This window comes from Klebsiella sp. EMBS2024, assembly GCF_036233805.1.
Taxonomy (GTDB): Bacteria; Pseudomonadota; Gammaproteobacteria; order Enterobacterales; family Enterobacteriaceae; genus Klebsiella; species Klebsiella pneumoniae.
In genome coordinates, this window is record NZ_JAZARW010000001.1 from 4181387 (window position 1) to 4238051 (window position 56665).

Below are 56665 nucleotides of genomic sequence, written 5' to 3' on the forward strand. Positions count from 1 at the left end.
TCCGTTTTACTCCGGCGGTTGTCACCGCCGGAAAAAAGGTGATATCAGGGTGATAAACCACTCACGCTGAGCATAAACAGCCGGCTGCGGCGTCCTGTTTCTGTTCGGCTTCCCTGCCGCCGCAGCCCGCCGGGGAGACGTTAGCTCTTCAGTACGCGCGCCAGAATATCCAGCGCTTTCGAGAACTGGGCGTCGGGGATAGTCAACGGATACAGGAAGCGGATCACGTTGCCGTAGACGCCACAGCTCAGCAGCAGCAGGCCGTTCTCCTGCGCTTTCTGTTGCACAAGGCGGGTGAATTCCGGCGACGGTTCGCCTGTTTGCGGATCGTTAAACTCCACCGCCACCATCGACCCCCGGCCGCGGACATCAACGATCGCCGGGCAGGTAGCGCGCGCCTGGTTGAGCACTTCCTGCAGATGGCTACCCAGCTGTTCAGCGCGCTGACACAGCTGCTCTTCGGCAATCACATCCAGCACCGCGTGCGCCGCGGCCACCGCCAGCGGGTTACCGGCATAGGTTCCGCCCAGCCCGCCTGGGGCTGGCGCATCCATCACTTCGGCGCGACCAACGACGCCCGACAGCGGGAAACCGCCGGCGAGGCTTTTCGCCATCGTCATCAGATCCGGTTTCACCTCATAGTGCTGCATGGCGAACAGCTTGCCGGTACGGGCGAAACCGGTCTGCACTTCATCGGCGATCAGCAGAATGCCGTGGGTATCGCACAGGTCGCGCAGCGCCTGCATAAAATCGGCCGGCGCGACGTTAAAGCCGCCTTCCCCCTGGATCGGCTCGAGAATGATGGCCGCTACCTGGTCCGGCGCAATATCCGCTTTGAAAATGCGCTCCAGGCTTTTCAGCGCATCCGCGGTGGTCACGCCATGCGCCGCATTGGGGTAAACGCCGTGATACACCGAGCCCGGGAACGGCCCGAAGCCGATTTTGTAGGGCGCGACCTTACCGGTGAGGGCCATGGTCATAAAGGTACGGCCGTGGAAACCGCCGCCGAAGGTAATCAGCCCCGGACGACCGGTGTAAGCGCGGGCGATTTTCACCGCGTTCTCGACCGCTTCCGCGCCGGTGGTGAAGAAAGCCGTTTTTGCCGGCCCGTCAATTGGCGCCAGATCGTTGATACGCTCCGCCAGCGAAACATAGCTTTCGTACGGCACAATCTGATAGGCGGTGTGGGTGAACGCCTGCAGCTGGTCGGCAACCGCGGCGACCACTTTCGGATGGCGGTGACCGGTATTTAACACGGCGATCCCGGCGGCGAAATCGATCACCTCATTGCCTTCGATATCCCACAGCGTGGCGTTTTCCGCCTTCTCGACAAAGTAGTTACACATTACGCCTACGCCGCGCGGCGTCGCCTGCTGGCGACGTTGATTCAGTTCTGAGCTTTTCACCTGCGAATCTCCTGTCGTGTATGTCACGTTATCGCAACAAATTAGAAACGATGTCGTTTATTTACACAGGAGTTGGCCCTATAATCGAGTACCAATTTTGAATATCTGAGGGATCCAATTGCGTTCGCTGGTGGGTGACCTGGTGCTGGTCCGTCTGCAGGAAGAGCGGGATCCTCTTCTGCACAAACGCTTATATAACGCGCTGCGCCGCGCGATCCTCGACGGTTCGCTGGCGCCGCAAAGCCGTCTGCCGCCGTCGCGGGACCTGGCGGGCGAACTTGGCGTATCAAGAAACACCATATTAACAACTTATGAACAATTGCTGGCGGAAGGATATGTGGTTTCCCGTCGGGGAAGCGGAACATTCGTTGCCCAAACCGCCCCTGAGAGCTCATTGACGGCTAAAGGTCAGCAAGAAAACAGCAGTATCGCAGCACCGACGGCGCATCTTTCACGCCGAGGCCAGCATCTGCTCGGCCAGGTCAGCGCCAGCCCGCGCCAGTGGGGAGCGTTTATACCCGGCGTGCCGGACGTTAACGCCTTTCCCCACCCGCTGTTCAGTAAGATCCAGGCCCGCATCAGCCGTCGGCCCAAACCGGAGCGGCTCAGCTATAGCTGCAACGGCGGCACTCCGGAACTGCAGCAGGCGCTGGTGGATTATCTGCGCGTGTCGCGCGGCGTCCACTGTCAGTCAGATCAAATTCTTATCACCGAGGGGATCCACCAGGCGATCGATCTGGTCACCCGCATGCTGTGTGATAACGGCGATCTGGCGTGGGTGGAAGAGCCTTCCTACTGGGGGATCCGCCACGTGCTGGCGATGAACGACGTTCGGGCAGAGCCCCTGACCGTCGATGCCAACGGCCTGTGCCCGCCGGAGACGGTTGACGATGCGCCGAGGCTGATCTTCGTTACGCCTTCCCACCAGTATCCGCTGGGCGCGGTGATGAGCCTTGAGCGCCGCCAGCGCCTGCTGGCGCTCGCCCGTCAGCAGGGGAGCTGGATCGTCGAAGATGATTATGACAGCGAGTTTCGCTTTTCCGGTCAGCCGATCCCCGCCCTGCAGGGTCTGGTCGCCGACGCCCCGGTGGTCTATATCGGCACCTTCAGCAAGACGCTCTATCCCGGCCTGCGCCTGGGCTACGTGGTGATCCCGCGGCCGCTGGTCAGCGATCTGAAGCACGCCCATGCCGAGCTTTACCGCGGCGGCCATTCGCTGATCCAGATGGCGCTGGCGGAGTTTATTACCGCCGGCCACTATTCGGCCCATATCCGCCGTATGCGGCTGCTCTACAGCCGTCGCCGGGCCTTTTTAACTGAGCTTATCCAGCGGCACTGTATGCCGTACGCCCTGTCTGACTTCAGCGATAATGCCGGGCTGCATTTGATCCTCAATTTGCCCGCAGAGGCTGACGATGTGGCGATCGCCAGAGAGGCCAATGCGCGGCACATTCTGGTGCGGCCGCTGTCGCGCTACTACCTGACGGCGGCGCGCAAGAAAGGATTACTGATGGGATTCGCCAGCCAGCCCGAAGAGCAGATGGCGTCGGCGTTCAGCGTCTTACTCGACTGCCTGCAGACGCACTGCCCGCAGATGCTCCTGCTCCGGGAGGACGCAGAAAAACAAAACGCCCCAACCTGAGGCGGGGCGTTATCGTGGAGCCTGATATCAGGTATCAGGCAGGCGTGGCGTATCAGGCTTCGATAGCGGCACGCAGTTTTTTCATGGCGTTCTTTTCCAGCTGACGCACGCGCTCTGCGGAGACGCCGTAGCGGTCGGCCAGTTCCTGCAGCGTGGACTTGTTATCTTCGTCCAGCCAGCGGGCGCGGATGATGTCCTGGCTACGCTCGTCCAGGCCCTGCATCGCGTCAGTCAGCTTATTCGCCGCCTGCTCTTCCCAGTTATCGTCTTCGATGCCGTCGGCAAAGTTAGACGTTTTGTCCTGCAGATACAGGACCGGCGCCATCGGCTGGCTGTCTGACTCATCGTCGGACGACATGTCGAAGGTCATGTCCTGGGCCGCCATACGGGATTCCATCTCGCGGACGTCTTTGCTCGACACGCCCAGCTCACGGGCCACCATTTCCACTTCATCCTGGTTGAACCAACCCAAACGCTGTTTGGTTTTACGCAGGTTAAAGAACAGCTTACGCTGTGCTTTGGTGGTAGCGACCTTCACAATACGCCAGTTGCGCAGCACGTATTCGTGAATTTCGGCTTTAATCCAGTGCACGGCGAAGGAGACCAGGCGCACACCCACTTCCGGGTTAAAGCGACGCACGGCTTTCATCAGGCCGATATTGCCTTCCTGGATCAGATCCGCCTGCGGCAGGCCATAGCCCGAGTAGTTACGAGCAATGTGAACAACAAAGCGCAGGTGAGACAGAATCAGCTTTTTCGCTGCTTCCAGATCGCCCTGGTAATGCAGCTTTTCAGCAAGCTCCCGCTCTTCATCAGCCGACAGCATCGGCCAAGTGTTAGCGGCCCGGATGTACGATTCCAGGTTACCAACGGGGGCTAAAGCTAAAGTTTGCATTTCTTTGGTCATTCAAATCCTCTCAATTGATATCTTCTGACGCGTTCTTGTCCCCATCAGGCAACAAGCATGCCAGCATTCATGAGCAACGAGAATATCACTCACATTAGTATCAGACAGTGATTTTATCCACAAGTTCCATGCAACGGTGTGAATAAATTACGCACAAAATGTGACACCACGATGAAAAAGTGAGGGCAGGAAAAGGGGAACAAGCTTGCGGTATCTTTCCCTGCGAACAGGAACTCATTGCAGCAGGGAAAGATTATATCACGCTTTTATTAATCGGGAGTAAAGTGACGTAAATGTTGCACTGTCGCCAGCCAGGCGGCTACCCACCCGATCATCGAGCAGACGATCAACATCAACAGACACTCGTCGAAGCCTAAGCCGCTCAGCTCAAACTGGGTGCCGAAGACTTTCGCCACTTCGGTCACCGCCGACGAGAGGCGCATTACCAGAATCTCCGACAGGATCAGCGATAAAAACGCGCCGGAAAAGCCCAGCATCGCTCCGCCGTAGAGGAACGGACGCAGGATAAAGCCGTCGGTGGCGCCGATAAGCTTCTGAACGTTAATGGTATCGCGGCGGGCGAAGATGCTCAGGCGCACGCTGTTGCCGATCACCAGGAACACCGCCGCCACCATCAGCACGCCGATCATCGCCGACACGCGTCCTACCAGCCCGGTGAGCGAGGAGAGACGGGCAAACCAACTGTCGTCCATCCGCACTTCATCGACGCCCTGGATCCGCGTTACCCGATCGCGCAGGGTATTCAGCGCCTCGGTGCTCTGGAAATCCAGCTTCGGCACCACGATGGCGACCGCCGGCAGCGGGTTCTCCTCCAGCATATCCAGGGCGCCGCCAAAGCCAGACCAGTTACGGAATTCCCCCAGCGCCTCGTCACGGGACAAATAGTTTACCTTGTCGACGCCCTGCTCCGCCTGCAGCTGGCCCACCACCCGCGCCGCGGCATCGTCATCCAGCGTTTTTTCCAGATAAACGGTGATCTGCGGCGAGGGATAATACTGGGACGCCGCGCTGCTGACGTTTTTGTAGACCATGTAGCAGACGCTTGGCAGGGTCAACGAAATGGCGATGACCATTACCGTCAGGAAGGTCGCCAGCGGCGTGCTTTTTAGATCCTGCAGCGCGCCGTGCCAGGCATAGCGCACCTGCTCGTTGAATACGTTGCTCTTACGCGAGGCCGGGTTAGGCGCCGCTTTCGGCCGTTTTGGCGCATTGCGCCCGCCACCGCCGCCGCCCGCGGCGTTGCGCAGGCGATCGAACTTGCTGCCGAACTGGCGAATCTGGTTCATTGCGTCGCGCTTATTCACCCCGAATGCCTCCATGCAGATGGCCGTCGCTAAGCGTCAGCACGCGGTACGGACGACTGGAGATAAGCCCCAGATCGTGCGTGGCCATCAGTACCGTCACCCCGACGCGGTTAAACTCTTCAAACAGACGTAAAATCCCCTCCGAGAGCGCCTCGTCGAGGTTGCCGGTCGGTTCATCCGCCAGCAGCACCGCCGGCTTGTTGACCACCGCGCGAGCGATTCCCACGCGCTGCTGCTCACCGCCGGAGAGCTGAATGGGAAAATTCTTCGCTTTGTCCAGCAGGCCAACCTTGTCCAGCGCCGCCGAGACGCGACGACGAATATCATCGCCGCTGGCGCCGGCGATAATCAGCGGGATCGCCACGTTGTCATACACGGTACGATCCATCAGCAAATGGTGGTCCTGGAAAATCATACCGATCTGGCGGCGCAGGAACGGCACCTCACGGCTCTTCAGACGGCTGATTTCATGACCGCTGAAGAAGATTTTCCCGGCGCTGGGCCGTTCGATACCACAGATAAGCTTCAGCAGGGTACTCTTCCCTGCGCCGGAATGGCCGGTCAGAAACGCCATCTCGCCCGGCTGCAGGTGGAAGGTCACCCCCTGCAGCGCTTGTCTCCCACCGAGATAGGCTTTGCTGACTTGTTCAAAGCGAATCATTCTTAATCCTCTCGGGCAAAAAGTGCCTCAATAAAGTCGCCCGCATTAAACGGACGCAGATCCTCAATACGCTCGCCGACGCCAATATAGCGAATCGGAATGCCGAACTGATCGGCCACCGAGAAGATCACGCCGCCTTTGGCGGTGCCGTCCAGCTTGGTCAGGGTGATCCCGGTCAATCCTACCGCCTCATGGAACAGTTTGGCCTGGCTAATAGCATTCTGCCCGGTGCTGGCGTCAATGGTTAACATCACCTCGTGCGGCGCGTCGACGTCCAGCTTTTTCATTACCCGGACAATCTTCTTCAGCTCTTCCATCAGGTGCGATTTATTTTGCAAACGCCCGGCGGTATCGGCAATCAGTACGTCAACATGGCGCGCCTTCGCCGCCTGAATGGCGTCGAAAATTACCGAGGCGGAGTCGGCGCCGGTGTGCTGGGCGATCACCGGGATATTATTACGCTGGCCCCAGACCTGCAGCTGTTCCACCGCCGCCGCACGGAAGGTATCCCCCGCCGCCAGCATCACCGACTTACCCTGCTGTTCAAACTGACGCGCCAGCTTGCCGATGGTAGTGGTTTTCCCCACCCCGTTCACGCCGACCATCAGAATAACAAATGGCGTTTTGCCTTCAACGTTCAGCGGCTCGTCTACTTTGGCGAGAATCTCGCCCATCTCTTCTTTCAGCAGGCCGTACAGCGCTTCCGCATCGCGCAACTGCTTACGGCTGGCGCCTTCCGTCAGGTTGGTAATGATCTTGCGGGTGGTTTCCACCCCGACGTCGGCGATCAGCAGCTGTTCTTCCAGCTCTTCAAACAGATCATCGTCGATCTTCTTACCGCGGAACAGGCTGATAAATCCGGAACCGAGATTTTGCTTCGTTTTCAGCAGGCTACGTTTGAGGCGGGCGAAGAAGCCTTCTTTTGTCGGTTTTTCCTGCTCCTGAACCAGCGCTTCAAGCGGCGCCTCGTCCTCGGGCGCCGGCACCACTACCGCCGCCTCTTCTGCCGCTTCGGCCGCCAGCGCCTGCGCTTCCAGCTCTTCATCGCTTAACGGCGCGTCCTCTTCGGGCGCTTCTGTCTCCTGCGGCTGGACAACGATGCCTTCCACAGGCTGCTCTGCTACGGCTTCCGCCACCACCGGTTCGGCGATAACCTCTTCCGCCAGCGGCTCAACCACCGCAGGCTGTTCAGGCGGTTCGCTGACCGCGGGCTCCGGTTCAACAACAGGCGTTTCTTCGGTCAGAGCAGGCGTTTCCACCCACTCTTCTTCCTGCGCGCTGGCAGGCTCCGCGAGGTGCGCTTTTTCGCTTTCGACCACCGTCTCGGTCACTTCGACGACGTCTTCGGCAAACGCCTCCGGGTCTGCTTTCGGCGCGCTCGGCTCAGCAGGGGTTTCAACCGCCGGTATCTCTTCGGCAACCGCTTGCTGTTCTTCTACTTTTTGCTCAGTCTCGGTTTCCTGTGCCTGTTCTTTCTGTCCAAAGCCCAGCCAGGAAAAGAAGCCACGTTTTTTCTCTTTTGCCATTTGCGACCACACTCCTCGCTGTTTATTCATGGCGCAGCTTCATCAGAAGCTGAAAAAATGATGAAATTAGTTGGATAGTCTATCACTTAACTTAACTCGCAGCACCGCCCCCGGATTAAGGTTTCGTCAACCGCCGTCGATCGCTAGAATAGCAGGCTGGAAGTTGAGACTTGAGCAGANAGATGAAAAAACCAAACCACGCGGGCAGCGGCCAGATCCGCATCATCGGCGGGCAATGGCGCGGCCGTAAATTACCGGTGCCGGAGAGCCCGGGCCTGCGGCCGACCACCGACCGGGTTCGCGAAACCCTTTTTAACTGGCTGGCGCCGTCCATTGTTGACGCGCACTGCCTCGATTGCTTTGCCGGCAGCGGCGCGCTGGGGCTGGAAGCGCTGTCCCGCTATGCGGCCAGCACCACGCTGCTGGAGATGGAGCGCGGCGTAGCCCAGCAGCTGCAAAAAAATCTCGCCACCCTGAAAGCGGATCGCGGCAAGGTGATCACCACCAACACCCTCAGCTTCCTGAGCCAGCCGGGGACCCCGCACCAGATCGTGTTCGTCGACCCGCCGTTCCGTCAGGGGCTGCTGGAGGAGACGCTACGTCTGCTGGAGACACAAGGCTGGCTGGCCGATGAGGCCCTGGTGTACGTCGAAAGCGAAGTCGAAAACGGCTTACCGCCGGTGCCGGCTAACTGGCAATTGTATCGTGAAAAAGTGGCCGGACAGGTCGCCTACCGTCTTTACCAACGTGAGGCCCAAGGAGAGCACCATGCTGATTAATTTAGGCCGCCTGCTGATGCTGTGCGTCTGGGCCTTTCTGTTATTGAATCTGTTTCAGCCCTTCCCGAAGCCGCTGAATATCTTTGTCAACGTCGCGCTGATTTTCATGATCCTGATGCACGGTCTGCAGCTGACGCTGCTCAAGGCGACGCAGCCGAAAGAGGCGCCGCCGCTGAGCCGCTTTGAGCAAATCCGCATTTTTATTTTCGGCGTGTTTGAGCTCGTCGCCTGGCAGAAAAAACTGAAGGCGACGCTGAAAAAATAGTCCTGAAAAGGGCTCAGGGATCGGGCGTAAACGCCACGAACGCTGTGCCCTTATAACTCAACATCCCACGATCGCCGACGCTCAGCGCGTGATATTGCGGCGCGTCAAGGCGAAACACCACCTCCAGCCCACCGTTTTCGGGGCGAAAGCTCGCTTCATAGCGCATCTCACTGCCTGCAGGCGTCACCGTCTGCTGCCGCGAGCGCCGATCGTTAATCACTTTTTCCCGTTTATTGCTGACGATAACCCGCTTTTGTAGCAACGGCGCGGCGTCATTCGCCTGTTTCTCACGGCGCTGCTGGACATAGCGAAACGAAGCCGCCACCACAATCACCGCGACGACCAGAACAAAAAAGAGGGGCATTTTACTCATTAGGGTTACCCATAAAAAATATCAGGAATCAGCATACTGCGTCGGGAATAACATTGTCATCTGCTACACCAAACCACTACACTGNGTAGTAGCATCACGCATCCGTAACTTTCTTTATGATAACAGATACAGGGACTTACTATGCTTTGGTCATTTATTGCTGTCTGTTTCTCCGCATGGCTTTATGTCGATGCATCCTATCGTGGGCCGGCATGGCGACGCTGGTTTTTTAAACCTGTCACCCTGATTCTGTTGCTGTTACTGGCCTGGCAGGCGCCGATGTTCAATGCCATCAGCTATCTGGTGCTGGCTGGCCTGTGCGCCTCGCTGCTCGGCGACGCCCTGACCCTGCTGCCGCGCCAGCGGGTGATGTACGCGGTGGGCGCTTTCTTCCTGTCACATCTGCTGTATACCATCTGGTTCGCCAGCCAGCTGACGCTGTCGTTCTTCTGGCCGCTGCCGCTGGTGCTGCTGGTATTCGGCGCCCTGCTAATGGCGGTGATCTGGAGTCGGCTGGAAGAGATGAAAATGCCGGTGCTGACCTTTATCGGAATGACGCTGGTAATGGTCTGGCTGGCCGGTGAGCTGTGGTTTGCCCGCCCCACCAACACCGCGCTGTCCGGTTTCGCCGGCGCAGCCCTGCTGCTGCTGAGCAATGCCGTGTGGCTGGTGAGCCACTATCGTCGCCGCTTCCGCGCCGATAACGCCATCGCCGCCGCGTTCTACTTTGCCGGCCACTTCCTGATCGTGCGCGCGCTGTACCTGTAATTTAGTCCTTGACTCTGGAGTCGACTCCAGAGTGTATCCTACGGCTAATGAGAAAATTATCATTTCCCGGAGGGTGCCATGTCGACTCCAGACGCGCAGGATAAAAAAGTTCCACAATTCTCGTCTTTCACCATGCGGCCAGCAACCGCCCCGGCGGAGAGCTGCTGTACAGATCACGCCTGCGCCACAGAGTCCGCCCCTGCCGCCGAAGCGCTTAGCGACGCCCGCTACCGCTGGCAGGTAGATGGCATGGACTGCGCCGCCTGCGCCCGCAAGGTGGAAACCGCGGTCCGTCAGGTGCCCGGGGTCAGTCAGGTCCAGGTGCTGTTCGCCACAGAAAAGCTGCTGGTTAACGCCGAGGGCGATGTCCGCGCTCAGGTTGAGAACGCGGTCCGCCAGGCGGGGTATACGCTGCGCGATGCCGATGCTCCCGCAGCTAAGCAAACCCGAGGGTCGCTGCTGCGCGACAATCTGCCGTTACTGACGCTGGTTATCATGATGGCCTTGAGCTGGGGGCTGGAGCAGGCCAACCACCCTGCCGGTCAGTTGGCCTTTATTGCCACCACCCTGGTTGGCCTGTGGCCGGTTGCCCGCCAGGCGCTACGCCTGATCAAGAGCGGGAGCTGGTTCGCCATTGAAACGCTGATGAGCGTCGCCGCCATCGGGGCGCTGTTTATCGGCGCCACCGCGGAGGCGGCGATGGTGCTGTTGCTGTTCCTGATCGGCGAGCGTCTCGAAGGCTGGGCCGCCAGCCGCGCACGGCAGGGGGTGAGCGCGCTGATGGCGCTGAAGCCCGACACCGCCATCCGTCTGCGCAACGGCGTGCGGGAAACCGTCGCCCAGCGCGACCTGCGTCCCGGAGATGTGATTGAAGTGGCTGCCGGCGGGCGTCTGCCGGCGGATGGACAACTGCTGTCGCCGTTTGCCAGCTTTGATGAAAGCGCCCTGACCGGCGAGTCGGTGCCGGTGGAGCGTCAGGCCGGGGAACGGGTAGCGGCGGGCGCCACCAGCGTCGATCGCCTGGTGCAGCTTACCGTGATATCCGAACCGGGCGACAGCGCCATCGACCGCATCCTGAAGCTGATTGAAGAGGCTGAGGAGCGTCGGGCGCCAATCGAGCGCTTCATCGACCGCTTCAGCCGGATCTACACCCCGGCCATTATGGTCGTGGCCTTGTTGGTCGCCATTGTCCCGCCGCTGTTCTTCGCCAGCGCCTGGCTGCCGTGGATTTATAAAGGGCTGACGCTGCTGCTGATCGGCTGTCCGTGCGCGCTGGTCATCTCCACGCCGGCGGCCATCACCTCCGGCCTGGCGGTCGCCGCCCGCCGCGGGGCGCTAATCAAAGGCGGCGCGGCGCTGGAGCAGCTGGGCCAGGTGCGCCAGGTGGCGTTCGATAAAACCGGCACCCTGACCGTCGGCCAGCCGCAGGTGACTTCGGTTATTGCCACGGCCGAAGTTGACGACAACGCGCTGCTGGCGCTGGCGGCGGCGGTGGAGCAAGGCTCCAGCCACCCGCTGGCGCAGGCTATCGTCCGTGAAGCGCAGCGGCGTCAGCTGAGCATTCCGCTTGCCAGCGGCCAGCGGGCGCTGGCGGGCTCTGGTATCGAAGCCGAAGTCAACGGCAGCCGCATCCTGATCTGCGCCGCCAGCAAAGCCGCCCCGGCAGAGCATGAGGCGCAGATCCAGCAGCTGGAAAGCGCCGGGCAAACGGTAGTGCTGGTGATGCGCGGCGAGACGCTGCTCGGCATTCTGGCGCTGCGCGATACCCTGCGCGACGACGCGCGTCAGGCGGTGGATGCTTTGCATCAGTTGGGCGTTCAGGGGGTGATCCTTACCGGGGATAACCCGCGCGCCGCGGCGGCCATCGCCAGCGAACTGGGGCTGGAATTCCGCGCCGGTCTGCTACCGGCGGACAAGGTCAACGCGGTGATAGCGCTGAATGCCGACGCGCCGCTGGCGATGGTCGGGGACGGTATCAACGACGCGCCGGCGATGAAAGCGGCCACCATCGGCATCGCCATGGGCAGCGGAACCGACGTGGCGCTGGAGACGGCCGACGCCGCGCTGACCCATAACCGTCTGACCGGCCTGGCGCAGATGATTTCCCTGGCGCGCGCCACCCACGCCAATATCCGCCAGAACATCGCGATTGCCTTAGGGCTGAAGGGGATTTTCCTCGTCACCACCCTGCTCGGCCTGACCGGTCTGTGGCTGGCGGTGCTGGCGGATACCGGCGCCACCGTGCTGGTAACGGCTAACGCGCTGCGGTTATTGCGTAAGAAGTTGTAGCATCGATACCGGCTTCCCTGCTCGCGCTACGCTTAGCAGGGCTACGGTTCCAGACCGTCGGGTAGCCCGGATAAGGCGCTACGCGCCGCCATCCGGGAGAGGCTCAGTGGCTTTTGCGGATCAGGTAGCGGTACGGCAGGGCTTCGGTTTCCTGGGCCACCAGCTCATGCTCCATAAAGCGGCAGAATCCCGGGATATCGCGGGTGGTGGCCGGATCGTCAGCAATAATCAGCAGCGTCTCGCCCACCGGCATCGTCCGCACGGTTTTACGCACCATCATGACCGGCTCCGGGCAGCGGAGTCCCAGGGCATCCAGGGTGTGGTCAGGAGTGGAGAAAAGTTCGCTCATTTTAGTCTCACGTCAACAAAACGGCCCTAGTTTACCCCCTGCTCGCCAGTACGCAAGCCAGGTTAACGTTTGCGCGAAAAACAACCATTGCATTACGCCGGCAACGCAGTATCATGCAGCCGTTTTTAATTGGGTTCCCTCACCCCAACGTTCCGCTGCCGATTGCTCATTCACCTGAAGCATGACGGGCATAAAAAGGTCACAATATGAATCCGTTTACTACCGTACAGCGCAAAAAAGCGCTCGTCTGGCTTTCGCTATTTCATTTGCTGGTCATCACCTCCAGCAACTATCTGGTTCAGCTGCCGATCTCCATCTTTGGTTTCCATACCACCTGGGGCGCGTTTAGTTTTCCGTTTATTTTCCTCGCCACCGACCTGACGGTGCGAATTTTTGGCGCCCCGCTGGCGCGACGCATCATTTTCGCGGTGATGGTCCCGGCGCTGGCCATCTCTTACGGCATCTCCGCGCTGTTCTACATGGGCGAATGGCAGGGCTTTGCCGCGCTGGGCACCTTTAATCTCTTCGTCGCGCGCATCGCCGTCGCCAGCTTTATGGCCTATGCGCTGGGGCAGATCCTCGACGTTCACGTCTTTAACCGCCTGCGGCAGAGCCGCCGCTGGTGGTTGGCCCCTACCGCCTCGACGCTGTTCGGCAACATCAGCGATACCGTGGCGTTTTTCTTTATCGCTTTCTGGCGCAGCCCGGACCCGTTTATGGCCGCCCACTGGGGGGAAATCGCCCTCGTCGACTACAGCTTTAAAGTGCTTATCAGCATCATTTTCTTCCTGCCGATGTACGGCGTGCTGTTAAATATGCTGTTGAAAAGACTGGCGGATAAATCTGATTTGTCGGCATTACAGCCGAGTTAAAGGTACTCGCGGGCTGATGTGTTAAGATAGCCGGATGAGCCATTAGTGGCCGTTTATCGAAAGGAAGATGTCAATGCGCAATTTGGTTAAATATGTCGGTATTGGCCTGCTGGTGATGGGGCTTGCCGCCTGCGATAACAGCGATTCAAAAGCGCCAACCGTTGGCGCAGCAGCGGAGAGCAATGCCAGCGGCCAGGCAATCAGCCTGCTGGATGGCAAGCTGAGCTTCACCCTGCCTGCGGGCATGGCCGACCAGAGCGGCAAACTGGGTACCCAGGCGAACAATATGCACGTCTACTCTGACGCTACCGGCCAGAAAGCGGTCATCGTCATCGTCGGCGACAGCACCAATGAAGATCTGGCGGTGCTGGCGAAACGCCTGGAAGATCAGCAGCGCAGCCGCGACCCGCAGCTGCAGGTGGTGAGCAATAAACCGCTGGAGATTAAAGGCCATACCCTGCAGCAGCTGGACAGCATCATCTCCGCCAAGGGGCAGACCGCCTGGTCTTCCGTGATCCTCGGCAAAGTGGATGACAAGCTGCTGACCCTGCAGGTCACCCTGCCGGCGGATAACCAGCAGCAGGCGCAGACCGAAGCGGAAAGCATCATCAACACCCTCACCATCCAGTAATTACTGGCCTGGTGCGCTGGCCTCCGGTTCGCTAACCGGGGGCCGTTTTTTTAGCCGCCAGCCCAACAGCAGCGCCGCCATCACCAGCCCCGCCGCGGCGAGATAAATCATCGAGATCCCGGTCCACGCCATCAGCAATCCGGCCAGCGGCCCGCTGACGCCCAACGACAAATCCATAAACACGGTATAGGTCGCCAGCGCCGACCCCTGATTGTGCTGCGGCACCGCCTTCACCGCCACCACGCCCAGCGCCGGAAAGACCAGCGAAAAGCCAGCCCCGGTAAGGAAAGTACCGATTTTCGCCATCATCGGCGTATCGGCAAAGCCGACCAGCAGCAGGCCGATCGCCTCCACGCTAAAGCAGAGCATCGCCACGTTCAGCCCGCCGAGTCGGTTAATGGCGTTGGGAAACAGCAGCCGCGCGCCAACGAATGCGCAGCTGAATAATGTCAGCGCGAAAGCCGCGCCGTCCCAACCTTTGGCGTCATAAAATAGCGTGATAAAGGTGGCGATCACCCCAAAGCCGGCGGAGGCCAACGCCAGCGCCATGCCGTAGGGCCAGACGCGGCCGAGCACCGCGCGAAACGACATCGCTTTGCCTTTGGCAGCCTTCACCGCCGCGCGGGGCAGCGCGCAGAGGATAGCCACCAGCGCTACCGCCATAATGACCCCGGCCAGACCGCTGAGGCCAATGTGCGAATAGCACAGCACGCCGAGCGGCGCGCCCATCGCCATCGCCCCATAGGTCACAATCCCGTTCCACGAGATCACCCGCCCGATATGCAGCGAACCGACCACGCCGACGCCCCACAGCGTCGAGCCTGTGCCGGCGAAGCTCTGGCCGATACCAAGGATCACCCGTCCGAGGCATAACAGNAGCAGGCTAATCAGTGGCCAGCCGCTGCCCCAGGCGGCCAGCAGATAGCTTAAACCGCTCAAAAAGCAGCCACCGAGGCCGAAGACGACAATCTTTTTGGGCCCCAGCAGGTCGGCATAGCGCCCGGCATGCGGGCGGCTGAGCAGCGTGGCGAAATATTGCAGGCTAATCACCAGCCCGGCCCAGAAAGCGCTAAAGCCCATGACATCATGAACATAGCCGGGCAGCACCGCCAGCGGCAGGCCGATGGTGAGGTAGCTGGCAAAGTTAAAGATAACGACAGAGACAATCCGCAGATTGAGGCGCAGTCCATTAAGCGCCGGTTCGGCGACGGGTTCGGGCATCAGGTTCCACCAGATTTCGACAACCAGCTTTCACTATTACCACGCTGTCGGCGGAAAAGCAGCCCTCCTTTCGGAATATTGGCAGTCGGCGAACCGCTACACTTATCTGGCGCGACTCATAAAAGGAATACCTATGTCCCCTCCGCAGGCTGATAAAGCCGGGCTTCATATTTTACTTAAGCTGGCGGCGCTGGTGATTATCCTCGCCGGGATCCACGCCGCCGCCGATATCCTGGTGCAGCTGCTGCTGGCGCTGTTTTTCGCTATTGTTCTCAACCCGCTGGTCACCTGGTTCATTCGCCGCGGGGTGCGGCGTCCGTTCGCCATTACCCTGGTGGTGACGGCGATGCTGGTGATGCTCACCGCGCTGCTCGGCGTGCTGGCGGCGTCGCTCAATGACTTTGTCGCCATGCTGCCCGATTTCAACCGCGCCCTGACGCGCAAGATCCTCCAGCTCCAGGAGTATCTCCCCTTCCTTAATCTGCATATCAATCCGGAGCGGATGCTGCGGCGCATGGATTCAGAACGGCTGATGACCTGGGCCACGACGCTGATGACCCAGCTTTCCGGGGCGATGGCCAGCATCGTGCTGCTGGTGATGACGGTGATCTTTATGCTGTTTGAGGTTCGCCACCTGCCCTACAAACTGCGTTTTGCCCTCAATAACCCGCGCCTGCATATCGCCGGATTGCACCGGGCGCTGAAAGGCGTCACCCATTATCTGGCGCTGAAGACGCTGATTAGCCTGTGGACCGGGCTGATTGTCTGGCTGGGGCTGCTGGCGATGGGGGTACAGTTCGCCCTGATGTGGGGGGTGCTGGCGTTTTTGCTGAACTATGTGCCGAACATTGGCTCCGCCATCTCCGCTATCCCCCCCATGCTGCAGGCGCTGCTGTTCAGCGGCATCTATGAGTGCCTGTTGGTAGGGGCGCTGTTTCTGGTGGTGCATATGGTGCTGGGCAACATGGTGGAGCCGCGCATGATGGGCCACCGGCTGGGGATGTCGACCCTGGTGGTGTTCCTGTCGTTGTTGGTCTGGGGCTGGCTGCTGGGGCCGGTGGGAATGCTGCTCTCGGTGCCGTTAACCAGCGTCTGTAAAATCTGGATGGAAACCACCGTCGGAGGCAGCAAGCTGGCGATCCTGCTCGGCCCGGGCCGTCCCAAAAGCCGGCTCCCCGGCTAGCGGCGTTTCACCGGCCAGAAGATGGTCAATACGCCGGCGACGATGATCGCCACGCCCAGCAGCGATTGCCAGTAGAACGGCTCATGCCAGCCGGGCAGCCAGATGGCGGCGGCCCACACGAGGATATAGCTCAGGCTCAGTAGCGCATACGCTTTCGACAGCGGCAGGCGATGGAGGGCAAAGTACCAGCAGACCATCGACAGCAGGTAGCCCAGCAGGCCGAAAAACAGGCCGAAAGTCCCGGGCTGGAAATGCAGCAGATGCTGGAGAAATGCCACAATATCGGTCAGCGGCGGCAAGGCCACCATGGCGCTGCGCAGCAGCAACTGCGCGGCGCTGACGAGGCCGACGCTGAGTAATGCCCAGAAAAAGCCCATCAGACGCTGGTCCCCAGAATGACAATGCCCACGACGATCAACCCGACGCCAAGCCAGTGGCGACGGGCGACCGGCTCATGCCAGATGCCCCAGCCCGCGAGGGTAACCCAGACGAAATTCAGACTCAGCATCGGATAGGCGATGCTGACCGGAATAGACTGCAGGACGCTCAGCCACAGCAGCATGCCGCAGCCCAGACATAACAGCGCCATCCCCAACCAGAAGAGTATATGGCGACTCCGCCGTCCGCGACGGGACGGGCGGGTCGCCTGTTTCTGGCAGAGCTGTCCGGCGCAGCTCAGCAGGCTGGCGCACACCAGACAGATCCAGACGCTCATTGCGGCAGGTACTGAAGGAAAACGACCCGGCCCAGCTCGTAGGCGTTATCCGGTTTCGGTAACGGTAAGTCGAGCATACTCTCTCCTTTATCCATCAACAGCACCAGCGAGACCGGCCCCTGCTGACGATGCGCGGCCAGCCAGTCGGCAAAACCGGCCTGGCTGACAAAGCTTCCCTGAGCATCCGGCCAGTCGAGACCGTACTTCAGCTCACCCTGTTTGTCGAACATAATAATATCGCTTCGCTTCAGCTCCCAGGCCAGGCCGCCGGCGATCCCAACGTTGTTGGTCAGGACGTAACGGCTGGGCTGCAGGGATTCGCTGACGATCTCCACAAGGAACTGCGGCTGTTTGCTGTCGATAACCCGGTCCGGGATGGCGAAGCCCACCAGCAGCGCCAGGCCGAGCGGACAGAGCGCGGCGAGGCTCCAGCGGCGGCCAGAGTCTTTCATCGCCAGCCAGCCCATCAGCGCCCAGACGGCAAAAGCGATCGCCGCCAGCAGACATTTATACAGCTCAATCTTGGTCCACACCGGCCTATGCATGAAGCCCCACGGCGAGACCACCAGCACGGCGATAAGCCCCAGCAAACCAACGCCCAGGTTGATCATCCCGTTGATGCGCAACGCTTTCGCGCCGGTCTTTGCGGCCTCCAGCGCGTAGCGGGCCATCAGGATCGACAGCGGCGCAAAGCACGGCAGAATATAGGTCGGCAGTTTGCCTTTGGCGATACTGAAGAACAGGAACGGCATCGCCACCCAACCTAACAGATACAGCGCGCCGCGGGCCTCATCGCGCTCAAGCCAGCCGCGCTTTAGCGCCCCCGGCAGCAGGGCCAGCCACGGCAGACTGCCGGCGATCAGGAACGGGATGTAGTACCAGAACGGCGCTTTGTGCTGGGCGTCTTTTTCAGCAAAACGCTGAATATGCTCGACCCAGAAGAAGTAGCGCCAGAAGTCCGGCTCGCGCTGAGCGATAGCCAGCCCCCAGGGCAGCACCACCAGCGTACAGACGATTACCGCCAGCCAGCCGTAGGTCAGCACTTCACGCCAGCGTTTACGGGCGATCACCCACGGCAGAACGCCCACCACCGGCACCGCCAGCGCCAGGAAGCCCTTGGTCATCACCCCCATCCCGCAGGCGACGCCCAGCAGCACGTAGCCCAGTATTTTGCCGCTGCGGCTCTGCGCCTGCGCCGCGCCCCAGAAGCTGCACATCGCCAGCGCCAGCCACAGGGTGATCATCGGGTCCAGCACCGCATAGGTGCCAATCGCATACACCAGCATCGCGGTGAGGAAGATAATCGGCGACAGGATAGCTACCCGCTTATCACGAAAGATCCGCCACGCCAGCCAGGCCACCAGCAGGGCGGTCATGGTGATGGCGAAGACCGACCCGAAGCGTACGCCGAAGTTATTATGGCCAAACAGCCACTGACCGATACTGTTGATCCAGTAACCGGCAATCGGTTTTTCGAAGTAGCGCAGGCCGAGAAAATGCGGTACCACCCAGTCGCCGGTGGCCAGCATTTCACGGCTGATCTCCGCGTAGCGGGTTTCGTCGGGTTGCCAAAGCAAACGGAAATTGAGCGGCAGCAGATAATACAGCGCAAACAGCGCAATCAGAGAGACGCCATAGCGAATGCTTTTCATCAAATACCCGAAGTCAGTAATTGTTCACGTCCGAGCCAGCCTTCCCGGCCAGCCAGTTCACCACGAACCACTTTGCCTGAGGGCAGCTCGCTAAAGTCAGCGGGCAGCAGCTGGCTCAGTGGGCAAAACTGAATTTCTTCTTCCGCCGCCATGGTCAGTAGTTCATTGAACTGATCGGCGTAGGCAATGCCTTCCACTTCAGCGTGAATGGTATAGACCGGCACGCCCGCATCGCGATGGATGCAGTCCAGCAGGTAGCGGTTAAAGCCGGCGATATCCACCGCCGTGCCCACCGCCTCGTCCCAGGTCGGCAACGTGACCGGGATCTGCACGGTACCAGAGACGCCGCTGCCGAGCTGGGGCAGAAACGGCCGCGTGCCGCGACAGTCGCTGTTGTAGAGAAAATCGAAGGATTCTTTGGCTTTAACCACCCGCTGATCGGCGCGCCAGCCGGCGACGGCCGAGCAGGTCACCGGCCGGCCGATGATGCGCTCGAGCTCCAGCAGGCCGCGCTCAACCTCCAGCGCCAGCCGTTCCTGCGGCCAGACGCCGCTCCACGCCTGCCAGCTGTAGTGGTCCCAGGCGTGCAGGCCGACTTCATGAGATTCGGCGGCGGCGCGGATCACCGCTTCGTTCCCTGCGCCGATGCGGCGCCCCGGCCAGGCGGTGCCGGCCAGCAGAATATCCCAGCCGTACAGCGAGGCGGCTCTGGAACGCAGCATCTTCCACAGAAACTTCGGTTTTACCAGGCGCCACAGGTGGCGCCCCATATTGTCCGGCCCGACGCTGAAGAAGAAGCTTGCCTGGATCCCATGCCGGCCCAGCAGCTCCAGCAGCCGCGGAACGCCGTCCCGCGTGCCGCGAAAGGTATCGACATCTATGCGTAAGCCGACCTGTTTCATGGATTTTTATCGTCCACCAGTTCAACCGTGCGCAGGAAGAAGTCCAGCGTGTGTTCGACCGTTTCTTCCATCTCCACCTTCGGCTCCCAGTTCAGGCAGCGTTTGGCGTTGCGGATGCTCGGCTTACGATGCTCAACGTCCTGGTAGCCCTTTCCGTAGTAATCGCTGCTTTCCACTTCACGGAAGCCGGCGAACGGCGGGAAGCGATCGCGCAGCGGATGACGTTCGAAGCAGGCGAGCAGCATTTCGGCCAGCTCTTTGATACTCGCTTCGTTATCCGGGTTGCCGATGTTAATGATCTGCCCGTCGCAGCGGCCGTCTTTGTTCTCGATGATGCGGAACAGCGCTTCGATACCGTCGCTGATGTCGGTGAAGCAGCGCTTCTGCTTGCCGCCTTCGATAAGCTTGATCGGCGACCCTTCCACCAGGTTGAGGATCAGCTGAGTGATGGCGCGGGAGCTACCGATACGCGCGGCATTAAGGTTATCCAGACGCGGCCCCATCCAGTTGAACGGACGGAAAAGGGTGAACTTCAGGCCGTTCTTATCGCCATAGGCCCAGATCACGCGATCGAGCAGCTGCTTGGAGACCGAGTAGATCCAGCGCTGTTTGTTGATCGGCCCCACCACCAGGTTGGAGCTATCTTCGTCGAAGTTTTTGTCGGTGCACATGCCGTACACTTCCGAGGTCGACGGGAAGATAATGCGCTTATTGTATTTCACGCAGTCGCGGATGATTTTCAGGTTCTCTTCGAAATCCAGCTCGAACACGCGCAGCGGGTTGCGGGTGTATTCGATAGGCGTGGCGATGGCCACCAGCGGCAGCACCACGTCGCATTTCTTAATGTGATACTCGATCCACTCAGAGTGAATGCTGATATCGCCTTCCACAAAGTGGAAACGCGGACAGTCGAGAAAACGGCTGATGGCGTCGGAGCCGATATCCAGACCGTAAATCTCATAGTTGTCGTCCTGCAGCAGGCGCTCGGTCAGGTGGTTACCGATAAAGCCGTTGACGCCGAGGATCAGCACCCGGGTGCGACGCTTAATCGCCACCACCGGTTTGCTGCTGATCACCGCCCCGGACACCAGGCCCAGCGCCTGCGCCAGCTGAGCGCCCTGCATGTACACGCCGCGTTCGGTCTGGCCGGTGACAATCTCCAGCGCCCCGTCCTGGCACGCGACGATCAGCGGAGCAATGGAGAGCACGGTGCCCGGTTTAGCTGCTGGCAAATCGTGGCGAACGCGGGATTTCCAGACGATAAACTTGTTCGCTCCGGCGTAGCCGAAGGCGCCCGGCCACGGATCCGAGACCGCACGCACCAGATTGTGCAGNGTCTGTGCCGGCAGCTCCCAGTCCAGCCGGCCATCTTCCGGGGTACGACGCCCCACATAGGTTGCCTGGCTGTGATCCTGCGGACGCTCATCGGTGGTGCCGGCGAGGATCGCCGGCAGCGCCCGGCTCAGCAGCTCAGTGGCGGCGGCGCACAGCTTACGATGCAGCGTCAGGGCGGCGTCATCCGCGCCAATCGCCACGGCCTGCTGGGCGACGATATCGCCAGCGTCTGCGCGGTTCACCATCCGGTGTAGGGTGACGCCGGTTTCGCTTTCGCCATTGACCAACACCCAGTTCAGCGGCGCGCGGCCGCGATATTTTGGCAGCAGCGAACCGTGCAGGTTGAACGCCCCTTTCGGCGCCAGATTGAGGATCTCATCGCCCAGCAGGTTGCGATAGTAGAAGGAGAACAGCACGTCCGGCTTCATCTCGCGGATACGCTCAATCCACAGCGGATGGTTCACGTCTTCCGGCGCCCACACCGGAATGCCCTGCTCGGCGGCAAGGCGCGCCACGGAGCCAAAGAAATGGTTTTCGCCAGGGTTATCCGGGTGGGTGAAAATAGCAGCGATATCATACCCGGCGTCCAGCAGAGCCTGGATACCGGTGCAGCCCATATCGTGATAAGCGAAGACTACGGCTTTCATGAACGATCTTCCTCTTTAGATGCCGTTTCCGGCTGGCGAACAACACGTTGAATAAAGTAGCGGGGGCGGGCGCGCACGTCGTTATAGATGCGGCCGATATACTCCCCGAGCAGGCCCATACCGACAAACTGGGCGCCGATGAACATGAACAGCACGGCGAAGAGCATAAACACCCCTTCCGCCGCCCACTGCGGGCCAAAGGCCAGACGCAGCACCACCAGCAGCAGGCCGAAGGCGAAGCCCAGCAGGGCAATCACGCTGCCGAAAATGCTGAGCAGACGCAGCGGCGTGGTGGTCAGACAGGTCACCAGGTCGTACATCAGGTTGATCAGGCGCATGAAGCTGTATTTGGAGTCGCCGAATTCGCGCTCGGCGTGCATCACCGGGATCTCGACCGCGCGCCGGGCGAAGGTATTCGCCAGGATCGGGATAAAGGTGCTGCGCTCATGGCAGTTGAGCATGGCGTCGATGATATGGCGGCGGTAAGCGCGCAGCATGCAGCCGTAGTCGCCCATCGCTTTGCCGGTGGTGCGCTGGATCAGGCGGTTGATCATCTTCGACGCGGTTTTACGGAAGATGCTGTCCTGACGGTTCTGGCGGACGGTGCCCACCACGTCGTAACCTTCATCAGCCTTCGCCACCAGCCGCGGGATCTCCTCCGGGGGGTTTTGCAGGTCGGCGTCGAGGGTAATAATCAGATCGCCGGTTACATGGCTGAAGCCGGCCATGATCGCCGAGTGCTGGCCGTAGTTACGGTTTAACAGCACGGCGACGACGTGGCTGCCTTCCGCCTCGGCGGCTTCGGTGAGCATGCGCGCGGAATCGTCGCTGCTGCCATCGTCGATCAACAGAATTTCATATTGCCGCCCCAGGGTGGCGCAGGCGGCATCCGTACGACGAAGCAGTTCCGGCAGGCTATCCTGTTCGTTATAAACCGGGATAACCACCGAGACCTTCTTCACGGGAGGGTAAGTAAGCATATCAACGTCCTGACAACTGGCGCAGTGCGGAGATAACGCGAGTGACATCGTCATCGGTCATATCCGGGAACAACGGGAGAGAGCAGATGCGGGCACTGTTCCATTCGGTATTCGGCAGGGAAACCTCAGGGAAGCGCTCGCGGTAATATTTTTGCGTATGGGCCGCACGGAAGTGCAGGCCGGTGCCGATGCCCATCGCCTTCAGCTTTTCCATCAGCGCGTCGCGGCTGATGCCGCACGCGGCCTCATCGACGCGGATGATAAACAGATGCCAGGCGTGCTGGTGCTCCCAGGTCGGGACGCTCAGCGGTTTAAACGGCGTGTCCGCTAGCTCGCGCAGGTAGCGCTGGGCAATCTCAGTCCGGCGCTGATTGGCGTGGCTCAGTTTTTCCAGCTGGACCAGCGCCAGAGCGGCGTTGATATCGGCAAGGTTGTACTTGAAGCCCGGGGTGATCACCTCCGCCTGCGGCGCGCGGCCGTGGGTCTGGCGATCATAAGCGTCCACGCCCAGACCATGGAATTTCAGGCTACGGATGCGGGAGGCCAGCTCGTCGTCATCGGTGACAATCAGCCCGCCTTCGGCGCAGGTCATGTTTTTGATCGCGTGGAACGAGAAAATGGCGGTCCCCTGCCAGCCCACGTGGCGGCCTTTATAATGAGTACCGGCCGCATGGGCGGCGTCTTCGATCACCGAAATGCCATGGCGCTCGCCCACCGCGCGAATGGCGTCAATGTCGGCTGGCGCCCCGGCGTAATGCACGGGAATTATCGCTTTGGTACGCGAGGTGATCGCCGCTTCCACCGCTGCAGGGGTAATCATCAGATTGTCGTTATCGACATCGATCATCACCGGCGTGGCGCCCAGCAGGCAGATCATATTGAGAGTGGAGACCCAGGTCTGGGACGGCGTAATGACTTCATCGCCGGGACCAATACCCAGCGCCATCAGGGTCACATGCATCCCGCCGGTCGCTGAACTGACGGCAATCGCATGACGGTTGCCGGTCAGCTGGCAGAATGCCGCTTCAAGTGCCTGATTCTTCGGCCCGGTGGTGATCCAGCCCGACGCTAAAACTTCACGCAGGGCTGCCAGCTCTGCGTCGCCCATCGACGGGCGCGAAAAAGGCAAAAAATCGCTCATCATCATCCTGTTCTGTAGATGACCCACGCACGAATCTGGGTCGTTAGAATAAAATATCCTGCGCCTGCGGACTTAAACGAAATTAAAATGAAGTGAGTTCAGCACGGCATTCCATTTCAGGGTATCTCGACCACTATTAATGTAGTCGACCTTGCTTAGGATAATATTAAGAAATTAATATTTCTTTAGAACAAGAAATAACTTATTAATAAACAGTATGATAGGTGTTTTTTATGGCAGAAATTTGACGGAGGAGCGTTCCTGTCACGAAAAAGAGAACAGGAACGCAATAGTTGAAATTAAACGAGAACTAAACCAGTTCACAATTTATTATTCTGTCATTGTCACGCTTAATGACAAAAAGTTAGCGCAGATCACAAAGTTATTTCTGCTGAATTACAAATTTGCAGGAAAATCCGCAGGCAATTCGCTCGCCGGGCAATTAATGACCTCGTCATTATCCGCGCCACAGTCGCGAATGAAGGTGATAGTGGCGAACTCGTCAATCACTTCCGTCGGGTAGGCCGGGCCGGCATCGCGATACGAATTCATCAGCGGAATATGGTCGTTCTGGAAGCAGATGGTTTTTTCCGGGTTATTCATGATCCAGCGCGGGAAGAAAATAGTGCCGTGGAACAGTTTGTCGCCCAGGTTGACGATCAGGCTGACGTCGGTGCCGGTCGGTTCGGTCCAGGAGATTTTGTAGATACTTTCCCCCACCCGCACAATGTACGCTTCCTGATCTTTCACCCAGCGATTGCCGACGATGCCGCTGTGAATACGGTAGTCGAGGGTGTGGCCATTTTTGACGTAAATCTCGTAGTTCCAGCCGTTGTCGTAGGTATAGACCAGATGTTTACCGATAAAGCCGCTGAGGTCATGTTTGTCGAAAGTGCTCATCATTTATTCTCCTCTGTTTTGTTGAGGACAGCATACGTCTTAAAAAAATGAATGAATAACGCTATGTTTGGATTAAATATATTCAAATTTTAGATTGATTATGCACAAGACAACCCTGGAGCAGTGGGCGTTACTCGAAAAGGTAGTGGAATTGGGGAGCTTTGCCAGAGCGGCGGAGGAGACCAATCGCAGTCAGTCATCGGTAAGCTATAACCTCGCGCTGCTGCAGGAGCGCTTAGGCGTGGCGCTGCTGGCGCCGTCCGGCCGGCGGGCGGTGCTGACGCCGGCTGGCGAACTACTGCTGAATCAGGTCAAGCCGCTGCTGCAGGCCTTCGCCTACGTCGAGACGCACGCCGCCACTCTGCGCAACGGGGCGCGGACCCGCCTGGATCTGGTGGTCGACAGTATTTTCCCGCGCCAGCGGCTGTTCGCGATTTTACGCCAGTTTCAGCAGCGCTATCCGCAGACCCAGGTCAGGCTCACCGAAGTGCTGGAAAACCTGGATGACGAGAGCGCGGCGCGGACGGAAGCCGATGTGATGGTGCTAACCCGCCGCCAGGATATTACCGGCCGCGGGGAGTGGCTGATGAATATTGATTTCATCGCCGTCGCCCACCGCGACCACCCTCTCGCCGCGCTGGACGGACCGCTGGAGGATAGCGCGCTGGCGCCGTGGCCGCTGGTGCGCATTGCCGATCAGGGCGGCGATGGCCAGGCGCCGCGAGACGCCTGGACCTTCTCCACCATTGATGCCGCCATTGATGCGGTGATGTATCAGGTCGGCTTCGGCTGGCTGCCGGAGGAGCGCATTCGCCCCCATCTCGATCAGGGCGTGCTGAAGCGGTTGCCCCTCAGCCATGGCGCGCGCCGCGCGACGCCGCTGCACCTGATCGTCAAGCGGGACCTAGCGCCGATCGACGAACAGGTGGCCACGCTGCTGGCGTTGTTCCGGACGCCCTGAGGGGTAAGGCGGCGCTGGTCGCCTGGGCGTAATGATACGATTTTCTTATACTTTCCGGCGCAATATTGATCCAGGTTACTCCCAAAGTATGATGAATAACTAAAATCGTCATACTTTCCTGTCGTTGAGATTGCCGTCTTGTCTATTATCCGCCTCACCCTGCTGGCGCTGGTCGCCTGCGTCCCTCTGCTGGCTCAGGCCGCGCCGTACCAGCTCACCACCGCCTGGCCGGTTAACGTCGGCCCGCTGAATCCCCATCTCTATACGCCCAACCAGATGTTTGCCCAAAGCATGGTCTATGAACCGCTGGTGAAGTATCAGGCTGACGGCAGCGTACAGCCATGGCTGGCAACCCGCTGGCGTCACTCCACCGACGGAAAAACCTGGTGGTTCACCCTGCGCGACGATGTGGCCTTCTCCAACGGCGAACCGTTTAACGCCCAGGCCGCGGCGGCCAATTTTCAGGCGGTGCTGGCCAACCGCCAACGCCACGCCTGGCTTGAGCTCGCCAACCAAATAACCGACGTGCGGGCCCTCAGCGCCACCGAGCTGCAGATCACCCTGAAAAGCGCCTACGCCCCCTTACTGCAAGAGCTGGCCCTGCCCCGCCCGTTCCGCTTCATCGCCCCCTCGCAGTTTATCGATGGCGGCACCGCCAGGGGCATTAAAGCCCCGATCGGCACCGGCCCGTGGCGGCTGGCAAGCTCGCAGCTCAATCAGCGCGATGTGCTGGTGCGCAATGAGCGCTACTGGGGTCGCAAACCCGCGCTACAGCAAATCACCATCAAGGTGATCCCTGACGCCACCAGCCGGGCGGTGGCGTTCGAAACCGGGGAAATCGATATGCTCTACGGCGATGAAGGGCTGCTGCCGCTGGACACCTTCGAACGCTTTCGCCATCACCCCGGCTACGTGGCGCGCCTGTTCGCCCCGGCGGAGACGGTAATGCTGGCGCTAAACGCCAGCCAGGGCCCGACCCGCGAGCAGGCGGTTCGTGAGGCGCTCAACTACGCCGTCGATAAACAGACCCTTGTCGATAGCGTGTTGTATGGCACCCAGCAGGTTGCCGACACCCTGTTTGCCCCCTCCGTCCCCTACGCCCCGCAGGATCTGACGCCGCGCCGTTACGACCCGACAAAAGCCCGCGCCCTGCTGGAACAGGCCGGCTGGCAGCAGCTGGAGGGCCAGCCCTGGCGACAAAAAGCCGGGCAACCGTTGGCGATTGAGCTGGCGTTTATTGGCACCGACGCGCTGGCTAAATCGATGGCCGAAATTATTCAGGCCAATCTGCGGCAGGTCGGCGTGCAGGTCACCCTGGTGGGCGAGGAGGAAAGCAGCATTTACGCGCGCCAGCGCGAAGGCCGCTTCGGCATGATCTTCAATCGCACCTGGGGCGCGCCCTACGATCCGCATGCCTTTTTAAGCTCAATGCGCGTCCCGTCGCATGCGGATTACCAGGCCCAGCGCGGCCTGCCAGACAAGGCACTGATTGATAAAGAGATTAGTGAAGTGCTGACCACCGGGGACGAGGCGCAGCGGAGAAAACTGTACCATGATGTGCTGACCCGTCTGCATCAGAACGCGGTGTATCTGCCCATCAGCTATGTCTCGCTGATGTCGGTCGCGCGCCAGGAGGTCGGGGAGATCCCGTTCGCCCCGGTGACCAGCGAGATCCCTTTCGACCAGATTACCCCGGTAACGCCATAATGCTACGCTATATTTTACGCCGCCTGCTGCTGCTGATCCCGCTGCTGCTCGCCGCCTCCGCCATCATCTTTCTGCTGCTACGGCTCGGCGCCGGCGACCCGGCGCTGGATTATTTACGCCTGTCGAACCTGCCGCCCACTGAAGAGATGGTTGCCTCGACCCGCGAGCTGCTGGGGCTCAACCAGCCGCTGGCAATACAGTATCTGCACTGGCTATGGCGGGCGCTGCACCTGGATTTCGGTCTCTCCTATGCCACCCAGCGCCCGGTGCTGGACGACCTGCTGCACTTCCTGCCGGCCACCCTGCTGCTCACCGGCGCGGCGCTGGCGCTGATCCTCGTCACCTCCATGCCGTTGGGCATCTGGGCGGCGCGCCATCGCGATCGCCTGCCGGACTATGTCGTACGGCTGATTGCCTTCCTCGGCGTCTCAATGCCCAACTTCTGGCTGGCCTTTCTGCTGGTGATGCTCTTTTCCGTGCATCTGCAGTGGCTCCCGGCGATGGGGTATGGCGACTGGCAGCACCTGATTTTGCCCGCCGTCTCCATCGCCTTTATGTCGCTGGCGATCAACGCCCGCCTGCTGCGCGCCAGCATGCTGGACGCCGCCAGCCAGCGTCACGTGATATGGGCGCGGCTGCGCGGATTGAGCGCGCGCCAGGTGGAGCGCCGACATATCCTGCGCAACGCCACCCTGCCGGTGGTGACCGCCATGGGCATGCACATTGGGGAGCTGATCGGCGGCACCATGATTATCGAAAATATCTTTGCCTGGCCCGGGGTCGGCCGCTACGCGGTTTCCGCCATTTTCAATCGCGATTACCCGGTGATCCAGTGCTTTACCCTGATGATGGTGACGGTGTTCGTGCTGGCTAATCTGGCGGTGGATGTGCTTAACGCGGCGCTCGACCCGCGCCTGCGCCGCCACGAGGAGGTGAGCGCATGAGAGGGCTACAAAGTTTTCGCTGGCCGGTAAAACTCGCCCTGTTAGTCATCGCGCTGCTGGCGGTCATCGCCATCGGCAGCGGCTGGTGGCTGCCCTGGGATCCAGCGGCGATTGACCTTCAGCAGCGGCTGCTGCCGCCGGGCGCAGCGCACTGGCTCGGCACCGATCATCTCGGCCGGGATATTTTCTCACGCCTGCTGGCCGCCACCCGCGTTTCGCTGGGGGCGGTGATGGCTTGTCTGCTGCTGGTGCTGCTGATCGGCCTGGCGGTCGGCGGCAGCGCCGGACTGCTGGGCGGCCGTGCCGACCGCGGCCTGATGCGCATCGCCGAACTGTTTATGACTTTTCCGACCTCGATCCTGTCGTTCTTTATGGTGGGAGTGCTGGGTACCGGGCTGACCAATGTGATCCTCGCCATTGCGCTGTCACACTGGGCCTGGTACGCCAGAATGGTGCGTAACCTGGTGGTTTCCCTGCGCCAGCGCGAATTTATCCTCGCCGCCCGTCTGAGCGGCGCCAGCCAGTGGCGGCTGTTCAGCGACCATCTGGCCGGCGCGGTGATCCCCTCGCTGCTGGTGCTCGCCTCGCTGGATATCGGCCATATGATGCTTCACGTAGCCGGCATGTCGTTCCTCGGTCTCGGTGTCAGCGCACCGACGGCGGAATGGGGGGTGATGATCAACGACGCCCGGCAGTATATCTGGACCCAGCCGCTGCAAATGGTCTGGCCGGGGCTGGCGCTGTTCATCAGCGTGATGGCTTTTAACCTGCTGGGCGACGCGCTGCGCGATCGTCTCGATCCCCACCTGATCGCGGAGCATAGCCACTGATGCCGCAGAAGATCCAACTGGAACAGATCTCGCTTGCCGCTGACCGACCGCTGGTCAGCGACGTCTCCTTCACCCTGCGCCGCGGCCAGGTGCTGGCGCTGCTCGGCAGCAGTGGTTGCGGAAAATCGCTGACCTGCGCCGCCGCGCTGGGCCTGCTGCCGCCCGGCGTCAGGCAAACCGCCGGCCGGGTGCTTCTCGACGGCATTCCGGTGCACGGCGAACAGCTGCGCGGGGCGACCATCGCCACCATCATGCAGAACCCGCGTAGCGCCTTTAACCCGCTGCAGACCATGGCCGCGCATGCCCGGGAAACCTGCCGGGCAGCGGGTCGTGAAACGAATGACGCCGTGCTGCTGGCAGCGATGGAGGAGGTCGGTCTGGACAATCCGCGGGCGCTACTGAAGCGCTACCCTTTTGAAATGAGCGGGGGCATGCTGCAACGGATGATGGTCGCTCTCGCCCTGCTCAGCCGCGCGCCCTTTATCATCGCCGACGAGCCGACGACCGATCTCGATGCCATCGCCCAGGCGCGCATCCTCGACCTGCTGGCGGATATTGTCGCCAGGCGCGGTCTGGGACTGCTGCTGGTGACGCATGACATGGGCGTCGTGGCGCGGCTGGCGCATCACGTAACGGTGATGGAGAACGGTCGCCTCGTTGAACACTGCGATGTGAATACGCTATTTAGCGCCCCGCGGCACCCGCTCAGCCAGCGCCTGCTGGCCGCGCATCTGGCGTTATACGGTCTGGAGAAAACACCATGAATTTACTCAGCGCTACCGGGGTGAGTCACGATTATCCTCACCACGGCAGGGTCCTGCATGCGATCCATCTCGCCATCGCCCCCGGCGAAACGGTGGCCCTGCTCGGACGCAGCGGCTGTGGGAAAAGCACCCTGGCGCGGATGCTGGTGGGTCTGGAAACGCCGCAGCACGGTGATATTGCCTGGCGCGGCACGCCGCTGACTGCCCTGAAGGGCGAGGCCATCGGCGCCTTCCGCCGTGATATTCAGCTGGTATTTCAGGATGCCTTCAGCGCGGTGAATCCGCGCAAAACGGTGCGCGAGATCGTCAGCGAGCCGCTGCGCCATCTGTTGTGCTTGTCGCGTGAGGCGCGTGCGCGGCGGGTGGAAGAGATGCTGCTGGCCGTCGACCTCGCGCCGTCGCTGCTCGATAAGCGCCCGGCGCAGCTCAGCGGCGGACAGCTGCAGCGCGTCTGCCTGGCACGCGCCCTGGCGGTACGGCCGCAGCTGTTGATCCTTGATGAAGCGGTTTCAAATCTCGATCTGCTGCTGCAGGCGGAGATTATCGCCCTGCTGAAGCGTCTGCAGGCGCAGTTTGACACCGCCTGCCTGTTCATCACCCATGACCTGCGGCTGGTGGAGCGCTTTTGCCAGCGAGTGCTGGTGATGGAGCACGGGCGCATCGTCGAAACCGCAACGGTTAGTCTACCGCTACGCCTGCGTTCCCCTGCCGGACAGGCGCTCCAGCAGGCGGTGCTCCCCCCTTTTCCTGCCACTCTGCTTAACGAGGCCATGCCATGCAGCGCGTAACCCTGACCCTTGATGATGACCTGCTGGCCGCCCTCGATGCGCTAAGCGCCCGCCGCGGCTACCACAACCGTTCGGAGGCGGTACGCGATATTCTGCGCGACGCCCTCAACCAGGATCCTCCGTCGCCGGAATCACGGCGCGGGTATGCCGTCCTGTCGTACGTGTATGAACATGAGAAACGCGAACTGGCGAGCCGGCTGGTGGCCACCCAGCATCATCATCACGATCTCTCCGTCGCCACGCTGCATGTACATATCAGTCATGACGACTGCCTGGAGATTGCGGTGCTGAAAGGTGATATGGCCGAGGTACAGCATTTTGCCGACGACGTGATTGCCCAGCGCGGCGTGCGCCATGGGCATTTGCAGTGTTTAGCGGATGATTAATTATTTGAAAATTCTTGGGTGGTTTATCAACAGTTGATAAACCACATAAACTATACGCTTTGTGAATTATCCCTCTTCGCCAATAATGGCGCCTCATTTAACGATCTCGTTATGGCGAGGCTCCTGCATAAATACAAGTTACCGCCCTGTTGGTATCGAGAGAGACCACTCAGGGAAATACAGGCTTCCATCGAATCAAGGTGTTGCCAAGGTAACTTCTGGCGGTCATGACCGTTCAGATACGTTATGCAGTGCTAAAACCAGGACGTAGGGATCTGCCTGCGCTAACCCTGTCTTGTTCGCCCCTATGAGTGATTTTTTATAGGGATTTTTAAACATGTCTTCCATTCAACTCTGCGCCGCCCATCAGGCGACCTCTGGCTTCGACGGCGATGCGATCGCCCAGTACATGCGTACCGATTTTATTACGCTGCAGGAACATCTCAGCGTTCATGAGGCGCGCGAACACTTTATCTCCCAACTGGCCAGCGATGATATTCCCGGGCAGGTGTTTGTCGTCGCCGGCAAGAAGCTGCGTGGCAGCCTGTCGGTCAAAAAGCTACTCCAGGAAACGGATATCAACCAGTCTATCCGCCACCTGATGGACAGCTGCCTGTTTCGCGTCAAACCTGACGATGAGCGCCAGCAGGTGATTGCCGAGCTCAGCGAGCGCGGCCTCGACCTGGTCCCCGTCGTCGATAAAGGCGAGCTGGTCGGCTGCCTGATGGAGAAGGAGATCGCCCATCTGCTGGAGGATGACGTCACCGAAGATGCTCAGCTGCAGGGGGCAACGCTGCCGCTGGAAAAACCGTACCTCGAGATCAGCCCCTGGACGCTGTGGAAAAAACGCTCGGTGTGGCTGCTGCTGCTGTTCGTGGCCGAAGCCTACACCAGCAGCGTACTGCAGCATTTCGAAGAAGCCCTGGAATCGGCCATCGCGCTGGCCTTCTTTATTCCGCTGCTCATCGGCACCGGCGGCAACAGCGGAACGCAGATCACCTCGACGCTGGTGCGCTCGATGGCGCTGGGGGAAGTGCGACTGCGCGATATGGGGCGGGTGATCCGCAAAGAGGTATCGACCTCGTTTCTGATTGCCCTGACCCTGGGCCTGGCGGGCTGCCTGCGCGCCTGGATGATGGGGATTGGCATGGAAATCACGCTCATCGTCAGCCTGACGCTGGTGTGCATTACCCTGTGGAGCGCGATTGTCTCCTCGGTCATTCCGATGGTGCTTAAGCGGATCGGCATTGACCCGGCGGTAGTTTCCGCGCCCTTTATCGCCACGCTGATTGATGGCACCGGGCTGATTATCTATTTCAAAATCGCCCAGTATTTTCTTGGGTTGAACTGATCATATACGTCCGGGCACCAGGGCGCCCGGACGCGTAGATTACCCTTCCACCAGCGCCTGCGCGCAGGCCCAGGCGCTTGACCACGCCCACTGGAAGTTATACCCCCCGAGCCAGCCGGTAACGTCCATCACTTCGCCGATAAAGTAGAGACCCGGCGCCTTACGCGCCTCCATAGTACGCGACGAGAGTTCGTTGGTGTCCACGCCGCCGAGGGTCACCTCCGCCGTCCGGTAGCCTTCGGTGCCGTTCGGCTGCACGCGCCAGGCGGTTAACGTCTCCACCAGCGTCTGCTGATCGCGAACGTTCAGTTGCTTGAGCGTCACATCAGGTATCTGCCCCAGCTGCTGCAGACACTCCACCAGCCGCTTCGGCAGCTGCATCGCCAGGGTGTTCTTCAGGCTCTGGTTGGGATGCGCGCTGCGCTGCTCGTTAAGGAAGTCATCAAGATCGCAGTCCGGTAGCAGATTAACGGTGACGAACTCGCCGGGCTGCCAGTAGCTGGAAATTTGCAGCACCGCCGGTCCGGAAAGGCCGCGGTGGGTGAACAGCAGATTTTCGCGAAACAGAGTGCCGTTCTCGGCGGTAATGGTCGACGGCACCGACACGCCGGAGAGGACCTGCAGCTGCTCAAGCAATGGCTTGTGGAGGGTAAACGGCACCAGCCCCGCACGGGTCGGCAGCACCTTCAGGCCGAACTGCTCGGCGACTTTATAGCCAAACGGCGAGGCGCCGAGCCCCGGCATCGACAGACCGCCGGAGGCGATCACCAGCTTTTTGGTCACCAGCGTTTCGCCGTTCACCTGTAGCCGGTAGCCTTGTTCATCGCGCTCCACGCTGAGGATTTCGCTGCGCAGACGGATCTGCACGCCGCCCTTTTCACATTCCGCGAGCAGCAGATTGACGATCTGCTCCGCCGAATCATCGCAAAACAGCTGGCCGAGGGTCTTCTCATGCCAGGCGATGCCGTATTTACCGACCAGCTCGATAAAGTCCCACTGGGTGTAGCGCGCCAGGGCAGATTTGCAAAAATGCGGGTTTTGGCTCAAATAGGCCGCCGGTTCAACATACATGTTGGTAAAGTTGCAGCGGCCGCCGCCGGACATCAGAATTTTTCGCCCCGGCTTTTTGCCGTTATCCAGCAGCAGGACGCGGCAGCCAAGCTGGCCCGCCTGCGCTGCGCAAAACATTCCCGCCGCTCCGGCGCCAACGACAATGGCATCAAACCTTTCCACACCGCGTTCCTCGTTCCCCAATTGTCGGGTTTTGTAAATATTTCACTCTGGTCACACCAGCGGGAAAAATCCCGCATTAGATACATCATTGAAAGATATAGGATTACTCCCAACAGGGTAAAACCTAAACAGGAAGAAAATCAAAAAAAGTCTATATTTCACTTTGCCCGCGCCGCTAAAGTCACTGATAATGCGCCGCGTTCATGTCCTCAAAATGGCGTAACGTCCTATGCTACATTTATTTGCCGGTCTGGATTTACATACCGGACTATTATTATTGCTTGCTTTAGCTTTTGTACTGTTTTACGAAGCGATTAACGGTTTCCATGATACCGCAAACGCGGTGGCTACGGTTATCTACACTCGCGCAATGCGCTCACAGCTCGCTGTGGCGATGGCGGCGCTCTTCAACTTCTTCGGCGTTCTGCTGGGCGGTCTCAGCGTAGCCTATGCCATCGTGCATATGCTGCCGACCGATCTGCTGCTTAACATGGGTTCCGCACATGGCCTCGCCATGGTGTTCTCTATGCTGCTGGCGGCGATCATCTGGAACCTCGGCACCTGGTACTTCGGTCTTCCAGCTTCCAGTTCTCATACCCTGATTGGCGCCATCATCGGCATTGGTTTAACCAATGCGCTGATGACCGGTACTTCCGTGGTTGATGCGCTGAATATCCCGAAAGTCATCGGTATTTTTGCTTCGCTTATCATCTCGCCGATCGTCGGTCTGGTGATCGCGGGCGGCCTGATTTTCCTGCTGCGTCGCTACTGGAGCGGAACCAAAAAACGCGCGCGTATCCACCTGACGCCCGCAGAGCGTGAAAAGAAAGACGGTAAGAAAAAGCCGCCGTTCTGGACCCGTATCGCGCTGATCCTGTCTGCTATTGGCGTGTCGTTCTCTCACGGTGCTAACGATGGGCAGAAAGGCATTGGCCTGGTGATGCTGGTGCTGATCGGCGTCGCGCCGGCGGGTTTCGTGGTGAATATGAATGCCTCTGGTTACGAAATCACCCGTACCCGCGATGCGGTCAACAACGTGGAAACCTTCTTCCAGCAGCGTCCTGAACTGCTGAAAAAAGCCACCGGCGTCGATCAGCTGGTGCCTTCTCCGGATACCAATACCGCGGCCAATGGCGAGTTCCACTGCCATCCGGCGAACACCATCAACGCCCTTGACCGCGTCAAAACCATGCTGACCGGCGTTGAGAACTACGAGTCGCTAAAACCGGAACAGCGCGGCCAGCTGCGTCGCATCATGCTCTGCATCTCCGACACCACCGACAAGGTGGCGAAGCTGCCGGATGTGAGCGCTGACGACCAGCGTCTGCTGAAGAAACTGAAAACCGATATGCTGAGCACCATCGAGTACGCGCCAATCTGGATTATCATGGCTGTCGCGCTGGCGCTGGGTATCGGCACCATGATCGGCTGGCGCCGCGTGGCGACCACCATCGGTGAGAAGATTGGTAAGAAAGGCATGACCTACGCTCAGGGGATGTCGGCTCAGATGACCGCAGCGGTTTCTATCGGTCTGGCGAGCTACACCGGGATGCCGGTTTCCACCACCCACGTACTCTCCTCCTCGGTAGCGGGGACGATGCTGGTGGATGGCGGTGGTCTGCAGAAAAAGACGGTGACCAGCATTCTGATGGCCTGGGTGCTGACCCTGCCGGCAGCGATTATCCTTTCAGGCGTCCTTTACTGGCTCTCCCTGAAACTGATTTAAGCGTTATTCGTTCAAAACGGGCCAGCTTGCTGGCCCGTTTTTTTATTCTGAAACGTTAGTGCCAGATCATCAGCGCAATCAGGCTCACCACCACCAGGCCGCACAGGGCGCTGGTCAGGATAAACTGGCGACGAACACGTTCGCAGCGACGAATAAATTCATCATCGTGATGGTCACGGTAGCGCTGGGCATAGATATACCACACCAGCCGCATCTGTTTGCTGGGCTGCCCGTGCGAGGTAAAAAAGCCGCCGCCATCAACATACTGATAGAGCAAGGGATCGCAACCACGTAGCACCACCAATAATGCACGCAACGATGAGAAGTAGCGTGCCATATTCACCACACAAACGACACACAGGGCCCAAAACAGCGCAATAGTGCTGATCATACCTCCTCCCCGGCGACCCGCCTACGGAGAAAACCTCCGCGGCTACCGCTCCCCAAATAACCCACGACGATACCGTAAAGAGTGCGATTCCGATCACATTTATTTTTCCGACCGGCTCATTAAATAGTGTAGGAGATCCATTAATTTTTTTACCACAAGGTTATTCGTTATCAATACGTAAGACGGATAAATTTGTTTAACTTTTAGGTGAACCCAGTGCATTGACGGAGTGNGGGGGGCGCTATAAGGTAGGAAATATCTTCTACAATGAAGTCCTTAAAGGCTACCCTCCCGCGAATGTAGCACGCAGGACGCGGGCGAAACGGCAGCGCCAGCTGTCAGGTCCAATGGTCATCGACAAACTTATGGAAGGAGTAACACTATGGCTTACAAACATATTCTGATTGCAGTAGACCTGTCCCCGGAGAGTAAAGTACTGGTTGAAAAAGCCGTTTCTATGGCCCGCCCGTATAACGCGAAAGTCTCCCTGATCCATGTGGATGTGAATTACTCCGACCTCTACACCGGGCTGATTGACGTTAACCTCGGCGACATGCAAAAACGCATCTCCGAAGAGACCCATCACGCGCTGACCGAGCTCTCGACCAACGCAGGCTATCCCATCACCGAGACCCTGAGCGGCAGCGGCGACCTTGGCCAGGTGCTGGTCGATGCGATTAAAAAATACGATATGGACCTGGTGGTCTGCGGCCATCATCAGGACTTCTGGAGCAAGCTGATGTCCTCTGCCCGCCAGCTGATTAACACCGTTCATGTCGACATGCTGATCGTCCCGCTGCGCGACGAAGAAGACGAATAACCGTCTCGTTTTATCCGCGCAATACGCCCGCCGATGCGGGCGTTTTTTATTTTCGCTTTCCCTCGCCATGCGGCAGAACTTCAATCCATAAAATCGCCATTCAATTAGTGTGATCAACCAGTTATTCGGCGAAATATCTATATAATAATCTATTCCATAAGCCAATAACCGCAGCATGGCGAGTTATCAGACATTTTCGGCGCGTTCTGGCATACGCGTTCATACTTTTTGGGAAAGTAATACAAGGCGAAGGAATATGAATACAACTGCACCTACGGGCTTGCTGCAGCAACCTCGTCCGTTCTTTATGATCTTCTTTGTGGAGCTCTGGGAACGTTTTGGCTATTACGGCGTTCAGGGGATCCTGGCGGTCTTCTTTGTTAAACAGCTGGGCTTCTCTCAGGAACAGGCCTTTATCACCTTCGGCGCCTTCGCGGCGCTGGTTTACGGGCTGATCTCCATCGGCGGCTACGTGGGCGACCATTTGCTGGGGACCAAACGCACGCTGGTGCTCGGCGCCATTGTGCTGGCTATCGGCTACTTTATGACCGGGATGTCGCTGCTGAAACCGCAGCTGATCTTTATCGCTCTCGGCACCATCGCCGTCGGCAACGGTTTGTTTAAAGCCAACCCGGCGAGCCTGCTCTCCAAATGCTATCCGCCGAAGGATGCCCGTCTCGACGGGGCATTTACCCTGTTCTATATGTCGATAAACATCGGTTCGCTGCTGTCGCTGTCGCTGGCGCCGGTGATCGCCGAAAAATTTGGCTACGCGGTAACCTATAACCTGTGCGGCGCGGGGCTGATTATCGCGCTGCTGGTCTACTTCGCCTGCCGCGGGATGGTGAAAGATATTGGCTCCGAGCCGGATCATCGCCCCCTCAGCCTACGCAATCTGGCGCTGGTGCTGGCCGGTACGGTGGTAATGATTTTTCTCTGCGCCTGGCTGATGCATAACGTGATGATCGCCAACCTGGTGCTGATTGTTCTGTCGGTCGTGGTTATTGCGTTCTTTTTCCGTGAGGCGTTTCGCCTCGATAAAACTGGACGCAACAAAATGTTCGTCGCCTTTATTCTGATGATCGAGGCGGTGCTGTTTTACATTCTGTATGCCCAGATGCCGACCTCGCTGAACTTCTTCGCCATCAACAACGTCCATCATGAGATCCTTGGCTTTACCATCAACCCGGTCAGCTTCCAGGCGCTGAATCCCTTCTGGGTAGTGGTCGCCAGCCCGGTGCTGGCGGCGATCTACACCCATCTCGGTCATAAGGGTAAAGACCTGACCATGCCGGTGAAATTTACCCTCGGGATGTTCCTCTGCGCGCTGGGCTTCCTGACCGCCGCGGCGGCCGGGATGTGGTTCGCCGACGCCCAGGGGTTAACCTCGCCGTGGTTTATTGTGCTGGTCTATCTGTTCCAGAGTCTGGGCGAACTGTTAATCAGCGCTCTGGGGCTGGCGATGGTTGCCGCGCTGGTGCCGCAGCATCTGATGGGCTTTATTCTGGGGATGTGGTTTCTGACCCAGGCCGCCGCTTTCCTGCTGGGCGGCTATGTGGCGACCTTTACCGCGGTGCCGGAAAACATCACCGACCCGCTGCAGACCCTGCCGGTCTACACCAATGTGTTCAGTAAAATTGGCCTGGTGACGCTGGGCGTCACGGTGGTAATGGCGCTGATGGTGCCGTGGCTGAACCGGATGATTAATACCCCGGCCAGCGCCGAATAACCGTTTGAGATGGCCGATCCACTGGCGCCGTTTGTTCAAATATTGCGGTTCCCGGCTCGCGCTACAATTTGGTAGCCCGGATAAGGCGCTTTGCCCGCTATCCGGGTGATATCACAACGGCGAAAAATTACGCCGGCGTACCGGCGTAAATATCAAACCGATGTCCTTTGGTCACCACCGCGTTCGGCGTGGCGACATCCGCCAGCGGCGGCGCATAATCCGGGCGCTTGACTACCACTCGTTTGGTCGCCAACTGACGCGCTGGCGCCAACAGACCATCGGCGTCTAAATCCGGCCCCACCAGCGACTGAAAGACGCGCATCTCTTTCTTCACCAGCGCGCTTTTCTGCTTATGCGGGAACATCGGATCGAGGTAGACCACCTGCGGGCGCGGGGTGATATCGGTTAACGCCGTCAGGCTGGAGGCGTGGATCAGCTGCAGCCGCTCCTGCAGCCAGCCGCCGATTTCCGCGTCAGCATAGCCGCGCGCCAGGCCATCATCGAGCAGCGCGGCGACCACCGGATTACGCTCCAGCATCCGCACGCGACAGCCGACCGACGCCAGCACAAAGGCATCGCGTCCCAGCCCGGCCGTCGCATCGACGACATCCGGCAGGTAATCGCCTTTAATACCCACCGCTTTAGCCACCGCTTCGCCGCGGCCNCCGCCAAACTTGCGCCGGTGGGCCATCGCCCCGCCGACGAAATCGACGAAGATGCCGCCAAGCTTGGGCTCATCGCGCTTGCGTAGCTCCAGATGCTCCGTCGTCAGCGCCAGCGCCATCGGGTTATCGTCATCCTGCTCCAGCCCCCAGCGGGCGGCTAAAACAGATAAGGCGCCGTCACCGGCGCCTGTTTCATCAATTAAGCAGATCTTCACGTAGCAATCAGCCTTTGATCCCGTAATGCTCCAGCATCGCGTCCAGCTGCGGCTCACGCCCGCGGAAGCGTTTGAACAGCTCCATCGGCTCTTCGGAACCGCCGCGGCTCAGGATATTGTCGAGGAACGACTGACCGGTTTCACGGTTGAAAATCCCCTCTTCTTCGAAGCGTGAGAAGGCGTCTGCCGCCAGCACGTCGGCCCACAGGTAGCTGTAGTAGCCTGCCGCATAGCCGCCAGCGAAGATGTGGCTGAAGGCGTGCGGGAAGCGGCCCCAGGTCGGCCCCGGCACCACGGCGACCTGCTTTTTAATCTCGGCCAGGGTTTCAAGGATTTTCGCTCCCTGCTCCGGTTTGTACTCCGCATGCAGGCGGAAATCGAACAGGCCGAACTCCAGCTGGCGCAGAATAAACATCGCCGCCTGGTAGTTTTTCGCCGCCAGCATTTTCTCCAGCAGCTCCTGCGGCAGCGGTTCACCGGTTTCATAATGGCCGGAGATAAACGCCAGCGCTTCCGGCTCCCAGCACCAGTTCTCCATAAACTGGCTCGGCAGCTCGACCGCATCCCACGGCACCCCGCTGATGCCGGAAANCCCGGCGGTGTCGATGCGGGTCAGCATATGGTGCAGACCGTGGCCGAACTCGTGGAACAGGGTGATCACTTCGTCATGGGTGAACAGCGCCGGCTTGCCGTTGACCGGGCGGTTGAAGTTACAGGTCAGGTAGGCGACCGGCTTCTGCAGGGAACCATCCAGTTTACGCATCTGGCCGACGCAGTCGTCCATCCAGGCCCCCCCGCGCTTATGCTCGCGGGCATACAGGTCGAGATAGAAGCTGCCGCGCAGCTCGTTGTGTTCGTCATACAGCTCGAAGAAGCGCACTTCCGGATGCCACACATCGACATCGGTACGCTCTTTAGCGGTAATACCGTAAATGCGCTTAACCACTTCAAACAGGCCGCTAACGGCTTTGTTTTCCGGGAAATAGGGGCGCAGCTGCTCATCGCTGATGCTGTAGAGGTGCTGCTTCTGTTTTTCGCTGTAGTAGGCAATGTCCCACGGCTGCAGCTCATCGACGCCAAACTCGGCTTTGGCGAAGGCGCGCAGCTGGGCCAGCTCTTTTTCGCCCTGCGGACGGGCGCGTTTTGCCAGGTCGGTGAGGAAATCGAGCACCTGCTGCGGATCCTTCGCCATTTTGGTGGCGAGGGATTTATACGCATAGCTGTCAAAGCCCAACAGCTGCGCCAGCTCGTGACGCAGGGCGAGGATCTCCGCCATCACCGGGCTGTTATCCCATTTCCCGGCGTTCGGGCCCTGATCGGAGGCGCGGGTGGAATAGGCGCGATACATCTCTTCGCGCAGCGCCTGGTTATCGCAGTAGGTCATCACCGGCAGATAGCTCGGAATATCCAGGGTCAGCAGATACCCTTCCTGCTCTTTGGCCTGCGCCTGAGCCTGAGCGGCGGCCAGCGCGCTTTCCGGCATGCCGGCCAGATCAGCGACATCGGTCACCAGCTTGTTCCAGCCCATGGTGGCGTCGAGGACGTTGTTGCTGTACTGGTTGCCCAGCTCAGAGAGGCGCGCGGCGATTTCACCGTAGCGTTTCTGCGCCTCCGGCGGCAGGCCAATCCCGGATAATTCAAAATCGCGCAGCGCGTTATCAACCGCTTTTTTCTGCGCGGTATTCAGCGTGGCGTAGTTATCGCCATCGCGCAGGTCGCGATAGGCTTTATACAGGCCTTCATGCTGGCCGACCCAGGTGCTGTACTCGGAGAGCAGCGGCAGCGTCTGTTCGTAGGCCTCACGCAGTTCAGGGCTGTTTTTAACCGAATTCAGATGGCTGACAGGCGAGAAGATGCGTCCCAGCACATCGTCCACTTCCGCCAGCGGCTGGCAAAGATTTTCCCAGCTATACGGCGCGCCATGCGCCACCGCGCTTTCCACCGCGGCCCGGCAATCCTCCAGCGCTTTGGTGACCGCAGGGACCACGTGCTCTGGTTTGATCGCAGAAAAAGGCGGCAGGGAGAAAGGCGTCAATAATGGATTGGTCATATGCGCTGTCCTGTTGAAAAGGGTGAATGAAGCGCGCGTCCGGCGCTTATGCATGAGATCTAGAATGGGGGATAGTTGGGGGAATTTCAATGACGGGCGGTGCGTCAGCCTGGGTATTGCTGCGATAAGTCCGCCCGTTGCCGGAAAAGCGCGACACGCAGTGCAGCGTGCCGGAAACCACATTAATGCCTTTTTTGCGCCATCTCCCAGGCCGCCGACAGATTCAGCCGCTGCCAGAATTGCTGTTCGGGGGTGGCGCCGGATAGCGGGTAACCCGCCGGCAGCGCGGTGTTGACCATCAGCGCCCGACGCTGGGCCGCTGACAGATGCGGCAGGGCATCTTCCAGCAGCACTTCCGCCCCCTCCGGCACCTGTAAACGCGGCTGCGGACCCTTCTGCTGCGTCAGATCGTAGGTCATGGTGAAGCGAGAGAAATCACGCATCGCCGGATCGCGCCAGGGATCGTCTTTCACGCTGCTCTTCGCGCACTCGGCAAGCGATGTGCCGCAGGCCTTCGCCAGCGCGGCGCGCAGCTGATCGCGGGCTTCGTTAAATAATACCCGGTAGTGCGGATCGTTAAGATAGTGGGCCACGTTGCGCTCGGCCACCATTCGCGAGCCGATCACGTCCAGCGGGTAGTGGACGCCCAGCACGATGCGCGAGTAGCCATAGCGGGCGCCGCGCGCCACCAGCGCGTCGTAGCGCTCCGGGATCATCGCCGCCAGCAGCAGCGCATCGGTATAGCCGGTGTTGGTGTGGCCGCTGGGGAACGAGCCGCCGTCGGCGGTGTAGGGCTGGTTATCTTTCACCACCACATCGTCAGGCACCAGGTGAATGGTGTTGCCCTGCACCAGAAACGGCCGCGGATTGTTGAAGTGCTTTTTCGCCTCGCCGGTGCTGACCTCCGAGGCTTTGATCAACGCTGCCGCTTTCCCCAGCGCGCCCTGGTCATAGGCGGTCAGAAACGCTTTGCCAAGGCGTGGCCCCAGCGCGTCGCTGAGGAAGTAGAGGTAGCTAATGCCTTCCGCATCGGCCAGCGCCTGACGGCGCGTGGTCTGCACGGCGTCGCGATTGATGGCGGTCACCGTCGCCAGATTCTGCTTCACGACGGTCTCCGGCAGGGTGCTGAACGCCGACAGCAGCGCAATGCCCGCCTGCTGGTTGGCCCGGGTCTGGAAGTCATAGCCGCTGGCCTTCAGCCAGGCGGTATCGGCCTGAGTTTGGTTTTGTTTGGTGTGCGCCAGCCGATCGCGGGTCAGCGTGGCGGCATTCCCCTGCAGAGCGTGGCGTAGCTGCGTCAGCGCCTGTTGCTCAAGATCGTCATACGCCTGGCTGGAGGCAGCCGGCGTCACGCTATTGGCGAGGGCCGCCGCCCTGTTCAGCGGGATGTCTTTAGCCAGAACCGGTTGCGCCAGCAGCAGCGCGACGGCCAGCAGCGAGAGTTGCCTTTTCATTATTTTTCCTTTTATTCAAATAATTACCTTGCCTGTATCCGACGCTAGCGCGGCCGTNTGACGTTTTTATGACAGCGTTATGTTTTGCAACGCTTTTGGCAGAAATGAAACAGCGCGGCGGCGCAGCGGTAATCTCGGCCGATCTGCGGTAAACTATCGGTTAACTTGTTTACTTCCCGGAATCTCTGCATCCATGCTCAGTTATCGCCACAGCTTTCACGCAGGCAACCACGCCGACGTCCTCAAACACACCGTTCAGAGCCTGATCATTGAATCACTGAAAGAGAAAGAAAAACCGTTTCTCTACCTGGACACTCACGCCGGCGCGGGCCGCTATCAGCTGAGCGGCGAGCACGCCGAACGTACCGGCGAGTATCTTGAAGGCATCGCCCGCATCTGGCAGCAGGACGACCTGCCGGCGGAGCTGGAGCCGTATATTTCGGTAGTCGAACACTTCAACCGTAACGGCCAGCTGCGCTACTACCCGGGCTCGCCGCTGATTGCCCGCCAGCTGCTGCGCGAGCAGGACAGCCTGCAGATGACAGAGCTGCACCCGAGCGACTTCCCGCTGCTGCGCGCTGAATTCCAGAAAGACAGCCGCGCGCGCATCGATAAAGCCGATGGCTACCAGCAGCTGAAAGCCAAGCTGCCGCCGGTATCGCGCCGCGGTTTGATTCTGATCGACCCGCCGTACGAAATTAAAACCGACTATCAGGCGGTGGTCACCGGGATTAACGAAGGCTACAAACGCTTCGCCACCGGCACCTACGCCCTGTGGTACCCGGTGGTGCTGCGCGCGCAAATCAAACGCATGATCAAAGAGTTAGAAGCCACCGGCATCCGCAAAATCCTGCAGATTGAGCTGGCGGTGCGTCCGGACAGCGACCAGCGCGGCATGACCGCCTCCGGGATGATCGTCATCAACCCGCCGTGGAAGCTGGAGCAGCAGATGAATAACGTGCTGCCGTGGCTGCACAGCAAACTGGTTCCGACCGGCACCGGCCACGCCACCGTCAGCTGGATCGTACCGGAGTAATCGCAACCATCGGTGGAACCTTTTAAGCCTCGCGCTACAATCGCGGCAATCAACGATTAAGGACATATGGGCATGAGCAAACATTATGATTACCTCGCCATCGGCGGCGGTAGCGGCGGTATCGCCTCAATTAACCGCGCGGCCATGTACGGCCAGAAGTGCGCGCTGATTGAAGCCAAAGAGCTGGGCGGCACCTGCGTCAACGTCGGCTGCGTGCCGAAAAAGGTGATGTGGCATGCGGCGCAGATCCGCGAAGCGATTCATCTTTACGGCCCGGACTACGGTTTCGATACCACCATCAACCATTTTGACTGGGAGAAGCTGGTCGCCAGCCGTAGCGCCTATATCGACCGTATTCATACCTCTTACGACAACGTACTGGGTAAGAATAAAGTCGACGTGATCAAAGGCTTCGCGCGCTTTGTCGATGCCCACACCGTGGAAGTCAACGGCGAGATCATCACCGCTGACCATATCCTGATCGCCACCGGCGGCCGGCCGAGCCACCCGGATATTCCGGGCGTCGAATACGGTATTGATTCCGACGGTTTCTTCGAACTGCCGGCGCTGCCGAAGCGCGTGGCGGTGGTCGGCGCAGGCTATATCGCCGTTGAGCTGGCGGGGGTGATTAACGGCCTCGGCGCCGAAACCCACCTGTTCGTGCGTAAACACGCGCCGCTGCGCAGCTTCGATCCGCTGATCGTTGATACCCTGGTGGAAGTGATGAACGCCGAAGGCCCGCAGCTGCATACCAATGCGATCCCGAAAGCGGTGGTGAAGAATGCCGACGGCAGCCTGACGCTGGAGCTGGAAGATGGCCGCAGCCAGACCGTTGACTGCCTGATCTGGGCGATTGGCCGCGAACCGGCGACCGACAACTTCAATCTGGCGGCAACGGGCGTTAAAACCAACGATAAAGGCTACATCATCGTTGATAAATTCCAGAACACCAACGTGCCGGGCATCTACGCGGTGGGCGATAATACCGGCGCCGTTGAGCTGACGCCGGTCGCCGTGGCCGCAGGCCGACGTCTCTCCGAACGCCTGTTTAACAACAAACCGGAAGAGCATCTGGACTACAGCAACATCCCGACCGTGGTCTTCAGCCATCCGCCAATCGGCACCGTCGGCTTGACCGAGCCGCAGGCGCGCGAGCAGTACGGCGACGACGCCGTGAAGGTCTACAAATCTTCCTTCACCGCGATGTATACCGCCGTGACCTCTCACCGTCAGCCGTGCCGCATGAAGCTGGTGTGCGTCGGCCCGGAAGAGAAGATTGTCGGCATCCACGGCATCGGCTTCGGGATGGATGAGATGCTGCAGGGCTTTGCGGTGGCCCTGAAGATGGGCGCCACCAAAAAAGACTTCGACAACACCGTCGCCATTCACCCGACGGCGGCAGAAGAGTTCGTCACCATGCGCTAAGACGCGATCGCCGGATGATAAAAAGAAGCCCCCAGGGGCTTCTTTTTTTATGCTCAGGCCACGCCGTTATTGCCATGGCGCATAAACGCCGGGCGCTGATTGAGCGCCATATACCAGCGCTCCACGGCTGGCATCTCCGGATGGGCGAAAGGGGTCATTTTCCAGCGATGCACCGACAGCCCCAGCACGATATCGGCCAGGGTGAAGCGCTCGCCGGCTACCCACGCCCCGGTACGCTGCAGCTGCGCTTCAACAATGCGCACGCAGTGGGTCCAGGCGGCAATACTCTCTTTAATCGCCACCGGATCCTGAAAGCGCGGATCTTTACGCACCAGCCCCATAAAAGCATGGCGCCAGGCAGTGTTAAACTCGGTCGCCTGCCAGTCCATCCAGTGCTCCACCTCGGCGGCGGGCTGCGGCTCGGCGGGCAGCAGATCCCAGCGCTCCGCTTTGCGCGCCAGATAGCGGCAGATACTGTTCGACTCCCAGAGCACGAAGTCATCGTCCAGTAACACCGGCACCAGGCTGTTAGGATTCAGACGCTGAAACTCAGGCGTATCCAGGGGCTTAAATCCGCTGCCGTAATCTTCCTGCTGGTACGCCAGCCCGGCTTCCTCGCAGGTCCACAACACTTTCCGTACATTGATTGAAGAGCGTTTACCCAGAATTGTTAGCATCGTCAGCGATTCCTCAGCCATAAAAGACAGTTCATTCACTCTACTCTATTGCCAGCCAGCAACAAGGCAGAGCGCTGGATAATGTGTATAGTTGATTCCAGCCTGTTTGCCGAAAAGGAACCCGACATGTTGACCCCTTTTACCGTTTTGATGCCTGCAAATATTCGTTTTGGCCGTGGTCAGGCCGAGAGCGCCGCCCCCTGGCTGGCGCAACAGGGCGGCCCAATCCTGCTGGTGCATGGCGCCAGCCCGCAGCGGGCGGCGTTTCTCCGCCAGCAGCTGGAGGCGCTGCAGCTTGCGGTCACGACGCTGGCGATAAGTCGCGAACCCTGGCTTAGCGATATCGAGCAGGGCGTCCAGCTGGCGCGCGAGAAAGGGATCAGAGCGGTGGTCAGCCTCGGCGGCGGCGCGGTGATTGACGCCGGTAAGGCGATTGCGGCGCTGGTCCCCGCCGTTGGCCCGGTGATCGACTATCTGGAGGTGGTGGGAACGGGCCGTCAGCTGGAAGCCAGTCCCCTGCCGTTCGTGGCGATCCCCACCACCGCTGGCACGGGCGCGGAGGTCACCAAAAATGCGGTGATCAACGTTCCGGAACAGCAGCGGAAAGTGAGCCTGCGCGACGACCGAATGCTGCCTGACCTGGCGATTGTCGACCCGGCGCTAACCGACAACGCGCCGCGGAGCATCACCCTGAGCTCCGGCCTCGACGCCCTGACCCAGGTGATCGAGCCCTGGCTCTGCAGCCGGGCCACTCCCTTCACCGATGCTCTCTGCCAGCAGGCGATCCCGCGGGGAATTCGCGCGCTAAAAATCCTGATGGAACAAGAGTGTCCGGCCAGCCGCGACGAGATGGCCTGGGTCAGCCTGTGCGGCGGACTGGCGCTGGCGAACGCCGGGCTGGGGGTGATCCACGGCCTCGCCGGCCCGCTGGGCGGCCTGAGCCGCGCCTCGCACGGCGCCCTATGCGGCAGTTTGTTGCCGTTTGGCCTGGCGCTCAATGAGTCGCAGATCAACGACCCTGGCCTGCGCCAGCGCGTTAACGATGTCCGCCGCTGGCTGGCCGACGGGCTGGACGTCCCTGTGGATCAGGTCTGGGACAGTCTGCGGGAATGGAGCCATCGCGCTGGCCTTGGCACCCTGCGCGACCTCGGCGTAGCGCGCGATGCGCTGGAACCGGCGGCGCTGGCCGCCAGCACCTCCTCATCGATGAAGGCCAACCCGGTCAGCCTGAGCGGCGAACAGCTGCTGGAGATGCTGGAGGCGGCGTGGGAGTGAGCGCCCCGGGATAAAATTTTGTTGCATAATGAATGCTCCGAATTTCATCTGCGCCAGGATGTACAATTTTTAATTACTTATCAACAGCGTACTTTGAAATGGCAGCTTTTCTTCTCGGCGGAAAAGCGTGATCTCACGCACAGTTTGCTTCACACTCACCGAAGCGACTGTCTACGCTTAATAGACAAGGCCGGGTATGCCCGGCCCCGAACTCACGCTATCCGGAGGTCCGTATCGCTATGTTCAGCCAGAAATTACGCCACGTTGAAGACGACGAGTTAAGGATCGACATCGATCCCTGCTACGAAGCCGATCCGTACGAATTAAAGCTGGATGAGATGATAGACGCTGAACCGGAGCCTGAGGTGATCGAGGGGCTTCCGGCGTCCGATGCCCTCACCCCGGCGGATCGCTATCTTGAGCTGTTTACCAACGTGCAGAAATCACGCATTTTCGCGGACAGCAAAACCTTCCCCGACTGCGCACCGAAACACGATCCGCTGGACATCCTGCGGAACTACCGCAAGGTCAAACGCCAGCCCGACTTCGATCTGCGGCAGTTCGTTGAGGACAACTTCTGGCTGCCGGAGAGCCAGAGCGACATCTATATCTCCGACCCCAGCCTGACCCTGAAAGAACACATCGACAAGCTGTGGCCGGTGCTGACCCGCGAGCCTCAGGATCATATCCCGTGGTCATCGCTACTGGCGCTGCCGCAGGCCTACATCGTGCCCGGCGGTCGCTTTAGCGAAACCTATTACTGGGACTCTTATTTCACCATGCTGGGGCTGGCGGAGAGCGGCCGGGAAGATTTGCTGAAATGCATGGCCGATAACTTTGCCTGGCTGATTGAAACCTACGGCCACATTCCGAACGGCAACCGCACCTACTACCTCAGCCGCTCGCAGCCGCCGGTGTTCGCCCTGATGGTCGAACTCTTTGAAGAGGATGGTGTGCGTGGCGCGAAGCGCTATCTGGACCATCTGAAGATGGAGCACGCCTTCTGGATGGACGGGGCCGAGTCGTTGATCCCGCACCAGGCGTATCGCCACGTGGTGCGTATGCCGGATGGCTCCCTGCTCAATCGCTACTGGGACGACCGTGACACGCCGCGGGATGAGTCGTGGCGCGAAGACGTGGAGACCGCCCGACACTCCGGGCGGCCCGCCAATGAAGTGTACCGCGACCTGCGGGCGGGCGCCGCGTCCGGCTGGGACTACTCCAGCCGCTGGCTGCGGGATATCACGCGGCTGGCCAGCATCCGCACGACGCAGTTTATCCCCATCGACCTGAACGCCTTCCTGTTCAAGCTGGAGACGACCATTGCCAACCTCTCCGGCCTGAAGGGCGATCGCGAGACGGAGACGGCCTTCCGCCAGAAGGCCCAGGATCGGCGGGCGGCGGTCAACCGCTATCTGTGGGATGATGAGAACGGCTGTTTCCGCGATTATGACTGGCGCCGTGAACAGCTGGCGCTGTTTTCCGCAGCCAGTATCGTCACCCTTTACGTCGGCCTGGCGACCCACGAACAGGCAGAACGCCTTGCCGATGCGGTGCGGGCCCGCCTGCTCACCCCCGGGGGGATCATGGCCACCGAATACGAAAGCGGTGAGCAGTGGGATAAACCCAACGGCTGGGCGCCGCTGCAGTGGATGGCGATCCAGGGATTTAAACGTTACGGCCAGGATCCGCTGGGAGATGAGATTGCCTGGAGCTGGCTGCAGACGGTCAACCACTTTTACAAGCAGCATCACAAGCTGATTGAAAAATACCATATTGCCACCGGCGTCCCCCATGAGGGCGGCGGCGGGGAGTATCCCCTGCAGGATGGCTTTGGCTGGACCAACGGCGTGGTGCGCCGACTGATTGGCCTGTACGGTGAGCCAACCTAGTCGGGCTGTTCCCGGCGGCTTTCTCCTGCTATGTTCAGAGGATTCGCCCTGCCCGGAACGACGCTTATGCCTGAACTTCTGACGCCGCGCCTGCGCTGCTCACCGCTGCAGCTGGACGACTGGTCGTTTTTTCTTTCCCTGCAGCAGGATCCGCAGGTCATGCTCTACGTCGCCGATCCCCGACCGCAGGCGGCCATCCGCGAGGCGTTCGATTCGCGGCTGCCGCCGTGGACGCCCGGGGATGAACACTGGCTGTGCCTGGTGGTGCGCGACAGGCTGACCCATACCCCGCTCGGCCTGACCGGTTACCAGCATCATCAGCGCGACATTGCCGAGGTTGGCTTTCTCTTCGCCCCGGCGGCGCAGGGTCGGGGCTACGGCTACGAATCGCTGCGCGCGCTGTGCGACTACGCCTTTACCACCGGCGGCGTCCGCCGCCTGACCGCCAGCGTCACCGCCGGCAACGAGACGTCTAAGCAGTTACTGCTCAAAGCCGGCTTCCGGCTGGAGGGGGAGCTGCGGGAAAACTACTGGCTCAACGGACGCTGGCACAACGACTGGCTGTTCGGTCGGCTGCGTGGGGAGGGCGATGCGCCGTAGCGCACCGCCGGTCACAGGCTGGGGGCAGTCAGGATCAGAGGAACATCCCGCCCGAGACTTCCACACGCTGCGCGTTCATCCACGCCAGCTCATCGCTGAGCAGGGCGGCGATGGCGTCGCCGATATCATCCGGCAGCCCAACGCGCCCCAGCGCAGTCTGGGCGGCGATATGCCGATTCACCTCGGCGTTATCGCGCACCTCCCCGCCGCCAAAGTCGGTCTCAATGGCCCCCGGCGCGATGATGTTCACCGATATCCCCCGTCCGCCCAGCTCTTTCGCCTGATAGCGGGTCAGAACCTCCATCGCCCCCTTCATCGCGGCGTAGGCCGCATAGCCCGGCAGGGCAAAGCGCGCCAGGCCGCTGGAGACATTGAGGATACGCCCCCCATCCTGCAGGAGAGGCAGCAGACGCTGGGTCAGGAAAAACGGCCCTTTGAACTGGATATTCATCAGCTCGTCAAACTGCGCTTCGCTGGTCTCGGCGAAGGGCGCGTTGAGTCCGATCCCGGCATTGTTCAGTAAATAATCAAAGGTTGTGCGTCCCCACTTCTGCGCCAGCACCTGCGCCACCTCGCTGGCGAATGCGTCAAATGTTGTGGAATCGCCGACGTTCAGCGCTAATGCTGCCGCTTTGACCCCTTTTTGCTCTATTTCCGCCACCACGTCGAGGGCCGCCTGGCGGTTGCTGTGATAGGTCAAAAGAATATCGGTTCCCTTTGCCGCCAGCTTCAACGCGGCGTTTTTACCCAGACCGCGGCTGCCGCCGGTCACTAAAGCGATACGTTGTGTCATCAGAAGNCCCCTTTCAGGTTGCGTTGTGATTGTGTTGTAGCTTATTAACTGCTCATGCAACAATAAATACGCTATATTTCGTTTTACTGTTTCAGTAACAACAACAATAGGCGATCGGCATGGATAAAATTCATGCAATGCAGTTATTCATTCGCGTAGCGGATCTGGAGAGCTTCTCCCGCGCCGCCGAGACCCTGGCGCTACCTAAGGGTAGCGTCTCGCGACAGATTCAGGCCCTGGAAAGCCATCTTGGCGTGCGGCTCCTGCACCGCACCACCCGCCGGGTCCAGCTCACCCAGGATGGGATGGTCTACTACGAGCGGGCGAAAGATCTGCTGAGCAACCTCGACGAACTGGACGGCATGTTCCAGCACGATCCGGCGAGCATCAGCGGCCGGCTGCGGGTGGATATGCCGGTCGGTTTTGCTAAAAAAATGGTGATCCCGCATCTGCCGACTTTTTTACAGCAGTATCCGGGCATCGAACTGGAGCTGAGCAGCAGCGATCGGCTGGTGGACGTGATCCGCGAGGGGTTTGACTGCGTGGTGCGCGTCGGCGCGCTCAAAGACTCAGGGCTGATTGCCCGCCCGCTGGGCAAGCTGACGCAAATTAACTGCGCCAGCCCGGACTATCTGGCGCGTTTTGGCTATCCGCAATCCCTGGAGGATCTGGCGGATCATGCCCTGATCCACTACGCCAGCACCCTCGGGGTCCGTCCCCCCGGCTTTGAGGTAATGATCGACGGCGCGGTGCGCTGGGTAAAAACCGGCGGCATATTGACGGTCAACAGTACGGAAACCTATCAGGCAGCCTGTATCGCCGGGCTGGGGATTATTCAGGTGCCACGCACCGGCGTGCGCGAGGCGTTACGCGCCGGCGACCTGATTGAGATCCTGCCCCAGTACCGCGCCGAGCCGCTGCCGGTCTCGCTGATCTACCCGCACCGGCGCAATCTCTCCCGCCGGGTAAATCTGTTTATGGAGTGGCTGGGCGGACTGATGAAAGCGTATGTCGATTGAGCGGCGCGGCTGGAAAACGGGCGGCGGGGAGAGGCATTCCTGCAGGATACGGCATTTAAGGTATACTTTTTGCTGAATCTCGCTGTAAAAAAGGAAGAAATTACGTATGACGCCGGAAAACGACGATCGACGCCCGCCACAGGAACCGGATACGCAGCCGGAGAAAAGCAAAAGCACGCTCGAGGCCCTTAATGACACCGCCGTCGGGCAAAAAGCCAGCCAGGCGCTGAAGACCGTCACCGGAACGGCGGCCAAAGTGCAGCGCAACCCGGTGATCGCCCATCTGTTGCGCGCCGCAGAGCGCTTCAATGACCGGCTCGGCAATCAGTTTGGGGCAGCTATCACCTATTTCTCGTTCCTGTCGATGATCCCGATCCTGATGGTCTCCTTTGCCGCCGCCGGCTTCGTGCTGGCCTGGCACCCAACCCTGCTGCAGGACATTTTCGACAAAATTCTGCAAAACGTCAGCGACCCAACGCTGGCGGCAACGTTGAAAAACACCATCAACACCGCGGTGCAACAGCGCACCGCCGTCGGTCTGGTCGGCCTGCTGGTCGCCCTCTATTCCGGTATTAACTGGATGGGCAACCTGCGCGAAGCGATCCGCGCTCAATCGCGCGACGTCTGGGAGCGCCGGCCGCAGGACGAGGAGAAAATCTGGGTAAAGTACTTCCGCGATCTTATCTCGCTGATCGGTCTGCTGGTGGCGCTGATTATTACGCTGTCGATCACCTCCGTCGCCGGCTCCGCCCAGCAGATGATTATCTCCGCGCTGTATCTCGACAACATTGAATGGCTGAAACCCGCCTGGCGGCTAATCGGCCTCGCCATCTCGATTTTTGCCAACTATCTGCTCTTTTTCTGGATTTTCTGGCGCCTGCCGCGCCATCGTCCGCGGCGCAAGGCCCTGTTTCGCGGCACGCTTATCGCGGCGATTGGCTTTGAAATCATAAAAATCGTCATGACCTGGACGCTGCCGGCGCTGGTGAAATCCCCCTCCGGGGCGGCGTTCGGATCGGTGCTGGGGCTGATGGCCTTTTTCTATTTCTTCGCCCGCCTGACGCTATTCTGCGCCGCGTGGATCGCCACCGCGGAGTATAAAGACGACCGGCGGATGCCGGGCAAAACCCACCGCTGAGGTATTGCGAGGATGAATAAAAGAGGCAAAATTCATCCTCGCGCTTGATTTCAGCAGATAAATCCAGCATGTAACTTTTATTTAACTCAAAACTGGTTTTATTCTCTATCTTTTTAATTGTGTGAAGCATTTCATAGAACTATTTTTACTGGTGTAAAAATTATCCGCTTTTTGCCTCTTTTTTGCCCATTTCCCGCGTTTGTTACAGATTGAAATGTCCCTGTGGCTGTGGCTATATGGCTTTTCGTTCGCGCAAAAATAAGAAAGATCTATGCAAGCCACAGCCACCACTCTCGAAAACACGCAGGAAACCGCCCCGGTCAACTCACGCAACAAGGTTGTTGTCGCCTCGCTCATTGGCACCGCCATTGAGTTTTTCGACTTCTACATCTATGCCACCGCCGCGGTCATCGTCTTCCCGCATATCTTTTTCCCGCAGGGCGATGCCGCTGCGGCCACCCTGCAGTCGCTGGCCACCTTCGCCATCGCCTTCGTCGCCCGGCCGATCGGCTCCGCGCTGTTTGGCCACTTCGGCGATCGCGTCGGCCGGAAGGTCACCCTCGTGGCCTCGCTGTTAACCATGGGGATCTCCACCGTGGTGATCGGCCTGCTGCCCGGCTATGAAAGCATTGGCATTGTCGCGCCGATGCTGCTGGCGCTGGCGCGTTTCGGTCAGGGCCTTGGCCTCGGCGGGGAATGGGGCGGCGCAGCGCTGCTGGCTACGGAAAACGCCCCGGCGCGCAAGCGCGCCCTGTACGGCTCCTTCCCACAGCTGGGCGCGCCGATCGGCTTCTTCTTCGCCAACGGCACCTTCCTGCTGCTCTCCTGGCTGCTGACCGACCAGCAGTTTATGGAGTGGGGCTGGCGCGTGCCGTTTATCTTCTCCGCGGTGCTGGTGATCATCGGTCTGTATGTTCGCGTCTCGCTGCATGAGACCCCGGTCTTCGCCAAAGTAGCGGCGGCGAAAAAACAGGTCAAAATCCCGCTGGGTACCCTGTTGACCAAACACGTCCGGGTGACGGTGCTGGGCACCTTCATCATGCTGGCCACCTATACCCTGTTCTACATCATGACCGTCTACTCGATGACCTTCAGCACCGGCGCGGCGCCGAATGGCCTGGGTCTGCCGCGTAACGAAGTGCTGTGGATGCTGATGATGGCGGTNATTGGCTTTGGCGTAATGGTGCCTGTCGCCGGCCTGCTGGCGGACGCTTTTGGTCGTCGCAAGAGCATGATTATCATCACCACGATGATTATTTTGTTCGCCCTGTTCGCCTTTAAACCGCTGCTGGGCTCCGGCAATCCGCTGCTGGTCTTCGCCTTCCTGCTGCTGGGCTTAAGCCTGATGGGATTGACCTTTGGCCCGATGGGCGCGCTGCTCCCGGAGCTGTTCCCGACGGAAGTGCGCTACACCGGCGCGTCGTTCTCCTATAACGTGTCGTCGATCCTCGGCGCTTCGGTCGCGCCGTACATTGCCGCCTGGCTGCAGGGTAACTACGGTCTCGCGGCGGTCGGCACCTATCTGGCGGCGATGGCGGCGCTGACGCTGATCGCCCTGCTGCTGACCCACGAGACCCGCCACCAGTCGTTGTGATCCTTCGCCCTGACGCCCCCGGCGTCAGGGCTCTCCTCTACTTTTTCATCTGCGACAAAATGGTCCGACACTGGTTGCTATCGCCCTCCGCCGGGGAGATCAGCGCCAGCAGCGCGGCGGCCGGCGTCACCAGGGTTGCCAGCGCCGCCGCTACCGCGCCGCGGACAATCAGCGGCCCGGCCTTCACCCCCGCCTGCGGCGATTTAAAGGTGCCCCGGACATACAGCGGGGAACGCAGGGTGATTACCCGAAAGCCTTTGCTTTCCGGATCGATGGTCAGGTCCAGCTGCTCGGAGGCGAAGCTGGCGGTCCCGGTCACATTGATCAGCGCGTTTTCTGTATCGAAGGCAAAAATCTGCGGCCGGGCGACGCCATTGGTTACGTCGATATTGGCCGCGGCGCAGTTTACCCGAACCTCCTCATCGCCAAAAATCTGGCCGATCAGGTAGTTACCGACGTTAAGACCGAGGATTTCCATCAGGTTGCGACTGATCAGTCCGTCGTTCATCAGCAGCTTCAGGTTACCGTTGCTGTTGCCGAGCAGGGCCGCCACCGAGTTGCCGCTGCCGCGCAGCTGGACGTCGCCATTCATCTCGCCGAGGGTTTTCTGCATCATCTCGACGTTTGGCATCAGCGCCTTCAGCTTCAGGCGTCGCGCCTGCAGATTGGCCTCACCCTGCAGCGGCTTTTTATCGCCCTGCAGGTGTACGCTGCCGGCAATCGACCCGTTGGCCAGGCCAAAGCGCACCGGCTGCAGGCGCAGGACACCATCCTCCAGAATCACATGGGTCGACAGATCGCTGATCGGCAGGGTGCCGCCGTGCTCAATTCTCCGGCCCTTAAAGCGCACATCGGCATCCATCACCTGCCACTTGTCGGTTTCAAAGCGGTCCGCCGGCAGCACTTTACCCGCCGGCTGCGGCCGGTCCCCCGCCTGGCGCGAAGCGCTTTTCTTCGTCCCTTTGCCGGAATCGACGCCGATTAATGGCCCGAGGTCCGCCAGACGCAGCTGCTTCGACTCCATATCGCCGCTGAGTTTCGGCCGCGGCTTGCCGGTGGTGTAGGTCAGGGAGCCATGAATGTCGCTATCGCCGATTCGGCCGTTAAAATTCTGATAGTTAAAGCGCATGCGGTTTTTTTGCGTAAAGTCGGCACGCAGGCGGCCGTCGGTGGAGAATGACGGCGTCTCCGGCAGCAGCACGCCGGTCAGGTCGTAGAGATCGCGCAGCGAGTCGCCGGCGAATTTTAGCCGCAGGTCAATGCCGCCGACGTTGAGCGGGTCGCTGACCGTGCCGCTGAACGCTACCCGGGTGTTACCGGAGTGGAAGTCGCCCTGCAATGGGAAGGGGGCGCTTGCGCTGCGCAGGGCCAGCATGCCGCCGATTTTCCCGTTGCCGGTGACCGGCTGGCCCTTGTAGCGGCCCTTCAGCGACAGACCAAAGACATAGTCGCCTGGTTTCGCCGCGCTATGGCGATCCTTTGTGCCGGTCACTTCGCTGAACGGCAGCGGTTTGCCGAGGGGATCGACGAGGATGGTGATATCGCTGCGGGTGATCTTGTCGTCAATGGCGATAGTCCCGCGATCAAAGAGAATATTATCGAGGCGAAAGGACCAGCTGGAGGGCGCGCTGTCGCCCGAAGTACGCTTATCGCCCGCCAGCTGAAAGGTCCAGTTATTGTTGTCTTCCGCCAGGCGGATCAACCGTACGTCGGGCTGCTCCAGCTTGATCCACGGCAGGTACACCGTTTTGCTCAGCAGCGCCAGCGGGGCAAGGGTCGCCTCCACCCGCGGCAGATGGATCATGGTCACCTGGGGAATGGCCGGCGGGTTGCCCAGCACGATATCCTCCGCGTGTACGTGGGGCCACGGGATCCAGCTGCGCCAGCCGCGCTCGTCCGGCTGCCGCTCCCAGACCACGCCGAGATCGCCGCGGATGGCGAACGGGCGGTTAAGTTCGGCGGACACTTTCTGATTGATCGTCGGCTTCAGCCGGTTCCAGTCAAAGGTGGCCAGCACGATAAAGAAAAGAACGATCAGCAATAGTATCGTTCCTGTGATGATAACCAACGTTTTACGGGTTCTGCTCATCCCTACTCCGCTCCTTTTGCATCACGTCAGTCCTGAATATAGTCAAAAAGCGGCGTTTATCCTGGAAATGCGCTTTTCGTCACATTACGCGCGTCAGGTCAAAAAAATAATGGAACGATGTTTTAATATGATTGACCAGCAAAACAGCGCAGCGCACACTAGCGCTTATATCGATTCCATTGCAGGTTCTGGCTATGTCTAAAAAAATTGCCGTTATTGGCGAATGCATGATTGAGCTGTCAGAGAAAAACGGGGCCGTTAACCGCGGCTTTGGCGGCGATACCTTAAACACCTCGGTCTATATCGCGCGGCAGACGGATGCCAGCGCATTGAGCGTCCACTACGTCACCGCCCTGGGAACCGATGCGTTCAGCCAGCAGATGCTCGACAGCTGGCAACAGGAAAACGTCAACACCGATCTTATCCAGCGGATGGCCGACCGCCTGCCGGGGCTGTATTACATTGAAACCGATGACACCGGCGAGCGCACCTTCTACTACTGGCGCAACGAGGCGGCGGCAAAGTTCTGGCTGGAGAGCGATCGCGCGGCGGCGATTTGCGAAGAGCTGGCCACTTTCGACTATCTCTATCTGAGCGGCATCAGTCTCGCCATTCTCAGCCCGGCCAGCCGCGACAAGCTGTTC

52 protein-coding genes and 1 riboswitch (1 of these 53 only partly in view) are annotated in these 56665 nt (G+C 59.9%); of the genes, 28 read left to right on the forward strand and 24 right to left on the reverse strand.

Translation table 11 applies throughout. From position 1 onward, the window contains the following. Nucleotides 1–140: 140 nt before the first annotated feature. Entirely contained in the window at nucleotides 141–1406 is a 1266-nt protein-coding gene (locus VZP09_RS19165; RefSeq protein WP_002920814.1) for a 4-aminobutyrate--2-oxoglutarate transaminase, read from the reverse strand. Between the two features lie 118 nt (nucleotides 1407–1524). On the opposite strand from VZP09_RS19165, the gene pdxR reads away from it, so the two are divergent. After that, complete coding sequence (gene pdxR, locus VZP09_RS19170; RefSeq protein WP_004186003.1) at nucleotides 1525–3048, forward strand: MocR-like pyridoxine biosynthesis transcription factor PdxR; 1524 nt, start codon at nucleotides 1525–1527, stop codon at nucleotides 3046–3048. A gap of 52 nt (nucleotides 3049–3100) precedes the next feature. Here pdxR and rpoH read toward each other — a convergent pair whose 3' ends face one another. The 4 genes from rpoH to ftsY form a co-directional block, all read right to left on the reverse strand. Next, nucleotides 3101–3955: an RNA polymerase sigma factor RpoH gene (rpoH, locus tag VZP09_RS19175; protein ID WP_002920815.1), complete on the reverse strand. Its 855-nt coding sequence runs from the start codon at nucleotides 3953–3955 to the stop codon at nucleotides 3101–3103. A gap of 269 nt (nucleotides 3956–4224) precedes the next feature. Next, a complete protein-coding gene (ftsX, locus tag VZP09_RS19180; RefSeq protein ID WP_004173994.1) occupies nucleotides 4225–5280 on the reverse strand; it encodes a permease-like cell division protein FtsX in 1056 nt (351 codons plus the stop codon). Then, on the reverse strand, nucleotides 5273–5941 hold the full coding sequence (ftsE, locus tag VZP09_RS19185) for a cell division ATP-binding protein FtsE (RefSeq protein WP_002920817.1): 669 nt from the start codon (nucleotides 5939–5941) through the stop codon (nucleotides 5273–5275). The genes ftsX and ftsE overlap by 8 nt, the downstream gene beginning before the upstream one ends. 2 nt (nucleotides 5942–5943) lie before the next feature. Further along, entirely contained in the window at nucleotides 5944–7467 is a 1524-nt protein-coding gene (ftsY, locus tag VZP09_RS19190; RefSeq protein ID WP_032415773.1) for a signal recognition particle-docking protein FtsY, read from the reverse strand. A gap of 182 nt (nucleotides 7468–7649) precedes the next feature. On the opposite strand from ftsY, the gene rsmD reads away from it, so the two are divergent. Together rsmD and VZP09_RS19200 are read left to right on the forward strand one after the other, a co-directional pair. Further along, nucleotides 7650–8246, forward strand: a complete 597-nt coding sequence (gene rsmD / locus VZP09_RS19195; RefSeq protein WP_002920820.1) for a 16S rRNA (guanine(966)-N(2))-methyltransferase — start codon at nucleotides 7650–7652, stop codon at nucleotides 8244–8246. After that, nucleotides 8236–8511 carry a DUF1145 family protein gene (locus VZP09_RS19200; protein ID WP_002920822.1) on the forward strand — a complete coding sequence of 92 codons (276 nt, stop codon included), beginning with the start codon at nucleotides 8236–8238 and terminating at the stop codon, nucleotides 8509–8511. The genes rsmD and VZP09_RS19200 overlap by 11 nt, the downstream gene beginning before the upstream one ends. A gap of 13 nt (nucleotides 8512–8524) precedes the next feature. On the opposite strand, the gene VZP09_RS19205 is transcribed toward VZP09_RS19200, so the two are convergent. Beyond that, nucleotides 8525–8875: a DUF2500 domain-containing protein gene (locus VZP09_RS19205; protein WP_004173989.1), complete on the reverse strand. Its 351-nt coding sequence runs from the start codon at nucleotides 8873–8875 to the stop codon at nucleotides 8525–8527. A 150-nt stretch (nucleotides 8876–9025) separates the two neighbouring features. Between VZP09_RS19205 and VZP09_RS19210 the strand changes: the two genes are divergently transcribed. Beyond that, complete coding sequence (locus tag VZP09_RS19210) at nucleotides 9026–9652, forward strand: lysoplasmalogenase (RefSeq protein ID WP_102001652.1); 627 nt, start codon at nucleotides 9026–9028, stop codon at nucleotides 9650–9652. 78 nt (nucleotides 9653–9730) lie between these two features. Next, nucleotides 9731–11941, forward strand: coding sequence for a Zn(II)/Cd(II)/Pb(II) translocating P-type ATPase ZntA (gene zntA / locus VZP09_RS19215; protein WP_032415774.1), 2211 nt, complete (start codon nucleotides 9731–9733; stop codon nucleotides 11939–11941). A 103-nt stretch (nucleotides 11942–12044) separates the two neighbouring features. On the opposite strand, the gene tusA is transcribed toward zntA, so the two are convergent. After that, nucleotides 12045–12290 carry a sulfurtransferase TusA gene (gene tusA, locus VZP09_RS19220; RefSeq protein WP_002920858.1) on the reverse strand — a complete coding sequence of 82 codons (246 nt, stop codon included), beginning with the start codon at nucleotides 12288–12290 and terminating at the stop codon, nucleotides 12045–12047. Nucleotides 12291–12496: 206 nt separating this feature from the next. On the opposite strand from tusA, the gene VZP09_RS19225 reads away from it, so the two are divergent. Together VZP09_RS19225 and VZP09_RS19230 are read left to right on the forward strand one after the other, a co-directional pair. Beyond that, the gene (locus tag VZP09_RS19225) at nucleotides 12497–13162 is read left to right on the forward strand and encodes a 7-cyano-7-deazaguanine/7-aminomethyl-7-deazaguanine transporter (protein WP_002920860.1); all 666 of its coding nucleotides are present in this window, start codon (nucleotides 12497–12499) and stop codon (nucleotides 13160–13162) included. 73 nt (nucleotides 13163–13235) lie between these two features. Continuing rightward, on the forward strand, nucleotides 13236–13793 hold the full coding sequence (locus tag VZP09_RS19230) for a DcrB family lipoprotein (RefSeq protein ID WP_002920861.1): 558 nt from the start codon (nucleotides 13236–13238) through the stop codon (nucleotides 13791–13793). On the opposite strand, the gene VZP09_RS19235 is transcribed toward VZP09_RS19230, so the two are convergent. Beyond that, nucleotides 13794–15014, reverse strand: coding sequence for an MFS transporter (locus tag VZP09_RS19235; RefSeq protein ID WP_004173981.1), 1221 nt, complete (start codon nucleotides 15012–15014; stop codon nucleotides 13794–13796). It lies immediately after the preceding gene. A 133-nt stretch (nucleotides 15015–15147) separates the two neighbouring features. Between VZP09_RS19235 and VZP09_RS19240 the strand changes: the two genes are divergently transcribed. Further along, nucleotides 15148–16197 carry an AI-2E family transporter gene (locus tag VZP09_RS19240; protein ID WP_004145147.1) on the forward strand — a complete coding sequence of 350 codons (1050 nt, stop codon included), beginning with the start codon at nucleotides 15148–15150 and terminating at the stop codon, nucleotides 16195–16197. Here VZP09_RS19240 and arnF read toward each other — a convergent pair. The 8 genes from arnF to VZP09_RS19280 all read right to left on the reverse strand — a co-directional run bounded on the left by arnF (nucleotide 16194) and on the right by VZP09_RS19280 (nucleotide 24472). Continuing rightward, on the reverse strand, nucleotides 16194–16574 hold the full coding sequence (arnF, locus tag VZP09_RS19245; RefSeq protein ID WP_002920863.1) for a 4-amino-4-deoxy-L-arabinose-phosphoundecaprenol flippase subunit ArnF: 381 nt from the start codon (nucleotides 16572–16574) through the stop codon (nucleotides 16194–16196). The genes VZP09_RS19240 and arnF overlap by 4 nt on opposite strands. Then, complete coding sequence (arnE, locus tag VZP09_RS19250) at nucleotides 16574–16912, reverse strand: 4-amino-4-deoxy-L-arabinose-phosphoundecaprenol flippase subunit ArnE (protein WP_002920864.1); 339 nt, start codon at nucleotides 16910–16912, stop codon at nucleotides 16574–16576. Before arnE ends, arnF begins: the two co-directional genes overlap by 1 nt. Beyond that, a complete protein-coding gene (gene arnT, locus VZP09_RS19255) occupies nucleotides 16909–18564 on the reverse strand; it encodes a lipid IV(A) 4-amino-4-deoxy-L-arabinosyltransferase (protein ID WP_032415775.1) in 1656 nt (551 codons plus the stop codon). The genes arnE and arnT overlap by 4 nt, the downstream gene beginning before the upstream one ends. Then, nucleotides 18564–19466, reverse strand: coding sequence for a 4-deoxy-4-formamido-L-arabinose-phosphoundecaprenol deformylase (arnD, locus tag VZP09_RS19260; RefSeq protein ID WP_009308746.1), 903 nt, complete (start codon nucleotides 19464–19466; stop codon nucleotides 18564–18566). The genes arnT and arnD overlap by 1 nt, the downstream gene beginning before the upstream one ends. Next, complete coding sequence (gene arnA / locus VZP09_RS19265; protein ID WP_004173963.1) at nucleotides 19463–21448, reverse strand: bifunctional UDP-4-amino-4-deoxy-L-arabinose formyltransferase/UDP-glucuronic acid oxidase ArnA; 1986 nt, start codon at nucleotides 21446–21448, stop codon at nucleotides 19463–19465. The genes arnD and arnA overlap by 4 nt, the downstream gene beginning before the upstream one ends. Then, complete coding sequence (arnC, locus tag VZP09_RS19270; RefSeq protein WP_002921035.1) at nucleotides 21445–22428, reverse strand: undecaprenyl-phosphate 4-deoxy-4-formamido-L-arabinose transferase; 984 nt, start codon at nucleotides 22426–22428, stop codon at nucleotides 21445–21447. Before arnC ends, arnA begins: the two co-directional genes overlap by 4 nt. 1 nt (nucleotide 22429) lies before the next feature. Next, nucleotides 22430–23569: a UDP-4-amino-4-deoxy-L-arabinose aminotransferase gene (arnB, locus tag VZP09_RS19275; RefSeq protein ID WP_032415777.1), complete on the reverse strand. Its 1140-nt coding sequence runs from the start codon at nucleotides 23567–23569 to the stop codon at nucleotides 22430–22432. A gap of 396 nt (nucleotides 23570–23965) precedes the next feature. Continuing rightward, complete coding sequence (locus tag VZP09_RS19280; protein ID WP_004181483.1) at nucleotides 23966–24472, reverse strand: phenolic acid decarboxylase; 507 nt, start codon at nucleotides 24470–24472, stop codon at nucleotides 23966–23968. Nucleotides 24473–24569: 97 nt separating this feature from the next. On the opposite strand from VZP09_RS19280, the gene VZP09_RS19285 reads away from it, so the two are divergent. From VZP09_RS19285 to VZP09_RS19320, 8 genes are all read left to right on the forward strand, one after another. Continuing rightward, nucleotides 24570–25430: a LysR family transcriptional regulator gene (locus VZP09_RS19285; RefSeq protein ID WP_019705029.1), complete on the forward strand. Its 861-nt coding sequence runs from the start codon at nucleotides 24570–24572 to the stop codon at nucleotides 25428–25430. Nucleotides 25431–25568: 138 nt separating this feature from the next. Then, a complete protein-coding gene (gene nikA / locus VZP09_RS19290) occupies nucleotides 25569–27137 on the forward strand; it encodes a nickel ABC transporter substrate-binding protein (protein WP_328795345.1) in 1569 nt (522 codons plus the stop codon). Beyond that, nucleotides 27137–28081 (forward strand): nickel ABC transporter permease subunit NikB, encoded by a 945-nt coding sequence (gene nikB / locus VZP09_RS19295; protein ID WP_032415779.1) that lies wholly within the window; start codon nucleotides 27137–27139, stop codon nucleotides 28079–28081. The genes nikA and nikB overlap by 1 nt, the downstream gene beginning before the upstream one ends. After that, on the forward strand, nucleotides 28078–28911 hold the full coding sequence (nikC, locus tag VZP09_RS19300) for a nickel ABC transporter permease subunit NikC (protein ID WP_004188270.1): 834 nt from the start codon (nucleotides 28078–28080) through the stop codon (nucleotides 28909–28911). Before nikB ends, nikC begins: the two co-directional genes overlap by 4 nt. Further along, nucleotides 28911–29675, forward strand: coding sequence for a nickel import ATP-binding protein NikD (locus tag VZP09_RS19305; protein WP_004173959.1), 765 nt, complete (start codon nucleotides 28911–28913; stop codon nucleotides 29673–29675). Before nikC ends, VZP09_RS19305 begins: the two co-directional genes overlap by 1 nt. Continuing rightward, a complete protein-coding gene (gene nikE, locus VZP09_RS19310; RefSeq protein ID WP_009308750.1) occupies nucleotides 29672–30463 on the forward strand; it encodes a nickel import ATP-binding protein NikE in 792 nt (263 codons plus the stop codon). The genes VZP09_RS19305 and nikE overlap by 4 nt, the downstream gene beginning before the upstream one ends. Further along, nucleotides 30451–30849, forward strand: a complete 399-nt coding sequence (gene nikR / locus VZP09_RS19315; RefSeq protein ID WP_002921188.1) for a nickel-responsive transcriptional regulator NikR — start codon at nucleotides 30451–30453, stop codon at nucleotides 30847–30849. The genes nikE and nikR overlap by 13 nt, the downstream gene beginning before the upstream one ends. 98 nt (nucleotides 30850–30947) lie before the next feature. Beyond that, nucleotides 30948–31129: riboswitch (M-box (ykoK) riboswitch) on the forward strand. A 57-nt stretch (nucleotides 31130–31186) separates the two neighbouring features. Next, entirely contained in the window at nucleotides 31187–32200 is a 1014-nt protein-coding gene (locus VZP09_RS19320; protein ID WP_004181490.1) for a magnesium transporter, read from the forward strand. A gap of 39 nt (nucleotides 32201–32239) precedes the next feature. Here VZP09_RS19320 and VZP09_RS19325 read toward each other — a convergent pair whose 3' ends face one another. After that, complete coding sequence (locus VZP09_RS19325) at nucleotides 32240–33433, reverse strand: NAD(P)/FAD-dependent oxidoreductase (protein WP_004150109.1); 1194 nt, start codon at nucleotides 33431–33433, stop codon at nucleotides 32240–32242. 229 nt (nucleotides 33434–33662) lie between these two features. On the opposite strand from VZP09_RS19325, the gene pitA reads away from it, so the two are divergent. Then, a complete protein-coding gene (gene pitA / locus VZP09_RS19330) occupies nucleotides 33663–35159 on the forward strand; it encodes an inorganic phosphate transporter PitA (RefSeq protein WP_002921200.1) in 1497 nt (498 codons plus the stop codon). 55 nt (nucleotides 35160–35214) lie between these two features. Here pitA and uspB read toward each other — a convergent pair whose 3' ends face one another. Further along, the gene (gene uspB, locus VZP09_RS19335) at nucleotides 35215–35550 is read right to left on the reverse strand and encodes a universal stress protein UspB (RefSeq protein ID WP_002921203.1); all 336 of its coding nucleotides are present in this window, start codon (nucleotides 35548–35550) and stop codon (nucleotides 35215–35217) included. 382 nt (nucleotides 35551–35932) lie between these two features. Between uspB and uspA the strand changes: the two genes are divergently transcribed. After that, entirely contained in the window at nucleotides 35933–36370 is a 438-nt protein-coding gene (uspA, locus tag VZP09_RS19340; RefSeq protein WP_004145166.1) for a universal stress protein UspA, read from the forward strand. A 256-nt stretch (nucleotides 36371–36626) separates the two neighbouring features. Then, nucleotides 36627–38099 (forward strand): dipeptide/tripeptide permease DtpB, encoded by a 1473-nt coding sequence (gene dtpB / locus VZP09_RS19345; RefSeq protein WP_002921264.1) that lies wholly within the window; start codon nucleotides 36627–36629, stop codon nucleotides 38097–38099. A gap of 127 nt (nucleotides 38100–38226) precedes the next feature. Here dtpB and rsmJ read toward each other — a convergent pair whose 3' ends face one another. The 3 genes from rsmJ to VZP09_RS19360 all read right to left on the reverse strand — a co-directional run bounded on the left by rsmJ (nucleotide 38227) and on the right by VZP09_RS19360 (nucleotide 42483). Beyond that, the gene (gene rsmJ / locus VZP09_RS19350) at nucleotides 38227–38979 is read right to left on the reverse strand and encodes a 16S rRNA (guanine(1516)-N(2))-methyltransferase RsmJ (RefSeq protein WP_004173956.1); all 753 of its coding nucleotides are present in this window, start codon (nucleotides 38977–38979) and stop codon (nucleotides 38227–38229) included. 7 nt (nucleotides 38980–38986) lie between these two features. Next, nucleotides 38987–41029: an oligopeptidase A gene (gene prlC / locus VZP09_RS19355; protein WP_328795347.1), complete on the reverse strand. Its 2043-nt coding sequence runs from the start codon at nucleotides 41027–41029 to the stop codon at nucleotides 38987–38989. Between the two features lie 182 nt (nucleotides 41030–41211). Then, nucleotides 41212–42483, reverse strand: coding sequence for an acid phosphatase (locus tag VZP09_RS19360; protein ID WP_328795348.1), 1272 nt, complete (start codon nucleotides 42481–42483; stop codon nucleotides 41212–41214). Between the two features lie 193 nt (nucleotides 42484–42676). Between VZP09_RS19360 and VZP09_RS19365 the strand changes: the two genes are divergently transcribed. Continuing rightward, nucleotides 42677–43519 (forward strand): 23S rRNA (adenine(2030)-N(6))-methyltransferase RlmJ, encoded by an 843-nt coding sequence (locus VZP09_RS19365; RefSeq protein ID WP_032415781.1) that lies wholly within the window; start codon nucleotides 42677–42679, stop codon nucleotides 43517–43519. Nucleotides 43520–43591: 72 nt separating this feature from the next. Further along, on the forward strand, nucleotides 43592–44944 hold the full coding sequence (gorA, locus tag VZP09_RS19370; protein WP_328795349.1) for a glutathione-disulfide reductase: 1353 nt from the start codon (nucleotides 43592–43594) through the stop codon (nucleotides 44942–44944). A 53-nt stretch (nucleotides 44945–44997) separates the two neighbouring features. Here the strand turns inward: gorA and VZP09_RS19375 are convergent, their stop codons facing one another. Continuing rightward, nucleotides 44998–45621 (reverse strand): glutathione S-transferase family protein, encoded by a 624-nt coding sequence (locus VZP09_RS19375; RefSeq protein ID WP_004173953.1) that lies wholly within the window; start codon nucleotides 45619–45621, stop codon nucleotides 44998–45000. Nucleotides 45622–45747: 126 nt separating this feature from the next. Here VZP09_RS19375 and VZP09_RS19380 point away from each other — a divergent pair, with 126 nt between their 5' ends. The 3 genes from VZP09_RS19380 to VZP09_RS19390 all read left to right on the forward strand — a co-directional run bounded on the left by VZP09_RS19380 (nucleotide 45748) and on the right by VZP09_RS19390 (nucleotide 49388). Then, nucleotides 45748–46896, forward strand: coding sequence for an iron-containing alcohol dehydrogenase (locus VZP09_RS19380; RefSeq protein ID WP_032415782.1), 1149 nt, complete (start codon nucleotides 45748–45750; stop codon nucleotides 46894–46896). Nucleotides 46897–47135: 239 nt separating this feature from the next. Next, nucleotides 47136–48788 (forward strand): alpha,alpha-trehalase, encoded by a 1653-nt coding sequence (locus VZP09_RS19385; protein WP_004150117.1) that lies wholly within the window; start codon nucleotides 47136–47138, stop codon nucleotides 48786–48788. A 66-nt stretch (nucleotides 48789–48854) separates the two neighbouring features. Then, nucleotides 48855–49388, forward strand: a complete 534-nt coding sequence (locus VZP09_RS19390; RefSeq protein WP_004901185.1) for a GNAT family N-acetyltransferase — start codon at nucleotides 48855–48857, stop codon at nucleotides 49386–49388. Nucleotides 49389–49422: 34 nt separating this feature from the next. Here the strand turns inward: VZP09_RS19390 and VZP09_RS19395 are convergent, their stop codons facing one another. Then, entirely contained in the window at nucleotides 49423–50181 is a 759-nt protein-coding gene (locus VZP09_RS19395) for an SDR family NAD(P)-dependent oxidoreductase (RefSeq protein WP_002921336.1), read from the reverse strand. A 119-nt stretch (nucleotides 50182–50300) separates the two neighbouring features. Between VZP09_RS19395 and VZP09_RS19400 the strand changes: the two genes are divergently transcribed. The 3 genes from VZP09_RS19400 to VZP09_RS19410 all read left to right on the forward strand — a co-directional run bounded on the left by VZP09_RS19400 (nucleotide 50301) and on the right by VZP09_RS19410 (nucleotide 53932). Then, nucleotides 50301–51200: a LysR family transcriptional regulator gene (locus VZP09_RS19400; protein ID WP_004145179.1), complete on the forward strand. Its 900-nt coding sequence runs from the start codon at nucleotides 50301–50303 to the stop codon at nucleotides 51198–51200. 106 nt (nucleotides 51201–51306) lie between these two features. Beyond that, the gene (gene yhjD / locus VZP09_RS19405; protein WP_002921337.1) at nucleotides 51307–52338 is read left to right on the forward strand and encodes an inner membrane protein YhjD; all 1032 of its coding nucleotides are present in this window, start codon (nucleotides 51307–51309) and stop codon (nucleotides 52336–52338) included. A 271-nt stretch (nucleotides 52339–52609) separates the two neighbouring features. After that, the gene (locus tag VZP09_RS19410; RefSeq protein WP_004150118.1) at nucleotides 52610–53932 is read left to right on the forward strand and encodes an MFS transporter; all 1323 of its coding nucleotides are present in this window, start codon (nucleotides 52610–52612) and stop codon (nucleotides 53930–53932) included. Between the two features lie 37 nt (nucleotides 53933–53969). Here the strand turns inward: VZP09_RS19410 and VZP09_RS19415 are convergent, their stop codons facing one another. After that, the gene (locus tag VZP09_RS19415; RefSeq protein ID WP_328795350.1) at nucleotides 53970–56021 is read right to left on the reverse strand and encodes an AsmA family protein; all 2052 of its coding nucleotides are present in this window, start codon (nucleotides 56019–56021) and stop codon (nucleotides 53970–53972) included. A gap of 194 nt (nucleotides 56022–56215) precedes the next feature. Here VZP09_RS19415 and VZP09_RS19420 point away from each other — a divergent pair, with 194 nt between their 5' ends. After that, nucleotides 56216–56665, forward strand: partial view of a sugar kinase gene (locus VZP09_RS19420; protein ID WP_002921434.1) — the 5' portion only. It continues 480 nt past the right edge of the window; 450 of the gene's 930 nt are visible here — the first part of the coding sequence; the start codon lies at nucleotides 56216–56218; its stop codon lies off the right edge, out of view.

What these genes read in the sequence shown, in the direction of transcription:
- rpoH (WP_002920815.1), bottom strand. Translation starts at nt 3,955, where the DNA reads ATGACCAAAGAAATGCAAACTTTAGCTTTAGCCCCCGTTGGTAACCTG.
- ftsE (WP_002920817.1), bottom strand. Translation starts at nt 5,941, where the DNA reads ATGATTCGCTTTGAACAAGTCAGCAAAGCCTATCTCGGTGGGAGACAA.
- ftsY (WP_032415773.1), bottom strand. Translation starts at nt 7,467, where the DNA reads ATGGCAAAAGAGAAAAAACGTGGCTTCTTTTCCTGGCTGGGCTTTGGA.
- rsmD (WP_002920820.1), top strand. Translation starts at nt 7,650, where the DNA reads ATGAAAAAACCAAACCACGCGGGCAGCGGCCAGATCCGCATCATCGGC.
- VZP09_RS19200 (WP_002920822.1), top strand. Translation starts at nt 8,236, where the DNA reads ATGCTGATTAATTTAGGCCGCCTGCTGATGCTGTGCGTCTGGGCCTTT.
- VZP09_RS19205 (WP_004173989.1), bottom strand. Translation starts at nt 8,875, where the DNA reads ATGCCCCTCTTTTTTGTTCTGGTCGTCGCGGTGATTGTGGTGGCGGCT.
- VZP09_RS19210 (WP_102001652.1), top strand. Translation starts at nt 9,026, where the DNA reads ATGCTTTGGTCATTTATTGCTGTCTGTTTCTCCGCATGGCTTTATGTC.
- zntA (WP_032415774.1), top strand. Translation starts at nt 9,731, where the DNA reads ATGTCGACTCCAGACGCGCAGGATAAAAAAGTTCCACAATTCTCGTCT.
- tusA (WP_002920858.1), bottom strand. Translation starts at nt 12,290, where the DNA reads ATGAGCGAACTTTTCTCCACTCCTGACCACACCCTGGATGCCCTGGGA.
- VZP09_RS19225 (WP_002920860.1), top strand. Translation starts at nt 12,497, where the DNA reads ATGAATCCGTTTACTACCGTACAGCGCAAAAAAGCGCTCGTCTGGCTT.
- VZP09_RS19230 (WP_002920861.1), top strand. Translation starts at nt 13,236, where the DNA reads ATGCGCAATTTGGTTAAATATGTCGGTATTGGCCTGCTGGTGATGGGG.
- VZP09_RS19240 (WP_004145147.1), top strand. Translation starts at nt 15,148, where the DNA reads ATGTCCCCTCCGCAGGCTGATAAAGCCGGGCTTCATATTTTACTTAAG.
- arnF (WP_002920863.1), bottom strand. Translation starts at nt 16,574, where the DNA reads ATGGGCTTTTTCTGGGCATTACTCAGCGTCGGCCTCGTCAGCGCCGCG.
- arnE (WP_002920864.1), bottom strand. Translation starts at nt 16,912, where the DNA reads ATGAGCGTCTGGATCTGTCTGGTGTGCGCCAGCCTGCTGAGCTGCGCC.
- arnT (WP_032415775.1), bottom strand. Translation starts at nt 18,564, where the DNA reads ATGAAAAGCATTCGCTATGGCGTCTCTCTGATTGCGCTGTTTGCGCTG.
- arnD (WP_009308746.1), bottom strand. Translation starts at nt 19,466, where the DNA reads ATGAAACAGGTCGGCTTACGCATAGATGTCGATACCTTTCGCGGCACG.
- arnC (WP_002921035.1), bottom strand. Translation starts at nt 22,428, where the DNA reads ATGCTTACTTACCCTCCCGTGAAGAAGGTCTCGGTGGTTATCCCGGTT.
- arnB (WP_032415777.1), bottom strand. Translation starts at nt 23,569, where the DNA reads ATGAGCGATTTTTTGCCTTTTTCGCGCCCGTCGATGGGCGACGCAGAG.
- VZP09_RS19280 (WP_004181483.1), bottom strand. Translation starts at nt 24,472, where the DNA reads ATGATGAGCACTTTCGACAAACATGACCTCAGCGGCTTTATCGGTAAA.
- VZP09_RS19285 (WP_019705029.1), top strand. Translation starts at nt 24,570, where the DNA reads ATGCACAAGACAACCCTGGAGCAGTGGGCGTTACTCGAAAAGGTAGTG.
- nikB (WP_032415779.1), top strand. Translation starts at nt 27,137, where the DNA reads ATGCTACGCTATATTTTACGCCGCCTGCTGCTGCTGATCCCGCTGCTG.
- nikC (WP_004188270.1), top strand. Translation starts at nt 28,078, where the DNA reads ATGAGAGGGCTACAAAGTTTTCGCTGGCCGGTAAAACTCGCCCTGTTA.
- VZP09_RS19305 (WP_004173959.1), top strand. Translation starts at nt 28,911, where the DNA reads ATGCCGCAGAAGATCCAACTGGAACAGATCTCGCTTGCCGCTGACCGA.
- nikE (WP_009308750.1), top strand. Translation starts at nt 29,672, where the DNA reads ATGAATTTACTCAGCGCTACCGGGGTGAGTCACGATTATCCTCACCAC.
- nikR (WP_002921188.1), top strand. Translation starts at nt 30,451, where the DNA reads ATGCAGCGCGTAACCCTGACCCTTGATGATGACCTGCTGGCCGCCCTC.
- VZP09_RS19320 (WP_004181490.1), top strand. Translation starts at nt 31,187, where the DNA reads ATGTCTTCCATTCAACTCTGCGCCGCCCATCAGGCGACCTCTGGCTTC.
- pitA (WP_002921200.1), top strand. Translation starts at nt 33,663, where the DNA reads ATGCTACATTTATTTGCCGGTCTGGATTTACATACCGGACTATTATTA.
- uspB (WP_002921203.1), bottom strand. Translation starts at nt 35,550, where the DNA reads ATGATCAGCACTATTGCGCTGTTTTGGGCCCTGTGTGTCGTTTGTGTG.
- uspA (WP_004145166.1), top strand. Translation starts at nt 35,933, where the DNA reads ATGGCTTACAAACATATTCTGATTGCAGTAGACCTGTCCCCGGAGAGT.
- dtpB (WP_002921264.1), top strand. Translation starts at nt 36,627, where the DNA reads ATGAATACAACTGCACCTACGGGCTTGCTGCAGCAACCTCGTCCGTTC.
- VZP09_RS19360 (WP_328795348.1), bottom strand. Translation starts at nt 42,483, where the DNA reads ATGAAAAGGCAACTCTCGCTGCTGGCCGTCGCGCTGCTGCTGGCGCAA.
- VZP09_RS19365 (WP_032415781.1), top strand. Translation starts at nt 42,677, where the DNA reads ATGCTCAGTTATCGCCACAGCTTTCACGCAGGCAACCACGCCGACGTC.
- gorA (WP_328795349.1), top strand. Translation starts at nt 43,592, where the DNA reads ATGAGCAAACATTATGATTACCTCGCCATCGGCGGCGGTAGCGGCGGT.
- VZP09_RS19375 (WP_004173953.1), bottom strand. Translation starts at nt 45,621, where the DNA reads ATGCTAACAATTCTGGGTAAACGCTCTTCAATCAATGTACGGAAAGTG.
- VZP09_RS19380 (WP_032415782.1), top strand. Translation starts at nt 45,748, where the DNA reads ATGTTGACCCCTTTTACCGTTTTGATGCCTGCAAATATTCGTTTTGGC.
- VZP09_RS19385 (WP_004150117.1), top strand. Translation starts at nt 47,136, where the DNA reads ATGTTCAGCCAGAAATTACGCCACGTTGAAGACGACGAGTTAAGGATC.
- VZP09_RS19390 (WP_004901185.1), top strand. Translation starts at nt 48,855, where the DNA reads ATGCCTGAACTTCTGACGCCGCGCCTGCGCTGCTCACCGCTGCAGCTG.
- VZP09_RS19395 (WP_002921336.1), bottom strand. Translation starts at nt 50,181, where the DNA reads ATGACACAACGTATCGCTTTAGTGACCGGCGGCAGCCGCGGTCTGGGT.
- VZP09_RS19400 (WP_004145179.1), top strand. Translation starts at nt 50,301, where the DNA reads ATGGATAAAATTCATGCAATGCAGTTATTCATTCGCGTAGCGGATCTG.
- yhjD (WP_002921337.1), top strand. Translation starts at nt 51,307, where the DNA reads ATGACGCCGGAAAACGACGATCGACGCCCGCCACAGGAACCGGATACG.
- VZP09_RS19415 (WP_328795350.1), bottom strand. Translation starts at nt 56,021, where the DNA reads ATGAGCAGAACCCGTAAAACGTTGGTTATCATCACAGGAACGATACTA.